Source organism: Paraburkholderia sp. SG-MS1, assembly GCF_012275575.1.
Classification (GTDB): domain Bacteria; phylum Pseudomonadota; class Gammaproteobacteria; order Burkholderiales; family Burkholderiaceae; genus Paraburkholderia.
Window position 1 is genome coordinate 1 of sequence record NZ_NPIH01000105.1, and the last position, 54,754, is coordinate 54,754.

61 protein-coding genes (1 of these 61 cut by a window edge) are annotated in these 54,754 nt (G+C 62.1%); 50 read left to right on the forward strand and 11 right to left on the reverse strand.

What is annotated here, in order from left to right; translation table 11 throughout:
• Positions 1-197: 197 nt before the first annotated feature.
• The 31 genes from rpsJ (at position 198) to dsbD (ending at position 17,264) form a co-directional block, all read left to right on the forward strand.
• A complete protein-coding gene (gene rpsJ / locus CIC12_RS07150; RefSeq protein ID WP_006998489.1) occupies positions 198-509 on the forward strand; it encodes a 30S ribosomal protein S10 in 312 nt (103 codons plus the stop codon).
• Between the two features lie 201 nt (positions 510-710).
• Positions 711-1,370 carry a 50S ribosomal protein L3 gene (gene rplC, locus CIC12_RS07155; protein ID WP_168663474.1) on the forward strand — a complete coding sequence of 220 codons (660 nt, stop codon included), beginning with the start codon at positions 711-713 and terminating at the stop codon, positions 1,368-1,370.
• Entirely contained in the window at positions 1,370-1,990 is a 621-nt protein-coding gene (gene rplD / locus CIC12_RS07160) for a 50S ribosomal protein L4 (protein ID WP_007180136.1), read from the forward strand. The genes rplC and rplD overlap by 1 nt, the downstream gene beginning before the upstream one ends.
• Positions 1,987-2,301 (forward strand): 50S ribosomal protein L23, encoded by a 315-nt coding sequence (gene rplW / locus CIC12_RS07165; RefSeq protein ID WP_007180135.1) that lies wholly within the window; start codon positions 1,987-1,989, stop codon positions 2,299-2,301. Before rplD ends, rplW begins: the two co-directional genes overlap by 4 nt.
• Before the next feature lie 2 nt (positions 2,302-2,303).
• Positions 2,304-3,131, forward strand: coding sequence for a 50S ribosomal protein L2 (rplB, locus tag CIC12_RS07170; RefSeq protein ID WP_168663475.1), 828 nt, complete (start codon positions 2,304-2,306; stop codon positions 3,129-3,131).
• Between the two features lie 10 nt (positions 3,132-3,141).
• Positions 3,142-3,417: a 30S ribosomal protein S19 gene (rpsS, locus tag CIC12_RS07175; RefSeq protein WP_004199273.1), complete on the forward strand. Its 276-nt coding sequence runs from the start codon at positions 3,142-3,144 to the stop codon at positions 3,415-3,417.
• A gap of 7 nt (positions 3,418-3,424) precedes the next feature.
• Positions 3,425-3,757 (forward strand): 50S ribosomal protein L22, encoded by a 333-nt coding sequence (gene rplV, locus CIC12_RS07180; protein WP_007180133.1) that lies wholly within the window; start codon positions 3,425-3,427, stop codon positions 3,755-3,757.
• Between the two features lie 11 nt (positions 3,758-3,768).
• On the forward strand, positions 3,769-4,575 hold the full coding sequence (gene rpsC / locus CIC12_RS07185) for a 30S ribosomal protein S3 (RefSeq protein WP_020070582.1): 807 nt from the start codon (positions 3,769-3,771) through the stop codon (positions 4,573-4,575).
• A 2-nt stretch (positions 4,576-4,577) separates the two neighbouring features.
• The gene (gene rplP / locus CIC12_RS07190; protein WP_042329259.1) at positions 4,578-4,994 is read left to right on the forward strand and encodes a 50S ribosomal protein L16; all 417 of its coding nucleotides are present in this window, start codon (positions 4,578-4,580) and stop codon (positions 4,992-4,994) included.
• A gap of 10 nt (positions 4,995-5,004) precedes the next feature.
• Positions 5,005-5,199 (forward strand): 50S ribosomal protein L29, encoded by a 195-nt coding sequence (rpmC, locus tag CIC12_RS07195; protein WP_007180130.1) that lies wholly within the window; start codon positions 5,005-5,007, stop codon positions 5,197-5,199.
• Positions 5,196-5,468 (forward strand): 30S ribosomal protein S17, encoded by a 273-nt coding sequence (gene rpsQ, locus CIC12_RS07200; protein ID WP_007180129.1) that lies wholly within the window; start codon positions 5,196-5,198, stop codon positions 5,466-5,468. Before rpmC ends, rpsQ begins: the two co-directional genes overlap by 4 nt.
• 290 nt (positions 5,469-5,758) lie before the next feature.
• Positions 5,759-6,127: a 50S ribosomal protein L14 gene (gene rplN, locus CIC12_RS07205; RefSeq protein WP_006052212.1), complete on the forward strand. Its 369-nt coding sequence runs from the start codon at positions 5,759-5,761 to the stop codon at positions 6,125-6,127.
• Positions 6,128-6,136: 9 nt separating this feature from the next.
• On the forward strand, positions 6,137-6,445 hold the full coding sequence (rplX, locus tag CIC12_RS07210; protein WP_006052213.1) for a 50S ribosomal protein L24: 309 nt from the start codon (positions 6,137-6,139) through the stop codon (positions 6,443-6,445).
• 17 nt (positions 6,446-6,462) lie between these two features.
• Positions 6,463-7,002 carry a 50S ribosomal protein L5 gene (gene rplE, locus CIC12_RS07215; protein ID WP_006052214.1) on the forward strand — a complete coding sequence of 180 codons (540 nt, stop codon included), beginning with the start codon at positions 6,463-6,465 and terminating at the stop codon, positions 7,000-7,002.
• Between the two features lie 7 nt (positions 7,003-7,009).
• The gene (rpsN, locus tag CIC12_RS07220) at positions 7,010-7,315 is read left to right on the forward strand and encodes a 30S ribosomal protein S14 (protein ID WP_013340737.1); all 306 of its coding nucleotides are present in this window, start codon (positions 7,010-7,012) and stop codon (positions 7,313-7,315) included.
• Between the two features lie 14 nt (positions 7,316-7,329).
• Positions 7,330-7,725 (forward strand): 30S ribosomal protein S8, encoded by a 396-nt coding sequence (gene rpsH / locus CIC12_RS07225; RefSeq protein ID WP_006052216.1) that lies wholly within the window; start codon positions 7,330-7,332, stop codon positions 7,723-7,725.
• 18 nt (positions 7,726-7,743) lie between these two features.
• The gene (gene rplF / locus CIC12_RS07230) at positions 7,744-8,274 is read left to right on the forward strand and encodes a 50S ribosomal protein L6 (protein ID WP_168663476.1); all 531 of its coding nucleotides are present in this window, start codon (positions 7,744-7,746) and stop codon (positions 8,272-8,274) included.
• Between the two features lie 12 nt (positions 8,275-8,286).
• Positions 8,287-8,652, forward strand: a complete 366-nt coding sequence (rplR, locus tag CIC12_RS07235) for a 50S ribosomal protein L18 (RefSeq protein WP_006052218.1) — start codon at positions 8,287-8,289, stop codon at positions 8,650-8,652.
• 14 nt (positions 8,653-8,666) lie between these two features.
• Positions 8,667-9,185, forward strand: coding sequence for a 30S ribosomal protein S5 (rpsE, locus tag CIC12_RS07240; protein WP_006052219.1), 519 nt, complete (start codon positions 8,667-8,669; stop codon positions 9,183-9,185).
• Between the two features lie 10 nt (positions 9,186-9,195).
• Complete coding sequence (gene rpmD / locus CIC12_RS07245) at positions 9,196-9,378, forward strand: 50S ribosomal protein L30 (RefSeq protein WP_007180126.1); 183 nt, start codon at positions 9,196-9,198, stop codon at positions 9,376-9,378.
• A gap of 29 nt (positions 9,379-9,407) precedes the next feature.
• Positions 9,408-9,842: a 50S ribosomal protein L15 gene (gene rplO, locus CIC12_RS07250; protein WP_075303261.1), complete on the forward strand. Its 435-nt coding sequence runs from the start codon at positions 9,408-9,410 to the stop codon at positions 9,840-9,842.
• 46 nt (positions 9,843-9,888) lie between these two features.
• A complete protein-coding gene (gene secY, locus CIC12_RS07255) occupies positions 9,889-11,235 on the forward strand; it encodes a preprotein translocase subunit SecY (RefSeq protein WP_168663477.1) in 1,347 nt (448 codons plus the stop codon).
• An 8-nt stretch (positions 11,236-11,243) separates the two neighbouring features.
• Positions 11,244-11,462 carry a translation initiation factor IF-1 gene (gene infA / locus CIC12_RS07260; RefSeq protein ID WP_004521905.1) on the forward strand — a complete coding sequence of 73 codons (219 nt, stop codon included), beginning with the start codon at positions 11,244-11,246 and terminating at the stop codon, positions 11,460-11,462.
• Positions 11,463-11,482: 20 nt separating this feature from the next.
• Entirely contained in the window at positions 11,483-11,599 is a 117-nt protein-coding gene (rpmJ, locus tag CIC12_RS07265; RefSeq protein ID WP_004199844.1) for a 50S ribosomal protein L36, read from the forward strand.
• Positions 11,600-11,640: 41 nt separating this feature from the next.
• Complete coding sequence (rpsM, locus tag CIC12_RS07270; RefSeq protein ID WP_006052223.1) at positions 11,641-12,006, forward strand: 30S ribosomal protein S13; 366 nt, start codon at positions 11,641-11,643, stop codon at positions 12,004-12,006.
• A gap of 28 nt (positions 12,007-12,034) precedes the next feature.
• Complete coding sequence (gene rpsK / locus CIC12_RS07275; RefSeq protein ID WP_006052224.1) at positions 12,035-12,439, forward strand: 30S ribosomal protein S11; 405 nt, start codon at positions 12,035-12,037, stop codon at positions 12,437-12,439.
• Between the two features lie 147 nt (positions 12,440-12,586).
• Positions 12,587-13,210 carry a 30S ribosomal protein S4 gene (rpsD, locus tag CIC12_RS07280; protein ID WP_121315894.1) on the forward strand — a complete coding sequence of 208 codons (624 nt, stop codon included), beginning with the start codon at positions 12,587-12,589 and terminating at the stop codon, positions 13,208-13,210.
• Positions 13,211-13,333: 123 nt separating this feature from the next.
• A complete protein-coding gene (locus CIC12_RS07285; protein ID WP_042329254.1) occupies positions 13,334-14,311 on the forward strand; it encodes a DNA-directed RNA polymerase subunit alpha in 978 nt (325 codons plus the stop codon).
• Between the two features lie 173 nt (positions 14,312-14,484).
• On the forward strand, positions 14,485-14,877 hold the full coding sequence (rplQ, locus tag CIC12_RS07290) for a 50S ribosomal protein L17 (protein WP_074766150.1): 393 nt from the start codon (positions 14,485-14,487) through the stop codon (positions 14,875-14,877).
• Between the two features lie 187 nt (positions 14,878-15,064).
• The gene (gene cutA / locus CIC12_RS07295; protein ID WP_168663478.1) at positions 15,065-15,397 is read left to right on the forward strand and encodes a divalent-cation tolerance protein CutA; all 333 of its coding nucleotides are present in this window, start codon (positions 15,065-15,067) and stop codon (positions 15,395-15,397) included.
• Positions 15,390-17,264: a protein-disulfide reductase DsbD gene (dsbD, locus tag CIC12_RS07300; RefSeq protein WP_168663479.1), complete on the forward strand. Its 1,875-nt coding sequence runs from the start codon at positions 15,390-15,392 to the stop codon at positions 17,262-17,264. The genes cutA and dsbD overlap by 8 nt, the downstream gene beginning before the upstream one ends.
• 169 nt (positions 17,265-17,433) lie before the next feature.
• Here dsbD and hemB read toward each other — a convergent pair whose 3' ends face one another.
• Positions 17,434-18,432 (reverse strand): porphobilinogen synthase, encoded by a 999-nt coding sequence (gene hemB / locus CIC12_RS07305; RefSeq protein ID WP_168663480.1) that lies wholly within the window; start codon positions 18,430-18,432, stop codon positions 17,434-17,436.
• Positions 18,433-18,679: 247 nt separating this feature from the next.
• On the reverse strand, positions 18,680-19,333 hold the full coding sequence (gene yihA / locus CIC12_RS07310; RefSeq protein ID WP_168663481.1) for a ribosome biogenesis GTP-binding protein YihA/YsxC: 654 nt from the start codon (positions 19,331-19,333) through the stop codon (positions 18,680-18,682).
• 216 nt (positions 19,334-19,549) lie between these two features.
• Between yihA and CIC12_RS07315 the strand changes: the two genes are divergently transcribed.
• The 5 genes from CIC12_RS07315 to msrQ all read left to right on the forward strand — a co-directional run bounded on the left by CIC12_RS07315 (position 19,550) and on the right by msrQ (position 25,675).
• Positions 19,550-20,203: a c-type cytochrome gene (locus tag CIC12_RS07315; RefSeq protein WP_168663482.1), complete on the forward strand. Its 654-nt coding sequence runs from the start codon at positions 19,550-19,552 to the stop codon at positions 20,201-20,203.
• A gap of 114 nt (positions 20,204-20,317) precedes the next feature.
• Complete coding sequence (locus tag CIC12_RS07320) at positions 20,318-22,531, forward strand: cytochrome c biogenesis protein ResB (RefSeq protein ID WP_168663483.1); 2,214 nt, start codon at positions 20,318-20,320, stop codon at positions 22,529-22,531.
• Positions 22,532-22,535: 4 nt separating this feature from the next.
• Complete coding sequence (gene ccsB / locus CIC12_RS07325) at positions 22,536-23,747, forward strand: c-type cytochrome biogenesis protein CcsB (RefSeq protein WP_168663484.1); 1,212 nt, start codon at positions 22,536-22,538, stop codon at positions 23,745-23,747.
• Between the two features lie 200 nt (positions 23,748-23,947).
• The gene (gene msrP / locus CIC12_RS07330; protein WP_168663485.1) at positions 23,948-24,943 is read left to right on the forward strand and encodes a protein-methionine-sulfoxide reductase catalytic subunit MsrP; all 996 of its coding nucleotides are present in this window, start codon (positions 23,948-23,950) and stop codon (positions 24,941-24,943) included.
• Between the two features lie 9 nt (positions 24,944-24,952).
• Complete coding sequence (gene msrQ / locus CIC12_RS07335; protein ID WP_168663486.1) at positions 24,953-25,675, forward strand: protein-methionine-sulfoxide reductase heme-binding subunit MsrQ; 723 nt, start codon at positions 24,953-24,955, stop codon at positions 25,673-25,675.
• Between the two features lie 107 nt (positions 25,676-25,782).
• On the opposite strand, the gene lysA is transcribed toward msrQ, so the two are convergent.
• Positions 25,783-27,045 (reverse strand): diaminopimelate decarboxylase, encoded by a 1,263-nt coding sequence (gene lysA / locus CIC12_RS07340; protein ID WP_168663487.1) that lies wholly within the window; start codon positions 27,043-27,045, stop codon positions 25,783-25,785.
• 8 nt (positions 27,046-27,053) lie between these two features.
• Positions 27,054-27,410, reverse strand: a complete 357-nt coding sequence (locus CIC12_RS32980; protein ID WP_238812423.1) for a lipoprotein — start codon at positions 27,408-27,410, stop codon at positions 27,054-27,056.
• A 35-nt stretch (positions 27,411-27,445) separates the two neighbouring features.
• Between CIC12_RS32980 and cyaY the strand changes: the two genes are divergently transcribed.
• The gene (cyaY, locus tag CIC12_RS07345; protein ID WP_168663488.1) at positions 27,446-27,763 is read left to right on the forward strand and encodes an iron donor protein CyaY; all 318 of its coding nucleotides are present in this window, start codon (positions 27,446-27,448) and stop codon (positions 27,761-27,763) included.
• 167 nt (positions 27,764-27,930) lie between these two features.
• Here cyaY and CIC12_RS07350 read toward each other — a convergent pair whose 3' ends face one another.
• Entirely contained in the window at positions 27,931-30,327 is a 2,397-nt protein-coding gene (locus CIC12_RS07350) for a penicillin-binding protein 1A (RefSeq protein WP_168663489.1), read from the reverse strand.
• A gap of 253 nt (positions 30,328-30,580) precedes the next feature.
• Here CIC12_RS07350 and pilM point away from each other — a divergent pair, with 253 nt between their 5' ends.
• The 7 genes from pilM (at position 30,581) to CIC12_RS07385 (ending at position 37,966) form a co-directional block, all read left to right on the forward strand.
• Positions 30,581-31,573: a pilus assembly protein PilM gene (gene pilM / locus CIC12_RS07355; RefSeq protein WP_168663490.1), complete on the forward strand. Its 993-nt coding sequence runs from the start codon at positions 30,581-30,583 to the stop codon at positions 31,571-31,573.
• Positions 31,570-32,295 carry a fimbrial assembly protein gene (locus CIC12_RS07360; RefSeq protein ID WP_168663491.1) on the forward strand — a complete coding sequence of 242 codons (726 nt, stop codon included), beginning with the start codon at positions 31,570-31,572 and terminating at the stop codon, positions 32,293-32,295. Before pilM ends, CIC12_RS07360 begins: the two co-directional genes overlap by 4 nt.
• Positions 32,292-33,209 (forward strand): hypothetical protein, encoded by a 918-nt coding sequence (locus CIC12_RS07365; protein ID WP_168663492.1) that lies wholly within the window; start codon positions 32,292-32,294, stop codon positions 33,207-33,209. Before CIC12_RS07360 ends, CIC12_RS07365 begins: the two co-directional genes overlap by 4 nt.
• Entirely contained in the window at positions 33,206-34,942 is a 1,737-nt protein-coding gene (locus CIC12_RS07370; RefSeq protein ID WP_168663493.1) for a type IV pilus secretin PilQ, read from the forward strand. Before CIC12_RS07365 ends, CIC12_RS07370 begins: the two co-directional genes overlap by 4 nt.
• Positions 34,943-35,048: 106 nt before the next feature.
• Entirely contained in the window at positions 35,049-35,600 is a 552-nt protein-coding gene (locus CIC12_RS07375) for a shikimate kinase (RefSeq protein ID WP_168663494.1), read from the forward strand.
• Positions 35,600-36,685 (forward strand): 3-dehydroquinate synthase, encoded by a 1,086-nt coding sequence (gene aroB / locus CIC12_RS07380; RefSeq protein WP_168663495.1) that lies wholly within the window; start codon positions 35,600-35,602, stop codon positions 36,683-36,685. The genes CIC12_RS07375 and aroB overlap by 1 nt, the downstream gene beginning before the upstream one ends.
• A 75-nt stretch (positions 36,686-36,760) precedes the next feature.
• Entirely contained in the window at positions 36,761-37,966 is a 1,206-nt protein-coding gene (locus CIC12_RS07385; RefSeq protein WP_168663496.1) for a deoxyguanosinetriphosphate triphosphohydrolase, read from the forward strand.
• 167 nt (positions 37,967-38,133) lie between these two features.
• On the opposite strand, the gene CIC12_RS07390 is transcribed toward CIC12_RS07385, so the two are convergent.
• Together CIC12_RS07390 and CIC12_RS07395 are read right to left on the reverse strand one after the other, a co-directional pair.
• A complete protein-coding gene (locus tag CIC12_RS07390) occupies positions 38,134-38,514 on the reverse strand; it encodes a DUF883 family protein (protein WP_168663497.1) in 381 nt (126 codons plus the stop codon).
• 346 nt (positions 38,515-38,860) lie between these two features.
• Positions 38,861-39,586, reverse strand: coding sequence for an OmpW/AlkL family protein (locus CIC12_RS07395; protein WP_168663498.1), 726 nt, complete (start codon positions 39,584-39,586; stop codon positions 38,861-38,863).
• Between the two features lie 188 nt (positions 39,587-39,774).
• Here CIC12_RS07395 and CIC12_RS07400 point away from each other — a divergent pair, with 188 nt between their 5' ends.
• The 3 genes from CIC12_RS07400 to CIC12_RS07410 all read left to right on the forward strand — a co-directional run bounded on the left by CIC12_RS07400 (position 39,775) and on the right by CIC12_RS07410 (position 47,064).
• Positions 39,775-40,482: a transposase gene (locus tag CIC12_RS07400; protein WP_168663499.1), complete on the forward strand. Its 708-nt coding sequence runs from the start codon at positions 39,775-39,777 to the stop codon at positions 40,480-40,482.
• 294 nt (positions 40,483-40,776) lie between these two features.
• The gene (locus CIC12_RS07405) at positions 40,777-45,480 is read left to right on the forward strand and encodes a glutamate synthase-related protein (RefSeq protein ID WP_168663500.1); all 4,704 of its coding nucleotides are present in this window, start codon (positions 40,777-40,779) and stop codon (positions 45,478-45,480) included.
• A 114-nt stretch (positions 45,481-45,594) separates the two neighbouring features.
• Positions 45,595-47,064: a glutamate synthase subunit beta gene (locus tag CIC12_RS07410; RefSeq protein WP_168663501.1), complete on the forward strand. Its 1,470-nt coding sequence runs from the start codon at positions 45,595-45,597 to the stop codon at positions 47,062-47,064.
• A 214-nt stretch (positions 47,065-47,278) separates the two neighbouring features.
• On the opposite strand, the gene CIC12_RS07415 is transcribed toward CIC12_RS07410, so the two are convergent.
• Together CIC12_RS07415 and CIC12_RS07420 are read right to left on the reverse strand one after the other, a co-directional pair.
• Entirely contained in the window at positions 47,279-48,544 is a 1,266-nt protein-coding gene (locus CIC12_RS07415; RefSeq protein ID WP_168663502.1) for a D-amino acid dehydrogenase, read from the reverse strand.
• A 37-nt stretch (positions 48,545-48,581) separates the two neighbouring features.
• Positions 48,582-49,841, reverse strand: a complete 1,260-nt coding sequence (locus CIC12_RS07420) for an MFS transporter (protein ID WP_168663503.1) — start codon at positions 49,839-49,841, stop codon at positions 48,582-48,584.
• 352 nt (positions 49,842-50,193) lie between these two features.
• Between CIC12_RS07420 and CIC12_RS07425 the strand changes: the two genes are divergently transcribed.
• The gene (locus tag CIC12_RS07425; protein WP_168663504.1) at positions 50,194-51,144 is read left to right on the forward strand and encodes a tyrosine-protein phosphatase; all 951 of its coding nucleotides are present in this window, start codon (positions 50,194-50,196) and stop codon (positions 51,142-51,144) included.
• A 177-nt stretch (positions 51,145-51,321) separates the two neighbouring features.
• On the opposite strand, the gene CIC12_RS07430 is transcribed toward CIC12_RS07425, so the two are convergent.
• Positions 51,322-52,605, reverse strand: coding sequence for an ATP-binding protein (locus CIC12_RS07430; protein WP_168663505.1), 1,284 nt, complete (start codon positions 52,603-52,605; stop codon positions 51,322-51,324).
• On the reverse strand, positions 52,602-53,342 hold the full coding sequence (locus CIC12_RS07435; protein WP_168663506.1) for a response regulator: 741 nt from the start codon (positions 53,340-53,342) through the stop codon (positions 52,602-52,604). Before CIC12_RS07435 ends, CIC12_RS07430 begins: the two co-directional genes overlap by 4 nt.
• Positions 53,343-53,957: 615 nt before the next feature.
• Between CIC12_RS07435 and CIC12_RS07440 the strand changes: the two genes are divergently transcribed.
• Both CIC12_RS07440 and CIC12_RS07445 read left to right on the forward strand, forming a co-directional pair.
• Entirely contained in the window at positions 53,958-54,155 is a 198-nt protein-coding gene (locus CIC12_RS07440) for a DUF6726 family protein (protein ID WP_168663507.1), read from the forward strand.
• A gap of 3 nt (positions 54,156-54,158) precedes the next feature.
• Positions 54,159-54,754, forward strand: partial view of a hypothetical protein gene (locus CIC12_RS07445; RefSeq protein WP_168663508.1) — the 5' portion only. The gene runs 154 nt beyond the window's last position; only the first 596 of its 750 coding nucleotides appear in the window; it begins with the start codon at positions 54,159-54,161; its stop codon lies off the right edge, out of view.

A 54,754-nucleotide genomic window follows, 5' to 3' on the forward strand; every position in this document is an offset into this window, starting at 1 on the left:
TCGCAATTCGCGAAGGCGGCCGTACGGTCGGCGCTGGTGTGGTTGCCAAGATCCTCGAGTAAAATCGCGGATTGACCTTGCAGTACATGGAGTAATTGGTGCCCGGAGCCGGGCGCCGGCCCCAAGCGGGCGCCCGGCTCTACGTTCTTTACTATCTGGCGGCGCAATACCGCCTCGCTCTTTTCCAAGGAATTGTCATGCAGAACCAGAAAATCCGCATTCGCCTGAAAGCTTTCGACTATCGCCTGATCGACCAATCGGCAGCTGAAATCGTCGACACGGCTAAGCGGACTGGCGCAATCGTTCGTGGTCCGGTGCCCCTGCCGACCCGCATTCAACGCTTCGACATCCTGCGTTCGCCGCACGTCAACAAGACGTCGCGTGATCAGCTTGAAATCCGTACGCACCAACGCCTGATGGATATCGTCGATCCGACGGACAAGACCGTTGACGCATTGATGAAGCTCGATCTGCCGGCGGGCGTGGACGTTGAAATCAAGCTGCAATAAGGCTTGCGGAGCTTGTCCGGCGTGCCGGACAGAGCTAAGTCATTGATTGCTTGCGGAAAACGAAAAGCCTCGCTATAATGCAAGGCTTTTCGCGCATTTGCGCAAAAAAGTCGGTGTGCTGCAGCGTGAATTCACGCCCGAAACGGCGCCGGCATTTTGTAAATTAGCCCCGACCAATCGCAGTCGGGAATGGAGAAAACGATGAGCCTTGGACTCGTAGGTCGCAAGGTTGGCATGACCCGTATCTTCACGGCAGAAGGGGATTCGATTCCCGTTACCGTGCTGGACGTGTCCGACAACCGCGTGACGCAGATCAAGACTGTTGAAACCGACGGCTACACGGCCGTGCAGGTTGCATTCGGTACGCGCCGTGCATCGCGCGTGACGAAGCCGTTGGCCGGTCATCTCGCCAAAGCCGGTGTTCAAGCCGGTGAAATCCTCAAAGAATTCCAGATCGATGCCGCCAAGGCTGCCGAGTTGTCGAACGGTACCGTGGTCGGTCCCGACCTGTTCGAAGTAGGCCAGAAGGTCGACGTGCAAGGCGTGTCGATCGGTAAGGGCTACGCCGGTACCATCAAACGTTACAACTTCGCATCCGGCCGTGCATCGCACGGTAACTCGCGCTCGCACAACGTGCCGGGTTCGATCGGTATGGCGCAAGATCCGGGTCGTGTTTTCCCGGGTAAGCGCATGACCGGTCACATGGGTGACGACACGGTAACGGTGCAAAACCTCGAAATCGCTCGTATCGACGCTGACCGCAAGCTGTTGCTGATCAAGGGCGCCGTTCCGGGTGCGAAGGGTGGCAAGGTATTCGTTACGCCGGCCGTGAAGACGCGTGCCGTGAAAGGAGCGAAATAATGGAACTTAAGCTCCTGAATGCCAATGGTCAGGAAGGTGCAGGCGTTAGCGCGTCGGACGTCGTGTTCGGCCGCGATTACAACGAAGCCCTGATTCACCAGGTAGTGGTGGCGTATCAAGCGAATGCCCGTAGCGGCAACCGCGCGCAGAAGGATCGTGAGCAAGTTAAGCACACGACCAAGAAGCCGTGGCGCCAGAAGGGTACGGGCCGTGCCCGCGCCGGTATGTCGTCGAGCCCGTTGTGGCGCGGCGGTGGCCGGATCTTCCCTAACTCGCCGGAAGAAAACTTTTCGCACAAGGTCAACAAGAAGATGCATCGCGCAGGTCTCTGCTCGATCTTCTCGCAGCTGGCCCGCGAAGGCCGCATCTCGGTGGTCGACGAGCTGACGCTCGAAGCGCCGAAGACAAAGCTGCTGGCCGAAAAATTTAAGGCGATGGGTCTCGACTCCGTGCTGGTGATTACCGACACGGTTGATGAAAACCTGTACCTCGCGTCGCGCAACCTCGCCCATGTGGCAGTTGTCGAGCCGCGTTACGCCGACCCGCTGTCGCTGATCTACTTCAAGAAGATCCTGATCACGAAGGCTGCGGTCGCCCAGATCGAGGAGTTGCTGTCATGAGCGAGATTCGCAAGAACGATCATCGTTTGATGCAGGTCCTGCTCGCACCGGTGATCTCCGAAAAGGCGACGCTGGTGGCCGACAAGAACGAGCAAGTTGTGTTCGAAGTCGCGCCCGATGCCACGAAGCAGGAAGTGAAAGCTGCAGTCGAGCTACTGTTTAAGGTGGAAGTCAATTCCGTCAACGTGCTGGTCTCGAAGGGCAAAGCCAAGCGCTTTGGTCGCTTCATGGGCAAGCGCAAGGACGTGAAGAAGGCATACGTCTGCCTGAAGCCCGGCCAGGAAATCAACTTTGAAGCGGAGGCCAAGTAATCATGGCAATCGTTAAAGTTAAGCCGACTTCGCCGGGTCGCCGTGCGATGGTCAAGGTGGTCAACAAGGATCTGCATAAGGGCAAGCCGTACGCACCGCTGCTCGACTCGCAGTCCTCGACGGCCGGCCGTAACAACAACGGTCACATCACCACGCGTCATAAGGGTGGTGGTCACAAGCATCACTATCGTGTCGTCGATTTCCGTCGCAACAAGGACGGTATCGCAGCGAAGGTGGAGCGTCTCGAGTACGACCCGAACCGTAGCGCGAATATCGCGCTGGTTCTGTACGCGGACGGCGAACGCCGCTACATCATTGCTCCGAAGGGTGTCGCAGTTGGTCAGCAACTGATGTCGGGTTCGGAAGCGCCGATCCGCGCAGGCAACACGCTGCCGATCCGCAACATTCCGGTCGGTACGACGATCCACTGCATCGAAATGCTGCCGGGCAAGGGCGCGCAAATGGCGCGTTCGGCTGGTACGTCGGCGATGTTGCTGGCTCGTGAAGGCATCTACGCACAGGTCCGCCTGCGCTCGGGTGAAATCCGCCGCGTCCACGTTGAGTGCCGCGCGACGATTGGTGAAGTTGGCAACGAAGAGCATAGCCTCCGTCAAATCGGTAAGGCTGGCGCAAACCGCTGGCGCGGTATCCGCCCGACGGTGCGTGGCGTTGCAATGAACCCGGTCGATCACCCGCACGGCGGTGGTGAAGGCAAGACGGCTGCAGGTCGCGATCCGGTGAGCCCGTGGGGCACGCCTGCTAAGGGTTATCGCACCCGCAGCAACAAGCGCACGACGAGCATGATCGTCCAGCGCCGTCACAAGCGTTAAGGAGTAGGCAATGGCACGTTCTGTAAAAAAAGGTCCGTTCTGCGACGCCCATTTGCTGAAGAAAGTTGAGGCGGCAGCAGCTTCGCGGGATAAGAAGCCGATCAAAACCTGGTCGCGTCGCTCGACGATCCTCCCGGATTTCATCGGTCTGACGATCGCCGTTCACAACGGCCGTCAACACGTTCCGGTGTACATCTCGGAAAACATGGTCGGCCACAAGCTTGGCGAGTTTGCTTTGACCCGTACGTTCAAGGGTCACGCAGCCGACAAGAAGGCTAAGAAATAAGGGGCTCATGATGGAAGTGAAAGCAATTCATCGCGGTGCCCGCATCTCGGCGCAGAAAACGCGCCTTGTGGCTGACCAGATCCGCGGTTTGCCGGTCGACAAGGCGCTGAACGTTCTGACGTTCTCGCCGAAGAAGGCTGCGGGAATCGTGAAAAAGGTCGTGCTGTCGGCGATCGCGAATGCGGAGCATAACGAAGGCGCCGATATCGATGAGCTCAAGATCACGAGCATTTACATCGACAAGGCTGCGTCGCTCAAGCGTTTCACCGCGCGCGCTAAAGGCCGGGGTAACCGCATCGAGAAGCAATCCTGTCACATCACTGTGACGGTCGGGAATTAAGGGGTCATACGATGGGACAGAAAATTCATCCGACTGGCTTCCGTTTGGCCGTCAGCCGCAATTGGGCGTCGCGTTGGTACGCGAACAACAACAATTTCGCGGCGATGTTGCAGGAAGACATCGGTGTTCGTGAATACTTGAAGAAGAAGCTGAAAAACGCTTCGGTTGGTCGCGTCGTTATCGAGCGTCCGGCGAAGAACGCGCGTATCACGATTTATAGCTCGCGTCCGGGTGTTGTCATTGGTAAGAAGGGCGAGGATATCGAACTGCTGAAGTCGGAACTGCAGCGCCGCATGGGCGTTCCGGTCCACGTCAACATCGAAGAGATCCGCAAGCCGGAAACCGATGCGCAACTGATCGCGGATTCGATCACGCAGCAACTCGAGCGCCGGATCATGTTCCGTCGCGCGATGAAGCGTGCGATGCAAAACGCAATGCGTCTGGGTGCTCAAGGCATCAAGATCATGAGCGCAGGCCGCCTGAATGGTATCGAAATCGCTCGTACGGAATGGTATCGCGAAGGTCGCGTGCCGCTTCATACGCTGCGTGCTGATATCGACTACGCGACTTCGGAAGCGAAGACGACGTACGGCATCATCGGCGTGAAGGTGTGGGTCTACAAGGGCGACACGCTCGGCCGCAACGACGCTCCGGTGGTTGAAGAAGTCGCCGAAGAAAAGCGTCCGCGCCGCAACGCACGTCCGGGTGGCGATCGCCGTCCGCGTCGCGATGGTGAAGGTGGTGGCCCGGCAGGTGCACGCCGTGGCGCTCCTCGTCGTGCTGGCGGTGCCGGTGGCGACGGGAAGACTGGAGAATAACGATGCTGCAACCGAAACGCAGAAAGTATCGCAAAGAGCAGAAGGGTCGTAACACCGGTATCGCTACCCGCGGCAACGCGGTGTCGTTCGGTGAGTTCGGCCTGAAGGCTGTCGGTCGAGGTCGCTTGACCGCGCGCCAGATTGAAGCGGCACGTCGTGCAATGACGCGTCACATCAAGCGTGGTGGCCGCATCTGGATCCGCATCTTCCCGGACAAGCCGATCTCGCACAAGCCGGCTGAAGTACGTATGGGTAACGGTAAAGGTAACCCCGAGTACTACGTCGCAGAGATTCAACCGGGCAAGATGCTGTACGAAATGGACGGCGTAACCGAAGAGCTGGCACGCGAAGCGTTCCGTCTGGCTGCAGCTAAGCTGCCGCTGAAGACGACGTTTATCGTGCGTCAGCTCGGCGCCTAAGGAGCAAATGATGAAGGCTTCCGAACTTCACCAGAAAGATCAGGCCGCGCTCAACAAGGAGCTGTCGGACCTGTTGAAGGCGCAATTCGGCCTGCGCATGCAACTCGCGACCCAGCAGCTCACGAATACGAGCCAGCTGAAGAAGGTCCGTCGCGACATCGCACGTGTGCGGACCGTCCTGACTGAGAAGGCGAACCAGAAATGAACGATAGCGTAAAAACCTCGCTCAAGCGGACGCTGGTCGGCAAGGTCGTCAGCAACAAGATGGACAAGACGGTCACCGTGCTGGTTGAGCACCGCGTGAAGCATCCGATCTACGGCAAGTACGTTGTGCGTTCGAAGAAATACCACGCGCACGACGATGCGAACACGTACAACGAGGGCGACCTCGTTGAAATCCAGGAAACGCGTCCGATTTCGAAGACGAAAGCTTGGGTTGTGGCTCGCCTGGTCGAGGCTGCTCGCGTCATCTGACGCCGCAAAGTTGTAGAAGTAATTGAAATCGCAGTAAGTTTCGCTTGCAAGACCGGGATTATTTGTTATAATCTCGGTCTTCCCTCTTTTATGGGAGCCCCGTCGCGGGCGAAGTTGGTGGGGGAAGCGGTTCGGGCGCCAGCCTGTTCCGAAGGATTCACCGGATTGCGATGGCGGGTTTCGTTTGCCGTCGCTGCTGTTCATACCCAAGCAGCCGATTGGCTGACGGGACCAAGACTGACCGGGTACGCCATGGTGGTGTGACCGGATTAAGTTGGGAAAGATAAACCATGATCCAGACCGAAACTCGGCTTGAAGTGGCCGACAACACGGGTGCGCGTGAAGTCATGTGCATCAAGGTGCTCGGCGGCTCGAAGCGTCGTTATGCCAGCATTGGCGACATCATTAAGGTGACCGTCAAAGAAGCAACGCCGCGCGGGCGCGTGAAGAAAGGCGAAATTTATAACGCCGTGGTGGTTCGCACCGCCAAGGGCGTGCGCCGTCAGGACGGCTCGCTGATCAAGTTCGATGGCAACGCCGCTGTGTTGTTAAATGCGAAGCTCGAACCTATTGGCACCCGTATTTTCGGGCCTGTCACGCGCGAGTTGCGCAGCGAACGATTCATGAAGATCGTTTCGCTGGCACCTGAAGTGCTGTAAGGAGTCGCGATGAACAAGATTCGCAAAGGTGACGAAGTTATCGTCATCACCGGCAAAGATAAAGGCAAGCGCGGCGTCGTGCTGTCCGTTGGCGAAGGCAAAGTTATTGTCGAGGGTATCAACCTCGTCAAGAAACACGTCAAGCCGAACCCAATGAAGGGTACGACGGGCGGTGTGGAAGCCAAGACGATGCCGCTGCAAATTTCGAACGTCGCATTGGTCGACGCGAATGGCAAGGCGTCGCGTGTAGGCATCAAGGTCGAAGGAGACAAGAAGGTGCGTTTCCTTAAGACGACCGGTGCCGAGCTGAGCGCCTGACGCTGCGGAGTATAAAAATGGCTCGTTTGCAAGAGTTTTACAAAGAAAAGGTTGTACCCGGCCTTATCGAAAAGTTCGGTTACAAGTCCGTGATGGAAGTGCCGCGCATCACCAAGATCACCCTGAATATGGGCCTTGGCGAAGCGGTTGCTGACAAGAAGATCATCGAAAACGCCGTTGGCGACCTGACGAAGATCGCCGGCCAGAAGCCGGTGATCACGAAGGCGCGTAAGGCGATCGCTGGCTTCAAGATCCGTCAGGGCTATCCGATCGGTGCAATGGTCACGTTGCGTGGTCAGGCAATGTACGAATTTCTGGACCGTTTCGTGACGGTTGCGCTCCCGCGTGTGCGTGACTTTCGTGGCGTGTCGGGTCGTGCGTTCGATGGTCGCGGCAACTACAACATCGGTGTGAAAGAGCAGATCATTTTCCCCGAAATCGACTACGACAAAATCGACGCATTGCGTGGGCTGAACATCAGCATCACGACGACTGCGAAGACCGACGACGAAGCAAAGGCCCTGCTCGCCAGCTTCAAGTTCCCGTTCAGAAACTGAGGTTACCGTGGCTAAACTGGCACTGATCGAACGTGAAAAGAAGCGTGCTCGCCTCGCTGCTAAGTACGCTCCCAAGCGTGCAGAGTTGAAGGCGATCATTAGCGATATGAGCAAGTCGGACGAAGAGCATTACGCAGCACGTCTGGAACTGCAACAACTGCCGCGCAACTCTAACCCGACCCGTAAGCGCAATCGTTGCGCAATTACCGGTCGTCCGCGCGGTACGTTCCGTAAATTCGGGCTGGCGCGTAACAAGATTCGTGAAATCGCGTTCCGCGGCGAGATCCCTGGCCTGACCAAGGCGAGCTGGTAATAGGAGAAACGTAAATGAGCATGAGTGATCCTATCGCCGATATGCTGACTCGCATCCGCAATGCGCAGATGGTTGAGAAAGTCTCGGTGACTATGCCCTCGTCGAAAGTCAAGGTTGCGATTGCGCAGGTCCTGAAGGACGAAGGCTATATCGATGATTTCGCAGTGAAGTCCGAAGGTGCGAAGTCTGAATTGAACATCGTGTTGAAGTACTACGCTGGCCGTCCGGTGATCGAGCGCATTGAACGCGTTTCGAAGCCTGGTCTGCGTGTGTACCGCGGCCGTAACGACATCCCCGTGGTCATGAATGGCCTTGGCGTGGCAATCGTGTCGACGCCGAAGGGCGTGATGACGGACCGCAAGGCGCGTGCAACGGGCGTTGGCGGCGAAGTCATCTGCTACGTCGCTTAAGGCCGAAAGGAGAGAAACATGTCTCGAGTAGGTAAAAGCCCGATCGCGCTGCAAGGCGCAGAAGTGGCCCTTAGCGACGAACGCATTACCGTCAAGGGCCCGCTGGGTACGATTTCGCAGGCTGCCAATAGCCTAGTGAAAGTGGTGAACGACAACGGCACGCTGAAGATCGAGCCGGTGGGCGAGAGCCGCGAAGCGAATGCGATGTCGGGCACGATGCGCGCACTGGTTGCGAACATGGTGCACGGCGTGACGAAGGGTTTCGAGCGCAAGCTGACGCTGGTTGGCGTCGGTTACCGCGCACAGGCGCAAGGCGACAAGCTGAACCTGTCGCTGGGTTTCTCGCACCCTGTGGTGCACCAGATGCCGGAAGGCGTCAAGGCAGAAACCCCGTCGCAAACCGAAATCGTGATCAAGGGGATCGACAAACAGCAAGTTGGCCAGGTCGCTGCAGAAGTGCGCGGCTATCGCCCGCCGGAGCCTTATAAGGGCAAGGGTGTGCGTTACGCCAATGAGGTTGTGATCCTCAAAGAAACGAAGAAGAAGTAAGGGTGCGCAATCATGGATAAGACTCAATCTCGCCTGCGCCGCGCTCGTCAGACGCGTATCAAGATCGCTGAGCTGCAGGTCGCGCGTCTCGCCGTGCATCGCACGAACACGCACATCTATGCGCAAGTGTTCTCGCCATGCGGCACCAAGGTGCTCGCCAGCGCGTCGACGCTCGAAGCCGAAGTGCGTGCGCAATTGGCTGATCAGACGGGCAAGGGCGGCAACGTCGCTGCGGCGACCCTGATCGGTAAGCGCATCGCAGAAAAGGCTAAGGCTGCCGGCATCGAATCCGTCGCCTTCGACCGTTCGGGTTTCCGTTACCACGGCCGCGTGAAAGCGCTGGCTGATGCGGCGCGCGAAGCCGGACTCAAGTTCTAAGGGAAGAATTCGTCATGGCAAAGATGCAAGCGAAAGTTCAGGCTGACGAACGCGACGACGGCCTTCGTGAAAAAATGATTTCGGTCAACCGCGTGACCAAGGTAGTGAAGGGTGGCCGGATTCTCGGTTTCGCCGCACTGACCGTGGTCGGCGATGGTGATGGCCGCGTCGGTATGGGCAAGGGCAAGGCGAAGGAAGTGCCGGTCGCTGTTCAGAAGGCGATGGAACAGGCTCGCCGTAACATGTTTAAGGTGCCGCTGAAGAACGGTACCCTGCAACACGAAGTGCACGGTAAGCACGGCGCATCGATGGTCCTCCTCGCTCCGGCGAAGGACGGTACCGGTGTGATCGCTGGTGGCCCGATGCGCGCAGTGTTCGACGTGATGGGCGTGCAGAACGTTGTGGCCAAGAGCCACGGTTCGACGAACCCGTACAACCTCGTTCGTGCAACCCTCGACGGCCTGCGTAAGCAGTCGACGCCGGGGGACATCGCGGCGAAGCGCGGCAAGTCCGTCGAAGATATTCTGGGCTAAGGTGGACACCATGTCTGATAAAACTGTCAAGGTCCAGCTCGTCAAGAGCCTGATCGGCACCCGTGAAACGCATCGTGCAACGGTGCGTGGCTTGGGCCTGCGCCGACTCAACTCGGTTAGCGAGTTGCAGGATACGCCGGCTGTGCGCGGCATGATCAACAAGGTTTCGTACCTCGTTAAGGTCATCAGCTAAGCGGCTCACCAGGACTCAAGGAGTTGATAATGGAATTGAATAACCTGAAGCCGGCTGAAGGCGCTAAGCACGCAAAGCGTCGCGTTGGGCGCGGTATCGGCTCCGGCCTCGGCAAGACCGCTGGCCGTGGCCACAAGGGTCAGAAGTCGCGCTCGGGCGGCTTTCACAAGGTTGGCTTCGAAGGCGGTCAAATGCCGCTGCAACGTCGCCTGCCCAAGCGTGGCTTCACCTCGCTGACGAAGGAATTCGTCGGTGAAGTGCGTCTCTCGGATCTGGAAAAGCTGCCGGTCGACGAAATCGATCTGCTGGCTCTGAAGCAAGCTGGCCTCGTCGGCGAGCTGATCAGGAGCGCCAAGATCATTGCGACGGGCGAGCTCAAGCGCAAGGTCGTTGTGAAGGGTCTGGGTGCGACGAAGGGTGCGCGCGCTGCGATTGAAGCAGCCGGCGGCTCTTTTGCCGAGTAACGCGCAAGTTATTTGCCGTCACTAGCATTTGCATCGGAGAAGGTACTTGGCTAACAGCCCGAGTCTCGCAAAACCCGGTCGCGGCGCGGCGAAGTTTGGCGATCTGCGTCGGCGTGCAGTGTTCCTGCTGCTGGCGTTGATCGTCTATCGTATCGGCGCGCATATTCCGGTGCCGGGTATTGACCCGGACCAGCTGGCAAAGTTGTTCCAAAGCCAGTCGGGCGGCATCCTTGGCATGTTCAACATGTTTTCGGGTGGCGCACTTTCGCGGTTCACGATTTTCGCGCTGGGGATCATGCCGTACATTTCGGCGTCGATCATCATGCAGTTGCTGGCGATTGTCTCGCCGCAACTCGAAGCGCTGAAAAAGGAAGGTCAGGCGGGTCAACGGAAGATCACGCAGTACACGCGTATCTTTACGGTCCTGCTGGCGACGTTTCAGGCATTTGGCATTGCCGTCGCACTGGAAAATCAGCCGGGCCTGGTAATCGATCCGGGGATGGTGTTTCGGTTGACGACGGTCGTGACGCTGGTGACGGGCACGATGTTCCTGATGTGGCTGGGTGAGCAGATCACGGAGCGCGGGCTTGGCAACGGTATCTCGATCATCATTTTTGGCGGTATTGCGGCGGGTTTCCCGAACGCAATCGGTGGGCTTTTCGAACTGGTGCGAACAGGCTCGATGAGCATCATCTCGGCAATTATCGTGGTCGCGCTGATTGCTGCCGTGACGTATCTGGTGGTGTTCATCGAACGCGGCCAGCGCAAGATTCTTGTGAACTACGCCAAGCGGCAAGTCGGCAACAAGATTTACGGCGGGCAGTCTTCGCATCTGCCGCTGAAGCTGAACATGTCGGGTGTGATTCCGCCGATCTTCGCATCGTCGATCATTCTCTTCCCGGCAACTGTCCTGAACTGGTTTAGTTCGGGATCGCGTACCAGCTGGTTCGCAGACACGCTGCACAACGTGGCCGAAGCTCTCAAGCCCGGTCAACCCGTGTACGTGTTGCTGTACGCGTTGGCGATCGTCTTCTTCTGCTTCTTCTACACCGCACTGGTGTTCAACAGCAGGGAAACGGCCGACAACCTGAAAAAGAGTGGCGCTTTCGTCCCAGGCATCCGCCCGGGCGATCAAACGGCGCGATATATCGACCGTATCCTCACGCGTTTGACGCTGGCTGGTGCGATCTACATCGTGTTTGTTTGTCTGCTGCCCGAATTTCTGGTGCTGCGCTGGAACGTGCCGTTTTATTTTGGTGGAACGTCGCTGCTGATCATTGTCGTCGTCACAATGGACTTCATGGCGCAGGTGCAGTCGTACGTTATGTCGCAACAGTATGAATCGCTGCTGAAGAAAGCTAATTTCAAAGGCGGCGGCGTCCCGATGCGTTGAAAGGACTTATGGCCAAAGACGATGTTATCCAGATGCAGGGTGAAGTCATCGAAAACCTGCCTAACGCTACCTTCAGGGTGAAGCTGGAAAACGGCCATGTCGTATTGGGACACATATCTGGGAAGATGCGGATGCACTACATCCGAATTTTGCCGGGCGACAAGGTGACGGTTGAATTGACGCCTTACGATCTGTCGCGTGCGCGGATCGTGTTCCGGGCGAAGTGATTTGAAAAAAGGGTAATATCATGAAAGTGATGGCATCGGTTAAGCGCATTTGCCGCAATTGCAAGATCATCAAGCGCAAAGGCGTTGTGCGCGTGATTTGCAGTTCTGATCCGCGCCACAAACAGCGTCAAGGCTGAACGCCGCGCTTTTGCTTGCGCTTTTTGTTTGAGGAAAAACAATGGCTCGTATCGCAGGGGTTAACATCCCGAATCACCAGCATACTGAAATCGGCCTGACGGCTATTTACGGTATCGGCCGCACGCGCTCGCGCGACATTTGCGTCGCTGCTGGTGTGGCATTTTCGAAGAAGGTCAAAGACCTGAACGACGCAGACCTCGAAAAGCTGCGTGAAGAAGTCGGCAAGTTCATCGTTGAAGGCGATCTGCGCCGTGAAACGACGATGAACATTAAGCGCCTGATGGATCTCGGCTGCTACCGTGGCGTTCGGCATCGTAAGGGCTTGCCCCTGCGCGGCCAACGTACGCGTACGAATGCCCGTACGCGCAAGGGTCCGCGTCGTGCAGCGCAATCGCTGAAGAAGTAAGCGGAACTGACAGTTACAGGAAAACGTAATGGCTAAGGCTTCGAACAACTCCGCGGCGCAACGCGTTCGCAAGAAGGTCAAGAAGAACGTCGCCGAGGGCGTGGTTCACGTTCACGCGTCGTTCAACAACACCATCATTACGATCACCGATCGTCAAGGCAATGCACTTGCCTGGGCAACGTCGGGTGGTCAGGGCTTCAAGGGTTCGCGTAAATCGACCCCGTTTGCAGCTCAGGTGGCAGCCGAATCGGCAGGCCGCGTGGCGATGGAATACGGCGTCAAGAACCTCGAAGTGCGGATCAAGGGCCCCGGTCCTGGCCGCGAGTCGGCGGTGCGCGCGTTGCATGGTCTTGGTATCAAGATCACCGCGATCTCCGACGTGACTCCGGTGCCGCACAACGGCTGCCGTCCGCCGAAGCGTCGTCGTATCTAAGACGCGGGTGTTGCTAGCGCCTGTTGCCGCCCTACGCGGCGGCAGGCCGCTTGCGCTATTGAATTGACTAAGCCCACCGTTCGACCCAAAGGGTTCGGACTAGCGCGAATGCATGCGTTCGCGTGATTAATCATAGAAGGAATCAACGTGGCACGTTATATCGGCCCTAAGGCCAAGCTGTCCCGCCGTGAAGGCACTGACCTCTTCCTGAAGAGCGCCCGTCGTTCGCTCGCTGACAAATGTAAGCTTGACAGCAAGCCCGGCCAACATGGCCGCACTTCGGGTGCACGTACGTCCGACTACGGCACGCAGCTGCGCGAAAAGCAAAAAGTTAAGCGTATCTACGGTGTTCTCGAGCGTCAATTCCGCCGCTACTTCGCTGAAGCTGACCGCCTGAAGGGCAACACGGGTGAAAACCTGCTCCAGTTGCTCGAATCACGTCTGGACAATGTCGTGTATCGCATGGGCTTCGGCTCAACGCGCGCTGAAGCACGTCAGCTCGTGAGCCACAAGGCGATTATGGTGAACGGCGTCGTGTCGAACATCCCGTCGATGCAAGTGAAAGCAGGCGACGTTGTCGCAGTGCGCGAACAGAAGAAGAAGCAAGCGCGTATTCTCGAAGCGCTGTCGCTGGCTGAGCAAGGCGGTCTGCCGAGCTGGGTCGCTGTCGATTCGAAGAAATTCGAAGGCACGTTCAAGTCGAAGCCGGAACGCAGCGACATCGCTGGCGATATCAACGAAAGCCTGATCGTCGAATTGTATTCGCGGTAATCGGATTAACGGCCGGGGCACCCGATTGCGTTGCGCAAGGGGGCGTCTCGGCTGTTTATTTTCAGGTTGTTACCGGTCAGCCTTATCGGTGTAACGAGCCGAGGGTATTGAAAAGGAAAACCTATGCAAACCAGTTTGTTGAAGCCCAAGATCATCGCAGTTGAATCGCTTGGCGAGAGCCACGCGAAAGTGGTCATGGAACCGTTTGAACGCGGTTACGGCCACACCTTGGGTAACGCGCTCCGGCGCGTGCTGCTGTCGTCGATGGTGGGCTACGCGCCGACCGAAGTGACGATCGCAGGCGTCGTACATGAGTATTCGACGCTCGACGGTGTGCAAGAGGATGTGGTCAACCTGTTGTTGAACCTGAAGGGCGTCGTGTTCAAGCTACATAACCGTGATGAAGTCACGGTTACGCTGCGTAAGGACGGCGAAGGCGTCGTCACCGCTGGCGACATCGAACTCGCGCACGATTGCGAAGTGATCAACCCGGATCACGTGATTGCGCATCTGTCGAAGGGCGGCAAGCTCGACGTGCAGATCAAGGTCGAAAAGGGCCGCGGCTACGTGCCGGGCAATGTGCGTCGTTATGGCGAAGAGTCGGCTAAGATCATCGGCCGTATCGTGCTGGACGCCTCGTTCTCGCCGGTTCGTCGTGTGAGCTACGCCGTGGAAAGTGCTCGCGTCGAACAGCGTACCGATCTCGACAAGCTCGTGATGAACATCGAAACCAACGGTGTGATCTCGCCGGAAGAAGCGATCCGTCAATCGGCGCGCATTCTGGTCGATCAGCTGTCGGTGTTCGCTGCACTGGAAGGCACGGAAGCAACGGCTGAAGCGCCGTCGCGTGCACCGCAGATCGATCCGATCCTGCTGCGTCCGGTCGATGATCTTGAACTGACGGTTCGTTCCGCGAACTGCCTGAAGGCCGAGAACATCTACTACATCGGCGACCTGATCCAGCGTACGGAAAACGAGCTGCTCAAGACTCCGAATCTGGGCCGCAAGTCGCTGAACGAAATCAAGGAAGTACTGGCGTCGCGTGGTTTGACGCTTGGCATGAAGCTCGAAAATTGGCCGCCCGCAGGGCTGGACAAGTAAGTCGAGTAGCGATCCCGGGACAGAAACCCGCCCGCTGCACTGGCAAAGACGCGGATTTTCCTTTAAAATCCGCGTCTTGTCTTTTTTTACTACCGGCCCGTGCACTCGCTACTTTCGGGTAGATTGAGCGCGATAGAAGAGCTGGACCAAAACTTTGAATCGAAGGAATTAACATGCGTCACCGTCATGGTCTGCGGAAACTGAACCGCACGAGCAGCCACCGTCTGGCAATGCTCCGTAATATGTCCAACTCGCTGATCGCGCACGAAGTCATCAAGACCACGCTGCCGAAGGCGAAAGAACTCCGTAAAGTCGTCGAGCCGCTGATCACGCTTGGCAAGAAGCCCTCGCTGGCAAATCGTCGTCTGGCGTTCAACCGCCTGCGCGATCGTGACTCGGTCACTAAGCTGTTCGAGGTTCTGGGCCCGCGTTACGCTACCCGCCCGGGCGGCTACCTGCGCGTCCTGAAGTTCGGCTTCCGCGTCGGCGACAACGCACCGATGGCACTGGTCGAACTGCTTGATCGTCCGGAAGTTGAAGAAGTTGAAGTGCAAGAAGCTGAGTAAGCTTTTTTCGCTGCAAAGAAAAGCCAGGCGCGTAGCCTGGCTTTTTTGTTTTTGGACGCTCATTTGCCATTGAGGCGCCCGTTCACTCAGGGCCAAATGCTGCGCGTCTGCCGCGAGGCCATCAGCGGCGCCATAAGGCTAGGTGATACGATATCGACACCTGAATCGTGCGGCGCCGGAGCCTTTAGTGAGTGTGAATGTGATCCTGATTCTGACCACGGTGCCGGATGCGGCCGTCGCTCAGAAGCTCGCCGCAGATGCGCTGGCCGCGCGTTTATGCGCGTGCGTCACGCAACTAGGCAGCGTGCAGTCGAGCTATCACTGGCAGGGCAAAATCGAAACTGCGCAGGAGATCCAGTTGCTGTTCAAGACGAGCGCCTTACGTGCGCTTGAACTCGAGCAGTACATACTGGCTCACCATCCCTACGACACGCCGGAAATCCTTTCGTGGCAAGCGACGGCATCGGCCGCGTATGGCCAGTGGATCACTGCTGAAACCCAACGTCCTTTCCATGTTTAACGGTCTCGACCGGCGCGCGCGTCATGCGCTGCGCACCGTATTTTTCCTGCTCGGTTGCGTAATCCTCGCGCAGTTCGCCACGCCCGCCCGCGCCGCTGACGACTTTCTGGATCCTGCCGTCGCGTTCAAATTCAGTGCGAGCGAGAAGCCCGGTGAAGTGATCGTGACGTACAAGATCGCCGATGGCTATTACATGTACCGCGAGCGTTTCGCGTTTGTGACCCGGAACGGCGTGGCCGCGATTGGCGAGCCGCAGTTGCCGGCTGGCCACGTGAAGTTCGATCAGACGTTCAACAAGGACGTGGAGACTTACCGCAACGAGCTTACGATCCGCATCCCCGTCACTCAAGCGAAGGCGCCGTTCGACCTGGCGGTCACGTCGCAGGGCTGCGCTGATGCCGGCATTTGCTATCCGCCGATGGAGCGCGTGTACCGGGTGAGCGGCGAAGCCTTGCATGCCGCCGGCAGCGCGGCGGCCGCCACGGCGGCGACGCAGCAATCCACGGCGGGCGACGAGCCTTGGTACGAGCGCGCCACCAGCGCCGACTACGCGCAGTCGTTGCTGCAGCGTGGTGGCCTGCTGGCGATTGTCGGGCTCTATTTCGTCGCGGGCGCCGTACTCAGCCTGCTGCCGTGCTCATATCCGATGATCCCGATCCTGTCGGCGATCATCATCGGTGAAGGCGCGCGGGTCACGCGTGCCCGCGGTTTCGCGCTATCGCTGGCCTACGTGATCGGCATGGCGCTCGTGTACACCGCACTGGGCGTGGCGGCGGCGCTGATCGGACAGAGCCTCGGGGCATGGCTTCAAAACCCGTGGATACTCGGCGCATTCGGCGTTCTGCTGACCATTTTCGCGCTGACGCTGATCGCCGGTTTCGACATCGCGCTGCCGCAGCGCTGGCAAGAGGGGCTGTCGCGTGCATCGCGCGGGCGTTCGGGCGGCAAATTCGCCGCCGTCGCCATAATGGGCGCGTTGTCTGCGCTGGTGGTCGGTGCGTGCATGACCGCACCGCTTTTTGCCGTCCTGGCCTTCATCGCGCATACCGGCGATGCCATGCTTGGCGGCGCCGCGCTGTTTTCGATGGGACTCGGTCTCGGTGTGCCGCTTCTGATCGTCGGGCTTGGAGCCGGCACTCTGCTGCCGCGCGCGGGCGCATGGATGGATGGCGTCAAGGTCTTCTTCGGCGTCGTGCTGCTTGCGGCGGCGCTGTGGATAGTTTGGCCCGTGCTTGGCGCGGCTGCGACGATGCTCTTGAGCGCGCTCTGGTTGCTGATCGCGGCGGCTTCGCTTGGGTTATTTTCCGGGCCGGTTGTCGGCGGGTCCGTCTGGCAGCGGTTGGGCCGCGGAATCGGCGCGGCGCTTGCAGTCTGGGCGGCGGTGCTATTGGTCGGTCTGGCTGCGGGATCGTCAGATCCCCTGCGGCCGCTCGCCGTGTTGGCCGCGCGCGGCGCAGAGGTCGGCACGGTGAATGCCTCCAGCAAGGTGGGCGCGGCGCCGCAAGGGGCTCTGATGTTTGCTATGGTCCGTTCATCGAGTGAACTCGACCAGGCCGTCAAAACGGCTGCACAGCCCGCCATGCTCGATTTTTATGCGGACTGGTGCGTGAGTTGCAAGGAAATGGAGAAATTCACCTTCAGCGACCCGCGCGTTCAGGCGAAATTGAAGCAGATGAACCTGCTGCGTGCCGACGTCACTGCAAACAACGTCGACGATCAGGCGTTGCTCAAGCGCTTCAGCTTGTTCGGGCCGCCGGGGATCATCTTTTTCGATCAGGGCGGCAAGGAAGTGTTGCGCGTCGTGGGATATGAGTCGGCGGATAAATTCTTGCGCACGCTGGATCGCGTGGGCGCGTCAGGAGCGTAACGCGCCCTGACATCAGGGAAATGGCAGCACGGACACTGATCCCAGAACAGCCGAACTGACGCAATCGACATCCCGGCATAAAAAAACGGAGCCACGCCTGATAAAGCCCGTCTCCGTTTTGCATAGCGCCTGAACAATCCAGGCCGCCGCAAACAGGCGGCCTGTCAGCTTACTTCTGTGAACGCAGAATCCGCGCGGCATCCAGCGCGAAGTACGTCAGCACGCCATCCGCGCCGGCTCGCTTGAACGCCAGCAGCGATTCCATCATGGCCTTGTCGTGGTCGAGCCAGCCGTTCTGCGCGGCGGCCTTCAGCATCGCGTACTCGCCGCTGACCTGGTACACGTAAGTTGGGAACTGGAACTCATCCTTGACGCGACGCACGATATCCAGATATGGCATGCCCGGCTTGACCATCACCATGTCCGCGCCTTCGTTGATGTCCGCTTGCACTTCGCGCAGCGCTTCATTCGAGTTGGCCGGGTCCATCTGGTACGTCATCTTGTTGCTCTTGCCGAGGTTCGTCGCGGAACCGACGGCGTCGCGGAACGGGCCGTAGAACGCCGACGCAAACTTGGCCGCGTAAGCCATGATGCGCGTATGGATGTGGTCCTCGCTTTCGAGCATCTCGCGGATCGCACCGATGCGACCGTCCATCATGTCCGACGGCGCGACGATATCGACACCCGCTTCAGCCTGCGCACGTGCCTGCTCGACGAGAATGTCGACGGTCTCGTCGTTGATCACGTAACCGGCTTCGTCGAGCACGCCGTCCTGGCCGTGGCTCGTGTACGGATCGAGCGCGACGTCGGTGAGCACACCGAGCTCCGGGAAATTCTTCTTCAGTTCACGAACCGCGCGCGGGATCAGGCCGGCCGGATTGGTCGCCTCGCGGCCGTCGGGGGTCTTCAGCGACGGCTCGATCGCGGGGAACAGCGACAGCACCGGCACGCCCAGTTCGACGCATTGCTCGGCGACACCCATCAACAGATCGACCGACACGCGCTCGACGCCCGGCATCGACGGTACGGCTTGCCGCACGTTGGTGCCTTCGACGATGAACACGGGGTAGATCAGATCGTTGGTGGTGAGGATATTTTCGCGCATCATGCGACGCGAGAAGTCGTCACGGCGCATACGGCGCGGACGGTAATGCGGGTAGAAGCTCATATCGGATCGAAGGTCGTGGATGTGTGGAGTGGACAAGTAACGCCTGCCTCCGCTCCCGGAAACTTTTCGAGACAATGGTATATCATACCGATCGAGCAAGGCGCCTTGCGCTGACCTCCCCGCTTCTCCTCCCTGAGCGGGTGCCTGTCGTTTTTTCGATTAGGCTGTTTGACCCGCCGTTTTAAGCGGCGGGTTTTTTTATGCGCAGCCGGTTGGCACTTTGTTCCATCCGAGCCGGTGGCCGAACTTACTGCGCGCCGTCCGTTTCGCCCTTCGCACCGGGGATCAGCCAGCTTTCGATCAACGCGTGCGCTTCGTCGATCCCGACGCGCTTGAGCGCCGAGAACAGTTGCGCGGTCAACTCGCCCTGATAGCCGGCGGTGCGGTATTCGGCCAGCCCTTTCTGCGTGGCGCGCAAGGCGTTCACGCTTTCCTGTCGCGTCAATTTGTCGCATTTGGTGAGCAGCGTGTGGATCGGCTTGCCGGTCGGCGCGAACCACTCGACCATGCGGCGGTCCAGTTCGGTCAGAGGGCGGCGCGAGTCCATCATCAGGATCATGCCGCGCAATTGCGATCGCGATTGCAGATACGTGGACAGCAGCGCTTCCCAGTGAGCCTTGGCTGCGCCCGGCACTTCCGCGTAACCGTAGCCCGGCAGATCCACCAGATGCGCGGTCGGCTCGTCCGCCTTGCCCACCGAAAAGTAATTGATGTGCTGCGTGCGGCCCGGCGTTTTACTGGCGAAGGCGAGACGCTTCTGATTGCACAGGATATTGATGGCCATCGACTTGCCCGCGTTCGAGCGTCCCGCAAAGGCGATCTCGGGTTGTGAGGTCGCCGGCAGATCGCGCAGATGATTGACGGTCGTGAAAAAGCGGGATTGGTGGAGCAGGAAGGACATGATCAGGCCAGGATTCGAGACGCCGGGGAACCCGGAGTGGGGACGGGTCAAGCCCGACTGGCGTCTTAGCGATTAGCGAGTTATTGTACAATACGATGGTTTACTGAAAACCTGAGGGGGCCAGCCCGCGTGCCTTGGCGGCTTCTGGCGGTCACTCGGTCGCCGTCGTATTTTGCAAAACCTCTAAAATCCCACAAGACGAGACAGGGTGTGCGAATGAATCGACTGAGCAAGACTCTGATGGTGCTTCATGTAGCGGCAGGTCTTTCAGGTTTGGCAATTCAGGCACGAGCAGCAGATCCGGCGAAGCCGGACGTCAATCGGGGGCAGGCAATCGCAGTGCAGGTATGCGCGTCGTGTCACGGCGCGGACGGCAACAGTGCCGGCGGTGCCTATCCGAAGCTGGCGGGCCAGCATCCCGAGTATCTCGTCAAGCAGCTGCAGGATTTCAAGATTCAGCCGGGCGCGAAGCAGCCCGCGCGCAACAATGCGATCATGGCGGGTATGGCCGCGGCGCTCTCCGAACCGGACATGGTCAACGTCGCCGCTTATTTCGCGTCGCAGACCCCGAAGCCCGGCTATGCGCATAACAAGGACACTGTCGCGCTCGGTCAGAGAATTTATCGAGGCGGGATTGCCGACAAGGGCGTGCCGGCATGCGCAAGCTGCCATGGCCCGACCGGTCAGGGGATCCCATCGCAATTCCCGCGTATGTCGGGACAATGGGCGGAATACTCAGTGGCGCAGTTGGCCGCGTTCACGCAAGGGCCTGGCGCACGCAACAACAACGAGGCGATGCATACCATTGCATCGCGTCTGTCGGACAGCGAGATCAAGGCTGTGGCCGATTACATTGCGGGCTTGCGTTAAAAGTCCGCTCGCAAGCGCAACCGGCCCGGCGAGGCCGGTACAAACAAGAAAAGGGTGAGGGCGTCGCGCGTACGACAGCCCTTCACCCTTTTTTGCTGTTTAGTCGGAGTTTGAATGAGCGTCACCACGTCGGGTTTGCAGTCGAAGTCGGGCAATCGCGTCTTGCGCAGCGTCATCGAAGTCTTGAGTTCGATGCGTTTCGCCATTGCGCTGCTCGTGGTTCTGTCGATCGCCAGCATCATCGGCACCGTCCTCACACAGGACGATCCGTATCCCAACTACGTCAATCAGTTCGGCCCGTTCTGGGCGGACATCTTCCGCTCGCTGAGCCTGTACACGGTGTATAGCTCGTGGTGGTTCATGCTGATCCTCGGCTTCCTGATGGTGTCGGTCTCGCTGTGCGTGATCCGCAATGCGCCGAAGATGCTCGCCGACGCGAAGAGCTGGAAAGATAAAGTCCGCGAAGGCAGCCTGCGCGCGTTCCACCACAAGGGCGAGTTCGCGGTGCACGCCACGCGCGCGCAGACCTCGGTGCTGCTTGCCAAACTGTCGGCGCGACTCGGCTACAAGTTCGTCACGCGTGAGTCCGACGGCGCAACGCTGATCGCGGCCAAGCGCGGCGCGTTGACCAGGTTCGGCTACATCTCCGCTCACATCGCGATCGTCGTGATCTGTCTCGGCGGCCTGCTAGACAGCAATCTGCCGATCAAGCTGCAAATGTGGCTGTTCGACAAATCGCCGATCCGCGCGAACACGGTGATCAATGAGATCCCGCCGGAACATCGTCTTTCCGAATCGAACCCGACGTTCCGTGGCTACGCGTGGGTGCCGGAAGGGCAGCACGTGTCGACCGCGATCCTGAACCAGCCGGACGGCTCGCTGATCCAGGACCTGCCGTTCTCGATCGAGTTGAACAAGTTCATCGTCGATTTTTACTCGACCGGCATGCCGAAGCTGTTCGCGAGCGACATCGTCGTGGTCGATCACAAGACGGGCGCGCGCGTGCCGGCGCGCATCGAGGTGAACAAGCCGTTCACCTATGACGGCGTGTCGATCTATCAGTCGAGCTTCCAGGACGGCGGCTCGCAGATGCAGATGACCGCCTATCCGATGTCCGGCACGAGTGCGAAGACCGCGCCGTTCGGCGGTACGATCGGTGGCAATGCACCGCTCAGCACGGCCACGTCGCTCGCCGACGGCCAGACGGTCGAATTCACCGATTTCCGTGCGATCAACGTCGAAAACATCTCGAACGGCAGTGGCCAGAACGATGCCCGCGGTGTGGCCGCGCACCGTTCGCTGAAAGAGGCGTTCGACGAGCGCCTCGGTTCCGGCGCGAAGACCTCGAAGCCGCTCGATCTGCATAACGTCGGTCCGTCGGTGCAATACAAGGTGCGCGACAAGGATGGCCAGGCGCGCGAGTACAACAACTACATGCTGCCGGTGGACGTCGCGGGCGAGAAGATGTTCCTCGCCGGCATGCGCCTGAATCCGGACGATCCGTTCCGCTACCTGCGCATTCCCGCCGACACCGGCGGCACCGTCAAGGAATGGATGAACCTGCGCGCCACGCTCGCGGATCCGGCGATGCGCGCCAAGGCCGCGCATCGTTTCGCGCTGCGCTCGGTGCCGGGTTCGAATGCCGAACTGCAGCAGCATCTCGAAGAAAGCGCGTCACGGGTGCTGACCCTTTTTGCCGGCGCGGACAGCGCCGTCAAGCTGCCGAACGGGCAGCCGGTCGGCGGCTTCCAGGCGATTGCGGGTTTTATCGACCATTCGGTGCCCAAGGGCGAGCAGGAAAAGGCCGCTGGACTGCTGCTGCGCATGCTGGAAGGCGCGACGTGGGACTTGTGGCAACTGTCCCGCGAGCAACTCGGTGAGCCGGAGGCGCAGGCCAGTGCGGAGGCGAGCCGCTTCGTCCAGAGCTCGATCAACGCGATATCCGACAGCTTTCTGTATGGATCGCCGGTCTATCTGCAGCTTGACTCCTTCAAGCAGGTGCAAGCTTCGGTATTTCAGTTGACGCGCGCGCCGGGCAAAAAAGTCGTGTATCTTGGCAGCCTGCTCCTCGTGTTGGGCATCTTTTCGATGTTCTACGTCCGCGAACGGCGCCTCTGGTTCTGGCTCAAAGATACCGATCACGGCACGAATGTCGTGATGGCGATGTCGAGCGCGCGCAAAACGCTCGACTTCGAAAAAGAGTTCGTGCAGACGCGCGACGCCGTCGGCGCGGCGCTGGGCGCGAAGCTCAGCGAAACATCCGACGCCGCCGGCAAGCCACGCGACGCCGACCCGCCGTCCGCCAGCTCACAAGATTCGACCCGGTAAGATCATGGACTTGACTCAGGTTTCCTCCTCCTCTTCTTCAGCGTCGCGACCCGACAAGGTGTTCGCGGGCGAAACGCTCAACGTTGCGCAGTATGACGAGCGTCCGTTTCTGAAGCGACTCGGTATCGTCGACTGGCTGTTCGCCATCGCGATGGTCGCGGGTGCCGGGTTCGCGCTGACGCGCTATTACCCGTTCATGAACTACTACGACAAACTGGTGCTGGTGTGCGCGGTGCCCGTCTTCGTCGTGCTCGGCTGGCGCTGGAAGCCCGTGCGTCCGTTGATGGTGGGGATCGCGGCGCTGTCGCTATTAGCGATCCAGATCTACCAGGGCGATCTGAGCCGTGCGGACAATGCGTTCTTCCTCAAGTACTTCCTGTCGAGCCAGTCCGCGATTCTGTGGATGAGCGCGCTCTTCGTGTTCGCCACCGTGTTCTACTGGATCGGTCTGCTGTCGCGCTCGGCGACCGGGGCGGCGATCGGCTCGAAGATGACCTGGGCTGCAGTGGTGATGGGCTTCGTCGGCCTGATGGTGCGCTGGTACGAGTCGTATCTGATCGGGGCGGACGTCGGCCATATTCCCATCTCGAACCTGTACGAAGTGTTCGTGCTGTTCAGCCTGATCACCGCGCTGTTCTATCTGTACTACGAGCAGCACTACAACACCCGCGCGCTCGGCGCGTTCGTGCTGCTGGTGATCAGCGCCGCCGTCGGCTTCCTGATGTGGTACTCGGTCGCGCGCGACGCGCAGCAGATCCAGCCGCTGGTCCCCGCGCTGCAAAGCTGGTGGATGAAGATTCACGTGCCGGCCAACTTCATCGGCTACGGCAGTTTTGCGCTGTCGGCGATGGTCGCCGTCGCATATCTGGCGAAAGAGCGCGGCGTGCTGGCCGACCGCCTGCCGGCGCTCGACGTGCTCGACGACGTGATGTACAAGTCGATCGCCGTCGGCTTCGCGTTCTTCACGATCGCGACGATTCTCGGCGCGCTGTGGGCCGCAGAAGCGTGGGGCGGCTACTGGAGCTGGGATCCGAAGGAAACGTGGGCGCTGATCGTCTGGCTGAACTATGCCGCCTGGCTGCACATGCGTCTGATGAAGGGGCTGCGCGGCGCGGTCGCGGCCTGGTGGGCGCTGACCGGCCTGCTGGTGACGACGTTCGCATTTCTCGGCGTCAACATGTTCCTGTCGGGGCTGCATAGCTACGGCAAGCTGTAAGATCCACCGCTTCGGATGGACCGGAAACCGCCGCGTGCTTTCGCACCGGCGGTTTTTTTACGACTGGCGGAATAATTGCTGCATCCCATGTGTTCGTCCTCACGGTACCTATGGGTGAGAGCGGACACAGGTCCGGACGAACGATCATCAATATGGCCCCGTAAGATGCACAGACTGCAGGGGCGCCAAGGAGCAGCACGATGTGGATCAAACGAAGCGACAGAAGGCAACTCGTCGGTGACGACATCGCGCGCAGCGAGATTACACCGCAGCGTGTCTTCGAGAACCGGCGGCGCGTGTTGCAGGCGGCCGGCGCGGTTGCGCTCGGTGGTCTGATCGGCGGGAGCCGCGAGGCACGGGCCGCCTACACGTCGCCGGACCCGAGGGCGCAGAAACTGGCGGCGAAAACCAACACCCGATTCGTCGCGCTCGAGCGCATTACGCCGTACAACGACATCACCACATACAACAACTTCTACGAGTTCGGCACCGACAAGGCCGACCCCGCGCACAACGCCGGGACGCTGCGGCCGCATCCGTGGAAGGTGAGCGTCGAGGGTGAAATCAGGAACCCGAAGGTGTACGACATCGACGAACTGCTCAAGCTCGCGCCGCTCGAAGAGCGCGTGTACCGGCTACGTTGCGTCGAAGGGTGGTCGATGGTAATCCCCTGGATCGGCGTGCCGCTGGCGGAGCTGATCAAACGCGTGCAGCCGACCGGCAATGCCAGATACGTGCAGTTCATCACGCTGGCCGATCCGTCACAAATGCCGGGGCTCTCGACGCCCGTGCTCGACTGGCCGTATTCCGAAGGCCTGCGCATGGACGAAGCGATGAACCCGCTCACGCTGCTGACAATGGGTCTCTACGGCCAGGTGCTGCCGAATCAGAACGGCGCGCCGGTGCGCATCGTGGTGCCGTGGAAGTATGGGTTCAAGAGCGCGAAGTCGCTCGTGAAGATCCGCTTTCTCGACAAACAGCCGCCGACCAGCTGGAACACGTACGCCTTGAGCGAATACGGTTTCTATTCGAATGTGAATCCGAATGTCGATCATCCGCGCTGGAGTCAGGCGACCGAACGGCGCATCGGTGAAGACGGCTTCTTCACGCCGAAGCGCAAGACGCTGATGTTCAACGGCTACGGGGATCAGGTCGCGTCGCTTTATCAAGGCATGGACCTGAAGAAGAATTTCTGAGGCGCGACGATGGCTTCCGATACACAACCCGTTGTCCCGGCTGAACGTAACGCATCGCGTGCCCCGCCAGCCACGTCCGCCGCAGCGGCAAAGACGGCAGCGTCGGCGAAGCAGCGACCGGCCGGCAGCGCGCGCTGGATCGTGGCGGCCAAAATCGCGGTATTTATCGCGGCTTGGTATCCGCTTGCGCGCATCGTGCTGTTCGGTATGACCGACCGGCTCGGCGCGAATCCCATCGAATTCATCACGCGCTCGACGGGTCTCTGGACGCTCGTCTTCCTCTGCATCACGCTGGCCGTGACGCCATTGCGCCGCGTCACGGGCGTCGCGGCGTTCGTGCGTTTTCGGCGCATGCTCGGTCTCTACACGTTCTTTTACGCGACGCTGCATTTCACCACTTACCTTTGGTTCGACAAGTGGTTCGACGTGGCAGCCATTTTCAAGGACATCGGCAAGCGGCCGTTCATCACCGTGGGCTTTGCCGCCTTCGTGTTGCTGATCGCGTTGGCCGTGACGTCGCCACGCGCGATGGTGCGCAAACTCGGGCGCCGCTGGCAGACCCTGCATCGCGCGATTTATGCGATCGGCGCGCTCGCGATTCTGCATTTCTGGTGGATGAAGGCGGGCAAGCACGATCTGCTGCTGCCGAAGGTCTACGGCGCGGTCATGATCGTGCTGCTGGGATGGCGGTTGATGGTCTGGCTGCATGAGCGGAGGCCAACGGCGCGCTGACGATCGCGCAGCGTGCGCGGCTACGGCGCGTAAACAGAAAAAGGCGATGCCGCACCGGCATCGCCTTTTTTCATCTTGTGGCGCAGGCGCTACCCGGGCGCTACCGTTTACGCCGGCAGGATGGCTTCGCCCGAAAACAGCTGCTTGACCTCTTCACGCGCGCGAGCCACATGGACCTGTGTACCATCGACCATCACCTCGGCCGCACGTGGACGTGTGTTGTAGTTCGAGCTCATCACGAAGCCGTAGGCGCCGGCCGAGCGGATCGCCAGCAGATCGCCCGGGTCGATCGCCAGCAGCCGTTCGCGGCCGAGCCAGTCGCCGCTTTCGCAAACCGGGCCGACCACGTCGTAGACATGAGCCGGCACGTCGCGCTTCACGACGGGGTCGATGGCGTGATACGCCTCGTACATCGCGGGGCGCGCGAGATCGGTCATCGCCGCGTCGACGATGGCGAAGTTCTTTTCAGCACCCGGCTTCAGAAACTCGAGACGCGTAAGCAGCACGCCCGCATTGCCGACCAGCGAACGGCCCGGCTCGAAATACACTTCACGATGGCCGTGACCGCGCGCTTCGATGCGATCGAGCACGGTGCGCACGAACTCGCCGATTTCCGGCGGCGTTTCGTCGTCGTAGGTGATGCCGAGACCGCCGCCTACGTCGATGTGGCGAATCTTCACGCCGTCCTGCTCGATCTGCTCGACCAGTTCCAGCACCTTGTCGACCGCGTCGAGATAAGGCGCGACTTCGGTGATCTGCGAACCGATATGGCAGTCGATACCGACCACGTCCAGATTCGCCATTGCTGCGGCGGTGCGATACGTGGCGCGCGCGTCTTCGAAGGCGACGCCGAACTTGTTCGACTTCAGCCCGGTGGAGATGTACGGATGCGTTTTCGCATCGACGTCCGGATTCACGCGCAACGACACCGGCGCCTTCTTGCCCATGTCCGCCGCGACCGCGTTCAGGCGATCGAGCTCGGGAATCGATTCGACGTTGAAGCATTTGACGCCCGCCGCGAGCGCGTCGCGCATCTCTTGCGCGTTCTTGCCCACGCCGGAAAACACAGTGTTCTCCGCTTTGCCGCCGGCCGCGAGCACGCGCGCCAGTTCGCCGCCCGACACGATGTCGAAGCCCGCGCCAAGACGTGCGAACACGTTCAGCACCGCGAGATTACTGTTGGCCTTGACGGCCACGTGCACGCTCGCGCGACGACCGGCGCAAGCGCCCGCATACGCGTGCCAGGCTTCGGTGAGCGCGGCGCGCGAATAGACGTACAGCGGCGTGCCGAACTGTTCGGCGAGAGAGACGGCGGACACGCCTTCGGCGTGCAATACGCCGTCGACGTAGTCAAATGCGGATCGAGTCATGCGAAAGTCTATTGAACGGGGGTGACGGCGGAGGCAGGCAGCGGAGCGGCGGTACCGGATGCAGCGGAAGCTGGCGGCGTGGCGAGTTCGGTTTCCGGTGCCAGCGAGAGCGGTGTGCCCGAGGTATCCGGCACGGTGCTCAGCTCAGTGGCGCTTGCCGAAGCGGGTTGCGCGCTCTCCGGTGGCGGAGTTTGCGTGCGGGAGGCCGGCGGAGCAGGAAGCGGAGGTACGGTCGGTAAATAGAGCGAACCGCGTTGCCCGCAACCGGCGAGCGAACCACCGAGTGCACAACCTGCGAGAATGGCTAAACCCGCTACAATCGCGCGGCCGGGCGCCGCCGCGCGCATCCGAGATACGACTCGCATGACTGTCCCTGAATAAATAATCGATGGAGTTTAGCATGTCCGATAGTGATTACCTGACCCGTGCGGAAGCCGCGCTAGCCGCCATCGAACGCGCGCTGGACGACACCGATGCCGACATCGAACTCGAGCGCAGCGGCAACGTGCTGACGCTCGAATTCGAGAATCGCTCGAAGATTATCGTCAACCTGCAACCGCCGATGAGCGAGATCTGGATCGCCGCGAAAGCGGGTGGTTTTCACTTCCGTTTCGTTGATGGCGAATGGCGCGATACGCGCAGCGGCGCCGAGTTTTTCGCCGCGCTGTCGGAGTACGCGACGCAGCAGGCGGGTCAACCGGTTTGCTTCCCGGCGTAAGCATCGCGCCGAGTTCGGCGTTGACGCTGACGCTGACGATGACGCGCTCGAATGCCCGGCAGCGGCGAGCAAGCGCTGCGTAGCGCACATCAGACGCCTAAAACAAAACCGCCGCGCATCTTTCGAGCGCGGCGGTTTTGTTTTTTCCAGCGACACCAGGCAACGCGTCAGTGTCCGCGGAAAAGGTTCATGATGTCCTGCTTTTCCTGTTCGCCGACCTGCTGGGGCGCGGCCGCCGCCGCGCTCGCCTCGGCGTCCAGCGTCGCCTGACTGACGCCGACTGTCGCGACGAAACCGTGCCCCGGCGTGAAGTCGTCGAAGTAAAGCTCCGAGCCGACTTCGGTCACATCGTCGGGGCGCGCCATCTTGTACTCCGGCACGCCTTTGAGCGCGCGTCCCATGTACTCGATCCATACCGGCAACGCGAGGCCGCCGCCGGTTTCCTTGTCGCCGAGACTGCGCGGATTGTCATAGCCGATCCACGCGATCGCCGTGAGTGTGTGCTGATAACCGGCGAACCACGCGTCGCGCGAATCGTTGGTCGTGCCCGTCTTGCCGGCCAGATCGGTACGCTTGAGCACGTTGGTTTTCGCGCCCGTGCCGCGTTGCGCGACGCTCTGCAGCAGGCTGTTCATCACGTACGCGTTGCGCGGCTCGATCGCGTGCGGCGCGCTTTGCGCGGCCACCAGCGGCTGCGCGTGCGCCACTACGATGCCGCGCTGATCGGTGACTTCGGCGATCAGATACGGATTGACGCGGTAGCCGCCGTTTGCGAACACCGAGAACGCGCCCGCCATCTGCAACGGTGTGACGAGACCCGCGCCAAGCGCCATGGGCAGATAGGCCGGGTGACGCTCCGCGTCGAAGCCGAAGCGCGTGATGTACTGCTGCGCGTACTTCGGCCCGATCTGGTTCAGGATGCGGATCGACACCAGGTTCTTCGATTTCTGCAGCGCGGTGCGCATGGTCATCGGACCATCGAAGCCGCCGCCGTAGTTCTTCGGCTCCCACGCCTGGCCGCCGGTTTCGGCGGCGCTGAAAAAGAGCGGCGCGTCGTTGATGATGGTGGCCGGCCCAAGCCCTTTTTCGAGCGACGCCGAGTAGATGAATGGCTTGAAGCTCGAACCTGGCTGACGCCAGGCCTGGGTCACGTGATTGAATTTGTTCTTGTTGAAATCGAAGCCGCCGACCAGCGCGCGAATCGCACCGTCCTGCGGGATCACCGAAACGAACGCGCCTTCCACTTGCGGCAATTGCGTGATCGACCAGTCGCCGTCGTCGTTCTTCGCGAGGCGGATGATCGCGCCGGGCCGCACGCGTTGATTCGGCTGCGCGCGCGGCCCGAGCGCGAACTGCGCGAAACGCAGGCCGTCGCCCTGGATGGTCGCGACATTACCGTCGATGAACGTGGCCTGCACCTGCTTCGGGCTTGCCGCCGTAACGACTGCTGCGATGAGTTCGCCGTTGTCCGGATGTTCGAGCAGCGCGTCGTCAATCGCCTGTTCGCGGTCACCGGCATCGGCCGGCAAGTTGATGAACGCCTCCGGACCCCGGTAGCCGTGGCGGCGTTCGTAGTCCATCAGTCCTTTGCGCAGCGCGCGGTAGGCGACGTCCTGATCGGCCGAGTCGATCGTGGTCACGACGTTCAGGCCGCGCGTGTACGCTTCTTCGCGATACTGCGCGTACATCATCTGCCGCACCATTTCCGCGACGTACTCCGCATGCACGCTGAATTCCTTGCCGGCGCCCTTGACGACGAGCGCCTGTTTGCTGGCGTCGTCGTATTGTTCCTGCGTGATGTAGTGCAGTTCATACATGCGCTGAAGGATGTATTCCTGACGCACCTTCGCACGCTTCGGATTGACCACCGGGTTATAGGCGGACGGCGCCTTCGGCAGACCGGCGAGCATCGCCGACTCGGCCAGCGTCAGATCCTTCAGATCCTTGCCGAAGTACACGCGTGCCGCGCTGGCGAAACCATACGCGCGCTGGCCGAGATAGATCTGATTCATGTACACCTCGAGAATCTGATCTTTCGTCAGCTTCGACTCGATCTTGTACGCGAGCAGCATCTCGTAGATCTTGCGCGTATAGGTCTTCTCGCTCGACAGGAAGAAGTTGCGCGCCACCTGCATCGTGATCGTACTGGCGCCCTGGGTGGCGTGGCCGTTGGTCAGCGCGACGAAGCCGGCGCGCGCAATGCCGGTGAGGTCGACGCCACCGTGATCATAGAAGCGCGCGTCTTCGATCGCGAGAATCGCCTTCTTCAGACTATCGGGCACGTCCTGGATATGCACGATGTCGCGCCGCTCTTCACCGAATTCGCCGATCAGCACGTGGTCGGCCGTATAGATGCGCAGCGGCACTTTCGGGCGATAGTCGGTCAGCGCATCGAGCGAGGGCAGATTCGGCGTGGCGACGACGAGCGCATAACCGAGTACCAGCAGCACGCACAGAATGCCCGCGACTATCAGGCCGAAAAAGCCGAGGAAGAGCTTGAGCCATAGCGGGCGTTTGCGCTTCTGAGGCGCGGGCGGCGGGGACGTAGGAGACGTGGATTGCATATATGTACCAAAAAACAGTCCCGCGATTATAGCCGCCTCGCTTTTAGCTTTCGGCTCGCTTACGAGGCGTGCTGTCAGGCCTGCGCGCACCGCGCGGGAATGACTTCACTGTAGACGCTTTGATCACGCGCAGGGCGTGTGCTGCGCAACGTTAGCCGTTCGGCCGAGTGTCGCGCGGCGGCGCGACTACGCACAATTCTCCCTCGTCACTTGCGTTCGAATGGTTCGTCGCGAGAGTCAGAGGGAGGGCGTGATGGGGTTCAGAAATTCGTGGCATCAGGCAGTGCGATCAGGGCGGCAGCGTTTCGGCGCCGGGATCGATGTCGGTTCGCAAAACGTGCGTCTCGTCGTGGTAAGTCAGCGTTCGCGCGCCCACGGCGCGCTGCATCTCGAATATGTCAGCACCGTCGCGCTTGCCGCCGGTGCGATGGCCGGCACGGAGATCGCCGACCGCCAGGCGGTGGCGCGTGCGTTGCGCGACGCGTTCGCCGGTTTGCCGCGTGCGTGTGCGACGCACGCGTTGCAATGCGCGATGGCAGTGCCCGCGTCGGCGACGTCGACCACCACGGTGCCGCTTGCGCGGCTCGCCGCGCAAAGCCATTGCGCGGACGACGGCGGCCATGCATTAACCGCACTGGAGCCTGCGGTGATGGGCGAGGCGGAACGCATCGCGGGAATCGAGCGACATGCATTGGCGGTCGACTGGTCGGTCGACGAAACGCCGTCGCCGATTCGCTCGGTGAAGATCGCCGCCACCGCGCGCCAGCATCTCGAAGCGCGCATGGAGTGCGCGGCGACAGCCGGCATCTCGCTCACCGCCGTCGATGGCGAGCCGCATGCAGCGCTGCGCGCAATGCGCTACGCGGCGAGCCGCGAACTCGATCCGCTCGAGCCGTATGTGGCGCTGTGGATTGGCACAGACGGCGTATACGGCTGGCGCATCGTGGACGACTCCATCGCTGGCGAAATGCGTTATCCGGCGCCCGAGCATGCCGATCTCGCCGATGCGTTGCGCGATCTCGTGCATGGTCCCGTCCTCGACTGCGCATTGGTGAGCGGCGAAGTCGATCTGCTAGACGGTGTGGGTTTCACGCTGGCCGATATCGCGGACGTGTTGGGCTGCACAGTGTTGCCGTTCGAATGCGCGGTGCTGGGTGGGCTCGTGCGACCGCTCAGCGACGAGCTGCTGCATGAGCCGGCCGGGGCGGTCGCGTTCGGGCTTGCGTTGCGCGGGGTGATCGAATGATGGGCCGCCTTTCATTTTCAGGGGCGGCTGGTTCGCACGCGGCGGTTTCGTCGCGTGCCGCGCGTCTCGCGCGTCCGTGGCTCGGCGGCTTCAATCTGCTGCCGTACCGGCAACGCAACGTGCGGCTCGCGCGGCGTCGTCGTGCGTGCGAATGGGGTGCTGCCGTGCTCGCGGGTTGCGCCGCTGTCCTCGCATTGGGCGGGTGGCAGGCATTCGGGAAGACGCGTCTCGATGCACAGCGCGCGTCGATCGAACGCGCCCTGACAGGACTCACTGTGCCGCTCGCGGAACACGCCACCTTGCTGCGCGAACAAGACGAGTTGCGCAAGCGCGCCGCACGCGCGACGAGTTTGTCGGAGCCGCTCGCGCATCTGCTCGATCTGCTCGAAGCACTGAGTTTCGAACCCGGCGATGGTGTGGTGTTGCGGCAGTTGCGCCAGCGCGAGCACGAAACCGAGTTGCTGGCGACGTCGCGCGGACATTTGGCGTCGGCCGAGTGGCTCAAGCGCCTGAGTGCGATCCGCGGCGTAAAGGGCGCGGAGATGAGCGACCTGCATCGCCCGACGACGCGCGGCAACTCGCCCGCGGACGAAAGCGTGAGCGGCCCGGTCGAATTCGGCGCACGTCTGCGCTGGGACGAGCCGGCGCCGAAAGCTGCCCACGTTGCGGCAGCTGCGGCGGCGCGTCCTGTGAAGTCCGAACAGTCGGGAGGTGTGAAATGAGTACGATCTTTGCCGGGGCTGGCGGCGTGGCCACCTCCCAATTCTCTGTTGGCCACTGGACCAGGCGGTTGCGGTTACCGCTCGCGGCGTGGAGCCTGCGCCGGCGCTGGCTGGTCGCGTTGTTGATCGCCGTGCTGGTGTTCGGGCTGGGCGCGCACGGCTGGATCGTCGCCGATCTTGGCGGGGTCGAGGCGAGCCGCGCGGCGTTGGCCGCGAGCGCTCAGCGTCTTGCGCACGCGCGCCGTTCGCTTGCGCAATTGCCCTCGTTGCGCCGCGAAGCCACGGCGAGCCCCGCAGTGTCGCCGGCTGCCTCGTGGAGTTCCGCGGACGATGTGCGCATCGTTTCCGAATTGGCTGCCGCGAATAACGTCGCCTTGTATGCGCTCGAGCCGGGTGCGGCCAGTGGCGAAGGCGTCGAACGCATGCGCCCTTTGCAGCTCACTGCTCGCACGGACTTTGTCCACCTGATGGCGTTTCTGCACGGACTGTCGGACTTGCCAGTGCTGATCGTTCCGGTCGATGTGTCCGTCAAGCAGGACGCCGCGTCGTTGTCGGTGCGTGCGACGCTGCGGGTGTTCAGCGCGCTGCGGCCCGCTTCTTCGAATGATGCCGCGCACGCGTTCGACGACGCGAGCCTTGACGCGGACGACGAGGACATCGTGTTCTTCGACCCGTTCGCGCAACCGCAGATGCGGGCAGCCGGCGAGTTGCCCGATGTCTCGCAACTGCGTCTGGTCGGCGTGTTGCGCGATCGCACGCACGGCCTCGCCTTGCTCGATACGCCGGACGGCGCGACGACCGTCGCATCGGGGCAGCAGTTGGGGGCCGAGCGCGTGACGCGGCTCGACGTGCTCGGCATTACGCTCGCGAGAGGCGATACGACACGCACGCTCGCACTCGCGGAGGCTTCATGACGAAAAGACTGACGAAGCCGCCGCTTGCGACGTGTGTGCGCATCGGTGTTCACGCATCTTCCGGTGTTCGCACGCGTCTGTGGGTTCGAACGTGCATCGGCCTTTGCATCAGTGCGGCGCTCGGCGCAGGCATCGCGTGTGCTTCGACGCCACCACTGCCGCTGCTGCCGCCGCTGCCGGGTGTCATGCCGCTCGACGACGCAGTGGCGTCTGCCGATCCCGCGTACGGCGCAGCCCAGCTGCCGCGCGCCGCTTCCCGGGAAGTGCCGAATCCGTTTCGCGACAATCTAGCGGAGGACACTGCGGCCGCGCGAACGGCCGCGTCGTCGGCCAACGACAACGCCAGGGACGATTTCGCGGCAGCCGCCGAGGGCTCCGTGCCGCTGGGCGCAAAACAGTCGCCCCCTGCGGCTCGCGACGATAGCGCCGAGGCCAGCGCGCTCGAAGGTCCGCCGGTGCCGTTGCCGCCGCGCGTGCGTCTGAGTAACGGACCCAGAAGCGCAGCCGACGCGGGCCTCGCCGCCGACGACAAACCGATCTCGATGAATTTTCAGCGCGCCGAACTCGGCGCCGTGCTCAAAGCGTTTGCCGAATTCACGGGGCTGAACATCGTCGCGAGCGAACGAGTGCGTGGCGCCGTGTCGTTGCGGCTCGACAAGGTGCCGTGGCGTACCGCGTTCGATACCTTGCTCGACGTCAACAACCTCGCGATGGAGCGGCACGGCAACGTGATCTGGGTTGCACCGGTCGCGGATCTGGCCGCACGCGAGCGGCAGCGTTTTGAAGCGCACGCGCGGGCCGCCGACATCGAACCGCTCGCGAGCCGCACTTTCGAGCTGCACTACGCGCACGCCGAGGACGTGCGGCGCCTGCTGACCGGCTCGGGGACGCAGCGCGTGCTGTCCAAACGCGGCGCCGTGACCGCCGATCCGCGCACCAATCTGCTGTTTGTGACCGATCTCGCGGGGCGCCTCGAACAGATCGCGGCGCTGCTCGTCGCCGTCGACAGGCCGACTCGCCAGGTGCTGATCGAAGCGCAAATCGTCGAGGGAGATCATGGCTTTTCGCGCAACCTCGGCGTGCGGCTCTCGCTAGCGGCCACGAATACCGATGGGGCAGCGAAAGGTCTGAACGGCGGCACCGACGGCACCGTCTACGATCTGTCCGCCCGGCCGATCTCCGGTTTCGACGCCGCCACGGCTGGGCTCACATTGTTCGCAGCCGGCGCGACGCGGCTGCTGAATATCCAGTTGAGCGCGCTCGAAGCGGAGGGACGCGGCAAAATCATCTCAAGCCCGCGGGTCGTCACCGCCGACCGCATGAAGGCGGTGGTCGAGCAGGGCACCGAGCTGCCGTATCAGGCCAAGGTGGCACAGGGCGTGTCGGGCGTGCAGTTTCGCCGTGCTACGCTCAAACTGGAGGTCGAGCCGCAAATCATGCCGGACGGCCGCGTGGTGCTGGACCTCGATGTCGCCAAGGACAGCGTCGGCGAACAGACCGACGCCGGCCCCGCGATCAACACCAAACACGTTCAGACGCGTGTCGAAGTCGAGGATGGTGGTACGGTGTCGATCGGCGGAATTTACGCGTCCGACGACCGGGACGATGTGACCAGAGTGCCTGTCCTGGGCAAAATACCGATTTTGGGCGCGCTTTTCCGCAGTCGGGCGCATCGCGACCAGCGTAGCGAGCTGGCTGTTTTCATCACGCCGAGCGTCGTTCCGATAAATTAGGGGCAGGCCGCCGCCGCTCGCCAGCGGCGGCGCGTAGGCTCGACAAGGCAGCCGCTTTGCCAGTAAGCTGCGGCACGAACCATACCGGATTAGCCAGAGGACACCGTTGCAAGCGCGGGATGCACACGCCAATGTATTTTTTGTAGGTCTCATGGGGGCAGGAAAAACCACCGTGGGCCGGGCCATTGCGCGCCGTCTCGATCGCCCGTTCTTCGATTCCGACCATGAAATCGAGGCGCGCACGGGTGCGCGCATCCCCGTGATCTTCGAGATGGAAGGCGAAGCGGGCTTCCGCGAGCGCGAGGCGAGCGTGATTTCCGAACTCGCCGGGCGCGACAATATCGTGCTGGCGACGGGCGGCGGCGCGGTGCTGCGGCCGGAAAATCGCGCGGCGCTCCAGAACAACGGCGTTGTGATCTATCTGCGGGCCAATCCTCACGACCTGTGGCTGCGCACGCGGCGCGACAAGAACCGCCCGCTTTTGCAGACCGAGGATCCCAAAGCGCGCCTCGAAGCGCTCTACGAAGTACGTGACCCGCTCTACCGCGAGTGCGCGCATTTTGTGATCGAAACTGGCCGGCCGTCGGTCAACGGACTCGTCAACATGGTTCTGATGCAGCTCGAGATGGCCGGCGTCGCCAAACATCCTGCGTCATAATGGACCGTATGATTACCGTCAACGTCGAACTGGGCGAGCGCGCCTACCCTATCCACATCGGTGCCGATCTGATCGGCCAGACTGCGCTGTTCGCGCCGCATATCGCCGGCAGCTCGGTCACCATCGTCACGAACACCACGGTCGACCCGCTCTACGGCGACACGCTGCGCGCTGCGCTCGCGCCGCTCGGCAAACTGGTGTCGACGGTGGTCTTGCCGGACGGCGAGGCGCACAAGAACCTCGGCACCCTGAATTTGATCTTCGACGCGCTGCTCGGCTCGCGCGCCGATCGCAAGACCACGCTCATTGCTCTGGGCGGCGGCGTGATCGGCGATATGACGGGTTTTGCCGCGGCCTGCTATATGCGCGGCGTGCCGTTCATTCAGGTGCCGACTACGTTGCTGTCGCAGGTGGATTCGTCGGTGGGCGGCAAGACCGGCATCAATCACCCGCTCGGCAAGAACATGATCGGCGCGTTCTACCAGCCCCAGGCGGTGATCGCCGACATCGGCGCGCTGCGCACACTGCCCGCGCGTGAACTGGCGGCGGGCGTCGCCGAAGTGATCAAGACCGGCGCGATCGCCGACGCCGATTTCTTCACCTGGATCGAAGCCAACATCGAGGCATTGAATCGCTGCGAGCCCGGGGCGTTGACCGAGGCGGTCAAGCGTTCGTGCGAGATCAAGGCGTCGGTGGTGGCCAAGGACGAGCGCGAAGGCGGACTGCGCGCGATCCTCAACTTCGGCCACACGTTCGGCCACGCGATCGAGGCCGGCCTCGGCTACGGCGAGTGGCTGCACGGCGAGGCCGTTGGCTGCGGGATGGCGATGGCGGCGGATCTGTCCGTGCGCATGGGCTATCTCGACGATGCCGCGCGCCGGCGCCTCGTCGACGTGATCATTGCCGCGCACTTGCCAACCAAAGCGCCTGCGCTCGGCGAAAGGCGCTATGTCGAACTGATGCAGGTCGACAAGAAGGCGGAAGCCGGCGCGATCAAATTCATTCTGCTGAAGCGTTTCGGTGAGACGCTGATCACCCAGGCGCCCGACGCCGAGGTGCACGCCACGCTGGCCGCCGCTGTCTAGACACGGCGAGGCAAGTTCCCAGCGACGCATCACGCGCCCGCGTCACGAGGCGCCGCCCATGTTTCGGAGAACCCGGTGACTGACAGGCGCAGCGACGATGTACAGCATGACCCGAAGGCAGGCGTGGCGGCGATCGCCGTGCCTACACAGGATGCACTCGAAGCGCACCTCGCGCCGTATGCGGCGCATTCCGCGCAATCGCGCGGCCGCCGTTATCCCGAAGCCGCGCCGAGCGCGCGCACCGAGTTCCAGCGCGACCGCGACCGCATCGTCCACTCGACGGCATTTCGCCGGCTCGAATACAAGACTCAGGTGTTCGTGAATCACGAGGGCGACCTGTTCCGCACACGCCTTACGCACAGCCTGGAGGTCGCGCAGATCGCGCGTTCTGTGGCGCGCAATCTGCGCGTCAACGAAGACCTCGTCGAAGCCATTTCCCTTGCTCACGATCTCGGCCATACGCCCTTTGGCCATGCCGGCCAGGACGCGTTGAACGAATGCATGCGCGAGCACGGCGGCTTCGAGCACAACCTGCAAAGCCTCGCGGTCGTCGACGATCTGGAGGAGCACTACGGCGCGTTCAACGGCCTGAACCTGTGCTTCGAAACGCGCGAGGGCATCCTCAAGCATTGCTCGCGAGAAAACGCGCGGCGGCTCGGTGCGTTGGGCGAGCGTTTTCTCGAAGGCCGCCAGCCATCCATCGAAGCGCAGATCGCGAATGTCGCCGATGAGATCGCGTACAACAATCACGACGTCGACGACGGTCTGCGCTCAGGCCTCATCACGGTCGAGCAGCTTGCCGAAGTCGAGCTATGGCAGACGCATTTCGAGGCGTCGCGTCGCGATTTTCCGCAGATCGAAGGGCGCAGGCTGATCCATGAGACTGTGCGGCGAATCATCAACACGCTGGTCGTGGATCTCATCGATACGGCGCGGGAGAACATCGCCCGGCATGCGCCGGCCTCGCTCGAAGCCGTGCGCGCCGCGCCCGCGCTCGTCGCGCACAGCGACGCGATTGCCGCTCAGGCTGCGGCGCTCAAGCGCTTCCTGTTCAAGAACCTGTATCGCCACTACCGCGTGATGCGCATGGCCAACAAGGCGCGCCGCGTGGTGATAGGCCTGTTCGACGCGTTCACGGAAGATCCGCGACTATTGCCGCCGGGCTATCAATCGACGGACGTGACGCAGCAGCCGCGGCTGATTGCCCACTACATCGCGGGCATGACGGATCGCTATGCGGTGAAAGAGTATCAGCGGCTGTTCGTGATCGACGACAACTAGCGCACGGCATACAAATGGACGTCGGCCCCCTTGTTCGGGAGCCGACGCATGCGCACACTCGCCATCGCAACTGACTGCCGTCAGTCAAAGCCGCCGGAATCATGGCGGCGCGACTCTTCACTCAGCGTAGCCAAGGAGTGCAACTCGGGCGCGCACGGAAGTGCACCTCAGCGCAACCGCGACGCGAACAACGCGCCCGCGATCAGCGCCACCCCGCCGACGATTGCGATCGTCTGCCACGGATTCTCATGCACGTAATCGTCCGCGTCGGACATCGCGACTTCGGCGCGTTCACGCACGACTTCGCGGGTATCGTTCAGGCGGCTGCGCGCGGCGTCCAGCTGTTTGCGCAGCTTGCCGCGCAATGCCACCGCGTCGGCGTGGGTGCCGTCCGCCAGCGTGGATTCGAGTTCGGTCAACAGCGTGCGCAACTCGCCCGCGATGTCTTCGGCCGCATGACGGCTGTGGCGGGCGATGCGCCGCGCGCGCCGGCTCGTGCTGGTCCAGGATTCGCCGAGGGCGTCTCTCGTATTCGGAAGTGCTGTCATGGTCGCTCCGTCGATGAGGGTGAAAAGAGTTCACGCGTTGTCACCAGGACGCGCTAACGCGTCAGAACGCGAGAAACACCGTGAGAACGCAACTTCGGTGCCAAACCCGTAAAGCCCCTCCGGGCGTGGCGCGGGTCAAGAATTCTCCGCAGATATTGCACGAGCCGAGCCGATTTCAGGTCAAATTTACAAATGCTCACGCGTGCGGGGCCGCACCTGGTTCGCCGTACCGCAAATCCCCTTGCTGCGAGCGCAAATAGAAACGCCGTCATCGAATGGATGGCGGCGTTGTCCAAGCCACGAAAATTCGACTACCCTAGCTCTACGCCCCCCATTTCTCGAAGCGTTAGAAACGGTAACCAATGTTGACGTAGGTAACGATCGGGTTCAGCTTGATCTTGGTCTGCGACTGCACGTTCAGTGTGCCGACCGGCGTATTCGCGGCGGTGTTCAGCTTGGCCGTGGTGCTGAGCGGCAAGTAGGAGATCGAGACGCCCGCGAACCAGTGCTGGTTGAACGCGTAGGTGAAACCGGCATTAAACACGGGCTCCCACGAACTATCCGTGGTGACGCTGGTCGGACCATGCAGAACGTTGGCTTCGAAGGCGCTGTTGGTGATCTTTTCGTCCGTGAACCAGATGCGGCTCACCCCGATGCCCAGATACGGACGGAATGCAGCGGTCGGAGCGTTGAAGTAGTACTTGAACAGCAGAGTCGGGCTCCACTGTTTCGCCTGGCCCAGCTTGCCGAATTGTTCGAGGCTGCCGGTGCCGTTCAGATCGAAGGAAGGCGGGTAGCCGATGACGAATTCGGTTGCGATGTGGTCGGTGATGAAGTAACCCGCAGTGAAGCCGATGGTGTCGGCTGAACTGAGTGATGCCCCGGTGTTCGGTTCTGTGATGTTGGTCGGGCTGCCGCCAATGCTTGTCACTCTCAATGGGTCGCTGCTCGATTGAGGCGCAAGATGGAACCAGCCCGTCGTGACGTAAAAACTGCCGGCCGATTGTGCGTGCGCTGCAGTAGTCATGCAGACTAGCGCCGCCATCCCCGTTACGGCCTGTTTTAATTTCATATGTGCTCCTCCAAAAAAGGCCCGCTCATTATGACGAGAACGTTTGAAACAAACCATACGCGGCAGTTAGAGCTTTCTCCCTAAGCGCCGCGCGGTTTCTGGTTGAGCCGCGCCGCGCCGAACCTTGAGCGCATGCGGTTTTTTCGGACCTTCGGGTATGTACCAACGCGACTATTGGATACTCCAGCATGGCACGGCTTGCACGTCTTTATGTCCCTGACCAGCCGCAGCACGTCATCCTTCGCGGGCTCGATCAGCAGCCCGCATTCGTCGACGACCAGGACTACGAGCTCTTCATCGACTGCCTGAAAGCGGCTTCTCGCGACCATCATCTTTCGATCCACGCGTACGCATTGATGCCGGGCGCCGTGCAGCTGCTCGTCACGCCCACGGAAGAGTCGAGCTTGCCCAAGGCGATGCAGGCGGTGGGTCGTCGCTATGTCGCGCATTTCAATCGACGCTACGCGCGCCGCGGCACGCTGTGGGAAGGCCGCTATCGGGCCACCGTGATCGAAGGCGAGCGTTACTTTCTGCTGGCGAGCCGTGTCGTCGAAATGTGTCCGGTGCGCGCGCAACTCGTCAACGCGCCAGAGGACTATCGCTGGTCGAGCTACCGTCATCACATCGGCCTTACGCTCGACAGCCTGATCACCGACCATCCGCTGTACTGGTCTTTGGGCAACACGCCGTTCGAGCGTCAGCGCGCGTACCGCGAATTGTGCGAGCAGCCGCTCGACGAACGCGAAGCCAGCCAGCTGCAGCAGGCTACGCTGAAAGGCTGGGTTCTGGGCAGCGATACCTACCGGGAATGGGCAGCGCGGGCCGCAAACCGGCGTGTCTCGCCGCTGCCGCGCGGGCGGCCGCGCAAGGTCCGCGAAACGCCGCACACGCAATAAAGCGTTTCGCGTCAACGATCTGCAGGAAAACGGCATCGCGCATGCCGTTTTCTTTTGCCCCATTTTGATATGGCACCAATATAAATTGATCGCGATGCACCAATTTGATAATTGGGGTTCAATCAGTACGTTTTATTTGCTATTCCATTGATTCGTCGCGTATATTCCGAATTCCGGCGCTTTTTGATACGCGTAACGCTCAGCATAAAAGGCGCCGTCGTGGTTGCGATGCCAACTGCGGCAATAGAAAAATGGTTTTAACGGCCTGTCCGGCCCCTCACAGACGGTGTCCCCATGAACGACCACCTGCAACCGACTCACCCGGTTCCCGCCGCGCAAGGTCTTTACGACCCGCAAAACGAGCACGACGCCTGTGGCGTCGGCTTCGTTGCTCACATTAAGGGCCACAAGAGCCACGAGATCATCGAGCAAGGCCTGAAGATTCTCGAGAACCTCGACCACCGGGGCGCCGTCGGCGCCGATCCGCTGATGGGCGACGGCGCGGGCATCCTGATCCAGCTTCCGGACGGTTTCTATCGTGAGGAAATGGCCAAACAAGGCGTGACGCTGCCGCCGTACGGCGAGTACGGCGTCGGCATGGTGTTCCTGCCGAAAGAACACGCATCGCGCCTCGCTTGCGAACAGGAGCTCGAGCGTACGGTGAAGGCCGAAGGCCAGGTCGTGCTGGGCTGGCGCGACGTGCCGGTCGACCACACCATGCCGATTTCGCCCACCGTGAAGGCGAGCGAGCCGCTGATCCGCCAGATCTTCATCGGCCGCGGCAAGGACATCATCGTGACGGACGCGCTCGAGCGGAAGCTGTACGTGATCCGCAAGACCGCGAGCCACCGCATCCAGGCGCTCAAGCTCAAGCACGGCAAGGAATACTTCGTCCCGTCGATGTCGGCGCGCACGGTCGTCTACAAGGGGCTGCTGCTGGCCGGCCAGGTTGGCGTGTACTACCGCGACCTGCAGGACGAGCGCACGGTCTCGGCGCTGGCGTTGGTGCACCAACGCTTTTCGACCAACACGTTCCCGGCGTGGGAGCTGGCTCACCCGTACCGCATGATCGCCCACAACGGCGAAATCAACACGGTGAAGGGCAACGTCAACTGGCTGAACGCCCGTACCGGCGCAATCGCGTCGCACGTGCTCGGCGACGATCTGCCGAAGCTGTGGCCGCTGATCTATCCGGGCCAATCGGACACCGCCTCGTTCGACAACTGTCTCGAACTGCTGGTGATGGCCGGCTACCCGCTCGTCCACGCGATGATGATGATGATCCCGGAAGCCTGGGAACAGCACACGCTGATGGACGACAACCGCCGTGCGTTCTACGAATACCATGCCGCGATGATGGAGCCGTGGGACGGCCCCGCTGCAATCGCCTTCACCGACGGCCGTCAGATCGGCGCGACGCTCGACCGTAACGGCCTGCGTCCGGCTCGCTACATCGTCACGGATGACGACCTCGTCATCATGGCGTCGGAAGCGGGCACGTTGCCGATTCCCGAGTCGAAGATCGTCAAGAAGTGGCGTCTGCAGCCGGGCAAGATGTTCCTGATCGACATGGAACACGGCCGCATCATCGACGACAAGGAACTGAAGGACAACCTGGCGAACGCCAAGCCGTACAAGAGCTGGATCGACGCGGTCCGGATCAAGCTCGATGAAATCGAGGCGAAGGCCGAAGACGTCGCGACGGAACGCCGCGAAGCCGCTGCTTTGCTGGATCGTCAGCAGGCTTTCGGCTACACGCAGGAAGACCTCAAGTTCCTGATGGCACCGATGGCGCAAGCCGGTGAAGAAGCGGTCGGCTCGATGGGCAACGACTCGCCGCTCGCGGTCATGTCCAACAAGAACAAGACGCTGTATCACTACTTCAAGCAGCTGTTCGCGCAGGTCACGAACCCGCCGATCGACCCCATCCGTGAAAACATGGTGATGTCGCTGGTGTCGTTCGTCGGTCCGAAGCCGAACCTGCTGGATACGAACAACATCAACCCGCCGATGCGCCTAGAAGTGTCGCAGCCCGTGCTCGACTTCAAGGACATCGCGAAGATCCGCGCGATCGATCAGTACACGGGCGGCAAGTTCAGTTCGTACGAACTGAACATCTGCTACCCGGTGGCTTGGGGCAAGGAAGGTATCGAAGCGCGTCTCGCGTCGCTGTGCGCGGAAGCCGTCGATGCGGTCAAGTCCGGCTACAACATGCTGATCGTGTCGGACCGCAAGACCGACCGCGACAACGTCGCGATTCCGGCGCTGCTCGCCACTGCGGCGATCCACACCCACCTCGTGCAGCAAGGTCTGCGCACGAGCACGGGCCTCGTCGTCGAAACCGGTTCGGCGCGTGAGACGCACCACTTCGCGCTGCTCGCGGGCTACGGCGCGGAAGCCGTGCACCCGTACCTCGCGATGGAAACGCTCGGTCAGCTTGCCAGCGGGCTGAAGGGCGACCTGTCGGCGGAGAAGGCGGTCTACAACTTCACCAAGGCAGTCGGCAAGGGCCTCATGAAGGTCATGTCGAAGATGGGCATTTCGACCTACATGTCGTACACCGGCGCGCAGATTTTCGAAGCGGTGGGCCTGGCTGAAGACCTGGTTCAGAAGTACTTCAAGGGCACGTCGTCGAAGGTCGGCGGCATCGGCCTGTTCGACGTCGCGGAAGAAGCGATCCGTCTGCACCGCGACGCGTTCGGCGACAACCCGATTCTCGCGAACATGCTCGACGCGGGCGGCGAGTATGCGTACCGCGTGCGCGGCGAAGAACACATGTGGACGCCGGATGCGATCGCCAAGCTGCAACACTCGGCGCGCAGCAACTCGTATCAGACATACAAGGAATACGCGCATCTGATCAACGATCAGACCAAGCGCCACATGACGTTCCGCGGCCTGTTCGAATTCAAGTTCGACCCAACCAAGGCGATCCCGCTCGACGAAGTGGAATCGGCGAAGGAGATCGTCAAGCGTTTCGCCACCGGCGCGATGTCGATGGGCTCGATCAGCACCGAAGCGCACGCCACGCTGGCGGTTGCGATGAACCGCATCGGCGGCAAGTCGAACACCGGCGAAGGCGGCGAGGACGCGAACCGTTATCGCAACGAACTGCGCGGCATTCCGATCAAGAACGGCGACACGATGAAGTCCGTGATCGGCGACGAAGTGATTGTCGACATTCCGTTGAAGGAAGGCGATTCGCTGCGCTCGCGCATCAAGCAGGTCGCGTCGGGCCGTTTCGGCGTGACGGCGGAGTACCTCGCGTCGGCCGATCAGATCCAGATCAAGATGGCGCAGGGCGCGAAGCCGGGCGAAGGCGGTCAACTGCCGGGCCACAAGGTGTCGGACTACATCGGCAAGCTGCGTTACTCGGTGCCGGGCGTCGGTCTGATTTCGCCGCCGCCGCACCACGACATCTACTCGATCGAAGATCTGGCGCAGCTGATTCACGACCTGAAGAACGCCAACACGGCGGCAAGCGTGTCGGTGAAGCTGGTGTCGGAATCGGGCGTCGGCACGGTTGCCGCGGGTGTCGCGAAGGCGAAGGCCGATCACGTCGTGATCGCCGGCCATGATGGCGGCACGGGTGCATCGCCGCTGTCGTCGGTGAAGCATGCCGGCACGCCGTGGGAGCTGGGTCTCGCCGAAACGCAGCAAACCCTGGTGCTGAACCAGTTGCGCGGCCGTATCCGCGTGCAGGCCGACGGTCAGATGAAGACCGGCCGCGACGTCGTGATCGGCGCGCTGCTCGGCGCGGACGAGTTCGGCTTCGCGACGGCGCCGCTCGTCGTCGAAGGCTGCATCATGATGCGCAAGTGCCACCTGAACACCTGCCCGGTCGGCGTCGCGACGCAAGATCCGGTGCTGCGTGCGAAGTTCCAGGGCCAGCCGGAACACGTCGTGAACTTCTTCTTCTTCGTTGCGGAAGAAGCGCGCGAGATCATGGCGCAACTGGGCATTCGCAAGTTCGACGACCTGATCGGCCGTGCCGAACTGCTCGACACGAAGAAGGGCATCGAGCACTGGAAGGCGAAGGGTCTCGACTTCTCGCGCGTGTTCTATCAGCCGCAAGTGCCCGCCGACGTGGCGCGCAAGCACGTCGACGTGCAGGACCATGGACTGGACAAGGCACTCGACCACACGCTGATCGAAAAGGCGAAGGCGGCGATCGAGAAGGGCGAGCACGTCTCGTTCATCCAGCCGGTGCGCAACGTGAACCGTACGGTCGGCGCGATGCTGTCCGGCACGATCGCGAAGAAGTACGGCCACGACGGTCTCGCCGACGACACGGTGCATATCCAGTTGAAGGGCACCGCAGGTCAGAGCTTCGGCGCGTTCCTCGCGAAGGGCGTCACGCTGGATCTGGTCGGTGACGGCAACGACTACGTGGGCAAGGGCCTGTCGGGCGGCCGCATCATCATCCGTCCGACCAACGATTTCCGCGGCAAGTCGGAAGAGAACATCATCTGCGGCAACACGGTGATGTACGGCGCGATTGAAGGTGAAGCGTTCTTCCGTGGCGTTGCAGGCGAGCGTTTCTGCGTGCGTAACTCGGGCGCGACGGCAGTTGTCGAAGGCACGGGTGACCACGGTTGCGAATACATGACGGGCGGCACGGTCGTCGTGCTCGGCGAAACGGGCCGTAACTTCGCGGCCGGCATGTCGGGCGGCGTTGCGTATGTGTTCGATCCGGACAGCACGTTCGCGAGCAAGTGCAACAAGTCGATGGTCGCGCTCGATCCGGTCTTGCAACAGGCTGAACAGGAACGTACGGTCGACAAGGGCCTGTGGCACGCCGAGAGCACCGACGAGGCACTGCTGAAGGGGCTCATCGAGCGTCACTTCCAGTTCACCGGTTCGCCGCGTGCAAAAGCGCTGCTCGAAAACTGGGACGCATCGCGCCGTCAATTCGTGAAGGTGTTCCCGACCGAATACAAGCGCGCGCTGGGCGAACTCGCAGCGAAGAAGGCGAACAAGGAAGTGCTCGCCGCCTGATCGCCGCGCTGTTCGTCAGCAGGACGTCACCATTAGCCGTACCCGCCGCCGCTCGGCAACCCGACGCGCGGCGGGTCCAGATCACCCCTAGATACAGATAGAGAAGAGAACCACATGGGCAAGGCAACCGGTTTTCTCGAGTTCGAACGCCGCCACGAGGCGTACGAAGCTCCGCTCACGCGTGTGAAGCACTACAAGGAATTCGTCGCGGCTCTCAGCGACGACGAAGCGAAGATTCAAGGCGCACGTTGCATGGACTGCGGCATTCCGTTTTGCAACAACGGCTGCCCGGTGAACAACATCATCCCCGACTTCAACGACCTGGTGTTCCATCAGGACTGGAAGAACGCGATCGAAGTGCTGCACTCCACGAACAATTTCCCGGAGTTCACGGGCCGCATCTGTCCGGCACCGTGCGAAGCGGCGTGTACGCTCGGTATCAACGACGACCCCGTCGGCATCAAGTCGATCGAGCACGCGATCATCGACAAGGCTTGGGCCGAAGGCTGGGTGGCGCCGCAGCCGCCGAAGCACAAGACCGGCAAGAAGGTCGCGGTGGTCGGCTCTGGCCCCGCGGGTCTCGCTGTCGCGCAGCAACTCGCGCGCGCGGGGCACGATGTCACCGTGTTCGAGAAGAACGACCGCATCGGTGGCTTGCTGCGCTATGGTATCCCCGACTTCAAGCTGGAGAAGTGGCTGATCGATCGCCGCATGCGTCAGATGGAAGCCGAAGGCGTGACGTTCCGCGCCAACGTATTCGTCGGCCGCGCGGACTCGCTGCCGGCCTACATCGGCAACACGTCGAAGGAAACCATCACGCCGGCCGAGCTGAAGGAACAGTTCGACGCAGTGGTGATCGCAGGCGGTTCGGAAACGCCGCGCGATCTGCCTGTGCCGGGCCGCGAGCTCGAAGGCGTTCACTACGCGATGGACTTCCTGCCGCAGCAGAACAAGGTCAACGCGGGCGACAAGGTCGCGAACCAGTTGCTCGCGAAGGGCAAGCACGTGGTCGTGATCGGCGGCGGCGACACGGGTTCGGACTGCGTGGGCACGTCGAATCGTCACGGCGCAAAGAGCGTCACGCAATTCGAATTGCTGCCGCAACCGCCCGAAGAAGAGAACAAGCCGCTCGTGTGGCCGTACTGGCCGATCAAGCTGCGCACGTCGTCGTCGCATGACGAAGGCTGCGAGCGCGATTGGGCGGTTGCGACCAAGCGCCTCGAAGGCAAGAACGGCAAGGTCGAGAAGCTGATCGCCGCGCGCGTCGAATGGAAGGACGGCAAGATGCAGGAAGTGCCGAACTCGGAATTCGAAATGAAAGCCGATCTGGTGCTGCTCGCGATGGGCTTCACGCAACCGGTATCGCCGGTGCTCGAAGCGTTCGGCGTCGACAAGGATGCGCGCGGCAACGTGCGCGCGTCGACCGAAGGCGACAAGGCGTATTACACGTCGGTGGACAAGGTGTTCACCGCCGGCGATATGCGTCGCGGCCAATCGCTGGTGGTGTGGGCGATTCGCGAAGGCCGTCAGTGCGCGCGTTCGGTCGATGCGTTCCTGATGGGTCATTCGGAACTGCCGCGCTAAAACGTCTCCGGCCGGTTTCCGTTGTGGTCCGCGCCCGGCTTGGCGTGACACGGAAACCGGCCACTGCTTGCAGGAAGGGGTGGAGACGACAATGTGCTGAACAACGGCACATAAGCGGTACATCAAAGCGGTGAAAAACAAAGCCGGGCCACCTGAGAGGGTGGACCCGGCTTTTTAGTGTCCCGCGGTTCGCGCGCCTGGCGCGAATGCGCCCTTACTTCCGATACCGCGCTAACGTCAGCCCTTCGAGATCGATCTCCGGTTTGCGCTGCGCGATCAGATCCGCGACCACGCGTCCCGAGCCCATCGACATCGCCCAGCCGGTCGAACCGTGCCCGAGGTTCAGCCACAGATTGTCGACGCCGGATGGTCCGAGCAGCGGCGCGCCATCGGGCGTCATCGGCCGGCGGCCGACCCAGAAATGCGCTGACGTGGGATTGGCCGCGTGCGGGAACCAGTCGGCGAGTACTTTCATCAACGTCTGCAGCGCCTGTTCGCGCAGGGTGGAGTGGCCATTGCCTAGCTCCGCCGTCCCCGCCACGCGCAGGTTGTTGCCGAAGCGCGTGATCGCCGTTTTCAGCGACTCGTCCATCAACGCGGCGCGGGGGGCCTTTTCTTCGTCGGTGACAGGCAGCGTCGCCGAATAGCCTTTCACGGGATAGAGCGGCACTTTCACGCCGAGCGGTGCGAGCAGCGCCGCGCTATCGACGCCCAACGCCACCACCACCGCGTCGGCCTGCCACGCTTCGCTACCGCGCTCACTGTCGACGCGCACGCCGCGCACCGCTCCGCCTTGCACATCGAGCGACGTCACACGCGTGTCGAAGCGAAAGCGCACGCCGTTGCGCTCGCAGATCGCGCGCAGCTCGCGGGTGAAGCGCGCGCAGTCGCCGGCTTCGTCGTCGGGCAGATAGAGACCGGCGAGCGGCATCTGACGGGCCCAGCGCAATCCCGGCTCGATCTCCACACATTGCGCCGCGTTGATTTCCCGATGCGCAATGCCCGCGTCGCGCAGCACCGCGAGCGCTGGTTGAGCGAGTTCGAGGTCGTACTCGCTGCGAAACAGTTGCAGATAACCCTGGCTGCGGCCGTAATCGAACGGATGGCGGCCACGAAACTCATGCAGACAGTCGCGGCTGTAGTAGGCGATGCGCTGCATCCGCTGTTTGTTGACGCGAAAGCGTTCGAGGTCGCATTCGCGCAGCCAGCGCGCGATCCAGCGCCATTGCGCGGGATTGAACGTGGGCCGGAAGATCAACGGGGAGGCGGGCTTGAACAGGTATTTGAGGATTTTGGCCGGCATGCCCGGCGCGGCCCACGGCGTCACATAGCCCGGGGCGATCACGCCGGCGTTGCCGAAACTGGTGGAGAGCGCGACGTCGGGTTCGCGCTCGATCACCGTGACGTCGCCGCCCTGCTGGCACAGGTAAAAAGCGCTGGCGACGCCGATGACGCCGCCGCCGAGAACAATCGTTTTCATGTGTGTGTACTGCAAATTCGGGCGAATGCCGGCGATTTCAGATGGCCGCGCGTGTCGAGCCGAGCACCTTGCCCTTGGTTTCCGGCAGACACAGCGCGGCGACGATCACGAGCAGATAGCCCGAGCCGGCCACGATGCCCATCGCCTTCACGAGCGTCATGGTTTGCGACAGTGTACCGACCAGAATCGGGAAGAACGAGCCGAGCCCGCGTCCCAGGTTGTAGCAGAAGCCCTGGCCCGAGCCGCGTATCTCGTTCGGATAGAGCTCCGACAGATACGCGCCGACGCCCGCGAAAATGCCTTGCACGACGATCCCGAGCGGGAAGCCGAGTGCGAGCATCATGACGTCGGTGACCGGCAGCATCGTGTAGACCATGCCGAGCACGAACGAGCCGATTGCGAACAGCACGAACGACGCGCGCCGGCCGATCCTGTCGCACAGAATCGCGCCGACGATATAGCCGGTGAACGACCCGACGATCAGCACGATCAGATAGCCGCTGGTGTTGAACACCGACAGATGGCGCACGGTCTTCAGATAGGTCGGCAGCCACGTGGTGATCGCGTAATAGCCGCCGAGCATGCCGGTGCACAACGCGCTGCCGAGCAGCGTGGTCTTCACGTGAGCGGCCGAGAAAATCTGCATGAAGTGCGAGGTGTCGAAGCCGCTGTCGCGCGCGCGGCGTGTCTCGAGATAGATCTCGGGATCGCTCACATTGCGGCGGATGTAGATGATCCACGCCGCGGGCAGCAGGCCGATCCAGAAGCACGCGCGCCATGCGTGCTGTTCGGGCAGCAGCGCGAAGGCGGCCCAATAGACGATCGCCGCCGCGGCCCAGCCGAACGACCAGCTGCTTTGCACGGTGCCGACCGCCTTGGCGCGATGCTGCGGCGAGCGGATGGTTTCGGCCATCATGATCGTCACGACCGACCACTCACCGCCGAAGCCGATGCCTTGCAGCGTGCGGGTCGTGAGCAGTTGCCAGAACGAGTTCGTGAAGCCCGACAGAAAGGTGAACACCGCGAAGGTGGCGATGGTCCACTGCAACACGCGGATACGGCCATAGCGATCGGCGAGAATGCCGGCGAGCCAGCCGCCGATGGCCGACGAGATCAGCGAGCTGGTGGCGATCATGCCGGCTTCGCTTTTGGTCATGCCCCAGGTCGCGATCAGCGTCGGAATGAGGAACGAGTAGATCATGAAGTCGAAAGCATCGACCGCGTAGCCGCCGAAGCCGGCGTAAAGCGTGCGGCGCTCGCGCGCGGTCAGCTCGGTGAACCATTGGAGAGAAGGCATGTTGTGTTGTGGTCTCCAGGTCTTTCTGCCCGCGGAGGCTTGATAGTAGGGTGGTTGTATTCTACGGGGATGCGGCGTCCTGCGGCCAGTTGTGGTCAAAAATGGCAGCGGCGGTAATCGCTGATAAGCGCCGATAACCGGCGATAAGAGACGCAAGCAGGTGGAAACGAGTCCGGAAACATGCCGCGCGCCTCTGGCTGGCCGATCGCACCGCCGCCAGTGGGCAAACGCACATCTGCTCTTCCCTTACGAACTACTACTGTGTAACGCAAAAGATATTGACCACCGTTAAACTTCGCTTGCAGCCTCGATGCTGCGAATCGCTCCCTCACGCCCGCGCCAGCCACGCCTCATGCCCGCAACCGCGAAATCCTGCTCGCCGTCCCGCCGCTCAGCGAGTTCGATCGTGAGGGAAGCCCGTGGCGCGCGCGGTGCAGTCTCCATGTCGCGCAGGGGCTTCCTCAAGGGCTCCGCGCACGTGGTGCTCGCCTCCGGTCTGGGCGGCGCGTTGCTGTCGGCGTGCGGCGGTGGCGATCTCGACACCGAACTGCCCCAGACTCCGCGTCTTGCGTCGGTCAGCAACTTTCGCGATCTGGCGGGCGTGGGCGCCGGTTACGCGACCGTCGATGGCAAACGGATGCGCCGTGGCGCGTTCTATCGCGCGAATGTGCTGACGCTGAGCAGCGCCGATGAAACCGCGATCGACAAGCTCGGCATCGCGTCGGTCTACGATCTGCGCACGCCTGGCGAAATCGCGCGGCAAAACGACGTGCTGCCGGGCGGCGTAACGCCGCAAACGCTCAACGTGCTCGGCATCAGCGACTTCGTCGTGCCTGTGATGGATACGGCGGCGGCCGCCACCGCGTTCATGGAAGCGCAAGCGCGCGGCTATGTGACGGGCGCCGCGCAGCGAGCCGCGTACGGCACGCTCCTGACGCGTCTTGCCGACGGCGCCGGCGCGCAACTGTTTCATTCCAAGGCGGGTAAGGATCGCGCTGGCTGGGTCGCGGCGCTCTTGCTCAGCATCGCCAACGTGCCGCTCGACGTCATCACGCAGGACTATCTGCTCAGCAACACTTACCTGGCGGCGTCGCTCGACGAGCAGACCGGGACGTTGCGCGCGCAGGACGGCGAGGCCGCCGTCGCGATCCAGATGCCGTTGCTGGAGGTTCAGGAGAGTTACCTGCAAGCCGGTTTCGATCAGGTGCAGATCAGCTACGGCACGATGGCGAACTATCTGACGCGCGGCCTCGGCATGTCGCAAGCGACGATCGATATGTTGCGCGCCCGGCTCGTGAGCTAAGGCGCGTCAAAGATTCGCGCAACCCCAGGCGAAAAAAAGTCCGCCCCAAGTAACCAGGCGGACAGAGAAGGGCGGCATCGAGGTTGCCGTCGCCGACTATAAGGCCGCAGTCATCGCGAGGATCCATCCCGTAAGGACGCGTAAGCGGTCAGGTTCGCCGTGCCGCTTCGCCCGCTGTCACGCGATCGGCGCGGCGACCGGCAATTCGATCCGCACTTCCAGTCCGCCTTGCAGGTGATTGCGCACATGACAACGTCCGCCGCGATCGTGCGCGAGCCGCGCGACAATCGCGAGGCCGAGTCCGCAGTGGCCTTCGCCGCCACGCGCGGCGTCGAGCCGGACGAACGGCTTCATCGCCGCGGCGATGCGCTCGTCCGGAATGCCCGGACCGTGGTCGCGCACGCTGATCACCCAATGCCGGTCGTCGCGCGCGGTGGTGATCTCCACCGGCGGCGTGCCGTGTTCGAGCGCGTTGTCGACGAGGTTCGTCACGAGCCGGTCGAGCAGCGTGCGCGGCAGCGTGAACGAGGCGCCCGCGCGCAGATCGAGCGTGAAAAGCGGTGCTTCCGTGTTGTCGCCGGAAGTATCCCCGGACGAGAACTGCTCCCGTAAGAATTCTTCGACTTCGACCGGCGGCCCCGCATCGGCGGATTGGCCGGCGAATTCGAGAAACTGCTGGACGATGTTGGTCAGCGAGTCGACATCGCGAATCAGACCGGCGCGTTCGTTCTCCGCCACCAGCACGCTTGCGCGCAACTTGAGCCGCGTGAGCGGCGCTTTCAGATCGTGTGCGACGCCGGCCAGCATCACCGCCTGATCGTCGCCGGCTTCATTCAGGCGCCGCATCATGTCGTTGAACGAACCAATCAGATCGCGCAACTCGCGTGGGCCCTGCACGGTCACCGGTTCAGGCCGCCCGCCCGAGCCGAACGCGCGTGCGGCGGTGGCGACGCGCGACAGCGGCCGCTGCATCTGCCAGACCGCGAATAGCGAAAGAATCAGGGCGGCGAGCAGCATCGACGCACCTTCGACGACAAAACGCGGGCGCGGCGGCACATCGACCGGCACGACCACCCAGTTCGACTTGCCGGGGAACAGTACCCAGAGTTGCGGTGGATGCAGGTCGTCGACGGCGATCTGCGTGCCGGGCGGCAGATTCTCCCGCAGATGCCGGCTCAGTTCGACCAGCGGATGAGCCGTGGGCGTGCGCAGATGCACGCTCGCCGGCATGTTCCAGGTGGGGACCAGATGCACGCGCAAGGCCGGCGGAAGCGCCGTGCCTTTCATCGGCTCGCCGTTGATGGCTTGCAGCACCAGCAGGATGCCGCGTGCGAAGCCGTCGATTTCGTGGCGCGGCGGCTGCATCACCACCAGCACGAACCAGCCGGCCTGAATCGCGAACAATACCGCCGCAGACAGCAACGCCATTCTGCCGAACAGCGTGTTCAGCGGATTTTTCATGCGCTTGGAGCGGCCTCGTCGGCGAAGGGCGAAGCGTTGGCGTCGGGCACGAAGACGTAACCCTTGCCGCGCACCGTCTGCACGTAGCAGGGGTTGGACGGATCGTCCTCGATCACCCGGCGCAGGCGCCAGATCGGCACGTCGAGACTACGGTCGCGGAACGCGAGATTGTCGCGATGCACGAGGTCGTGAATCAGCACGCGCGACAGCACCTTGTACGGATTGTTGACGAATATCTTCAGGAGCGCGAACTCACTGTCGCGCAACGGCAGCTTCGAATCCTCGCGCGACAGCGAACGGGTCGCAAAGTCGAGTTCGAATGGGCCGAAGCGATAGCGCTTGCGGGCTTCCGGCGCGCTGGTGGTGCTCGGTCCGCGACGGCGCAGCACGGTCTGGATGCGTGCGAGCAATTCGCGCGGATCGAACGGCTTGGTCAGGTAGTCGTCCGCGCCGAGCGAGAGCCCGACGATGCGGTCGGCCACCGTACCGCGCGCGGTCACGAAGATCACCGGGATGTCGTCACCGGCCGCGCGCAGCGCGGTGAGCGCGCGCAGGCCGTCGGTGTTCGGCATCATGATGTCGAGCACGACGACCGACGGCCGTTCACGTTCGAGCCGGCGCTGGAGATGGGTGCCGTCGTGCAGCACGGACGCGTCGAAGCCGTTCGATTGCAGAAACTTGCATAGCAGATCGCGTACGACCGGATCGTCGTCGACGATAAGGACCTGTGGATTCATGGCGAAATTCTAGACTGGGGCGCGCAACGCGCGATCGACTCTTTTCTTACCAATGCTTACGATGCGCCGCGCGGTTCGGGACGACTCGCGTGCCAAGGCCGCTGCTGAAGGCTCACAGCATATTTCAGCGAGGCTGGATCGGGGCAGTCGCGCGCAAACCGCGCCACATCGGCGCCGCCCCGCCGATAAAAAATAACCGCGCGATTGCACCGTTGCAAGCATTGCAATCGATGGCAACGACTCGGAACGGCTCGTAAGAACCGCCGGAAAGCGCGCTTTGCTTCGTGCATCGCCGATGCGAGCGCGGCGCGATGATCCGCCGTGCAGTACGTTGCGCCGCATGCCGGAGACAGCCTTGATGCGTTGGACCACGGCCGGTGGCGTGAAATCGAAACCCGGTGCCATGCGAGGCTCATCATGACCATTCACAGCAACCTCAGTTCGACTCACCTTCCTTCGCTTACGTCCACGACCGCGAGGGACAAACCCGCAAGCGCCAGCAACCCGGCCGCAAGTGCGCAGCCGCAGGAGAGCGCCACCCGCGCGCAGCCGTCGCCGCCGGCCGGGCTCGTCGGACACAACGTCAATACGACAGCCTGATCCCACGAGGCCTGTGTGTCGACTACGAGAATTTTTGACCGCCTCGTCCGTGCCGCCGCGTGGTTGACACTCGGCGCGGCGCTGCTGCCGCTTGGCGGCTGCGCCGTCGCCGCGCTGCCGTGCCGGCTGACTTCGGCCACGCTGAAGATCATCCCGGTCGTTGGCCATGCCGCGGCCACGCCATTCGATATGTGCTCCTCCGCAATCGACTGAACCATGACACTCACACGGATTGTTTGCGCGCTGGCGCTATTGGGCGGCATCGTTTCGTCGGCCGCTGGTGCACAACCCGCCGCACAGGCCGCCGCGCGTGAAGCGAAGGCGGTAGGCGCCGCGCCGAACAACGGGTCCGCCGAGGCGTCCGTCAACACCCCGTTCAACGCGCGCCGGCGCTCGCAGGACGCGCCGTTTGCTTTTCGCGGCGTGGCGCTCGGCATCACGCTCGACGAATTTCGCGCGGGTTCGACCGTGCGGGCGACGCCAATCGGCAGCGTGCCCGTCTGCGAGACCGATGTGCAGGCGGGCACGCTCGGCATGCGGCTGAAATCGCGCGAAAGCCTGATGGTCGCGTGCCGGTGGGCGCATCGGGTGGATGATCGCTGGGCGATGTCGCAAGCGGTGGTGGACGGCGCGCCGGCGCTCGAGCACGTGCTGCGCTTCGCGCGGACCGACGCGCAGAGCGCGCTGCGTTTGTACGAGATTTCGTTCGTGATCGACGAGCTGACCGCCGAGGACTTGCGCGACGCACTCGAGGATCGCTACGGCCCGCCGCGTCTCGCGACGCAGAACGTGGCGGCGTCGGGTGCGATGCC

Coding starts and splice junctions, on each gene's coding strand:
- rpsJ (WP_006998489.1), top strand. CDS start 198: ATGCAGAACCAGAAAATCCGCATTCGCCTGAAAGCTTTCGACTATCGC.
- rplC (WP_168663474.1), top strand. CDS start 711: ATGAGCCTTGGACTCGTAGGTCGCAAGGTTGGCATGACCCGTATCTTC.
- rplD (WP_007180136.1), top strand. CDS start 1,370: ATGGAACTTAAGCTCCTGAATGCCAATGGTCAGGAAGGTGCAGGCGTT.
- rplW (WP_007180135.1), top strand. CDS start 1,987: ATGAGCGAGATTCGCAAGAACGATCATCGTTTGATGCAGGTCCTGCTC.
- rplB (WP_168663475.1), top strand. CDS start 2,304: ATGGCAATCGTTAAAGTTAAGCCGACTTCGCCGGGTCGCCGTGCGATG.
- rpsS (WP_004199273.1), top strand. CDS start 3,142: ATGGCACGTTCTGTAAAAAAAGGTCCGTTCTGCGACGCCCATTTGCTG.
- rplV (WP_007180133.1), top strand. CDS start 3,425: ATGATGGAAGTGAAAGCAATTCATCGCGGTGCCCGCATCTCGGCGCAG.
- rpsC (WP_020070582.1), top strand. CDS start 3,769: ATGGGACAGAAAATTCATCCGACTGGCTTCCGTTTGGCCGTCAGCCGC.
- rplP (WP_042329259.1), top strand. CDS start 4,578: ATGCTGCAACCGAAACGCAGAAAGTATCGCAAAGAGCAGAAGGGTCGT.
- rpmC (WP_007180130.1), top strand. CDS start 5,005: ATGAAGGCTTCCGAACTTCACCAGAAAGATCAGGCCGCGCTCAACAAG.
- rpsQ (WP_007180129.1), top strand. CDS start 5,196: ATGAACGATAGCGTAAAAACCTCGCTCAAGCGGACGCTGGTCGGCAAG.
- rplN (WP_006052212.1), top strand. CDS start 5,759: ATGATCCAGACCGAAACTCGGCTTGAAGTGGCCGACAACACGGGTGCG.
- rplX (WP_006052213.1), top strand. CDS start 6,137: ATGAACAAGATTCGCAAAGGTGACGAAGTTATCGTCATCACCGGCAAA.
- rplE (WP_006052214.1), top strand. CDS start 6,463: ATGGCTCGTTTGCAAGAGTTTTACAAAGAAAAGGTTGTACCCGGCCTT.
- rpsH (WP_006052216.1), top strand. CDS start 7,330: ATGAGCATGAGTGATCCTATCGCCGATATGCTGACTCGCATCCGCAAT.
- rplF (WP_168663476.1), top strand. CDS start 7,744: ATGTCTCGAGTAGGTAAAAGCCCGATCGCGCTGCAAGGCGCAGAAGTG.
- rplR (WP_006052218.1), top strand. CDS start 8,287: ATGGATAAGACTCAATCTCGCCTGCGCCGCGCTCGTCAGACGCGTATC.
- rpsE (WP_006052219.1), top strand. CDS start 8,667: ATGGCAAAGATGCAAGCGAAAGTTCAGGCTGACGAACGCGACGACGGC.
- rpmD (WP_007180126.1), top strand. CDS start 9,196: ATGTCTGATAAAACTGTCAAGGTCCAGCTCGTCAAGAGCCTGATCGGC.
- rplO (WP_075303261.1), top strand. CDS start 9,408: ATGGAATTGAATAACCTGAAGCCGGCTGAAGGCGCTAAGCACGCAAAG.
- infA (WP_004521905.1), top strand. CDS start 11,244: ATGGCCAAAGACGATGTTATCCAGATGCAGGGTGAAGTCATCGAAAAC.
- rpmJ (WP_004199844.1), top strand. CDS start 11,483: ATGAAAGTGATGGCATCGGTTAAGCGCATTTGCCGCAATTGCAAGATC.
- rpsM (WP_006052223.1), top strand. CDS start 11,641: ATGGCTCGTATCGCAGGGGTTAACATCCCGAATCACCAGCATACTGAA.
- rpsK (WP_006052224.1), top strand. CDS start 12,035: ATGGCTAAGGCTTCGAACAACTCCGCGGCGCAACGCGTTCGCAAGAAG.
- CIC12_RS07285 (WP_042329254.1), top strand. CDS start 13,334: ATGCAAACCAGTTTGTTGAAGCCCAAGATCATCGCAGTTGAATCGCTT.
- rplQ (WP_074766150.1), top strand. CDS start 14,485: ATGCGTCACCGTCATGGTCTGCGGAAACTGAACCGCACGAGCAGCCAC.
- dsbD (WP_168663479.1), top strand. CDS start 15,390: ATGTTTAACGGTCTCGACCGGCGCGCGCGTCATGCGCTGCGCACCGTA.
- hemB (WP_168663480.1), bottom strand. CDS start 18,432: ATGAGCTTCTACCCGCATTACCGTCCGCGCCGTATGCGCCGTGACGAC.
- yihA (WP_168663481.1), bottom strand. CDS start 19,333: ATGTCCTTCCTGCTCCACCAATCCCGCTTTTTCACGACCGTCAATCAT.
- CIC12_RS07315 (WP_168663482.1), top strand. CDS start 19,550: ATGAATCGACTGAGCAAGACTCTGATGGTGCTTCATGTAGCGGCAGGT.
- CIC12_RS07320 (WP_168663483.1), top strand. CDS start 20,318: ATGAGCGTCACCACGTCGGGTTTGCAGTCGAAGTCGGGCAATCGCGTC.
- ccsB (WP_168663484.1), top strand. CDS start 22,536: ATGGACTTGACTCAGGTTTCCTCCTCCTCTTCTTCAGCGTCGCGACCC.
- msrP (WP_168663485.1), top strand. CDS start 23,948: ATGTGGATCAAACGAAGCGACAGAAGGCAACTCGTCGGTGACGACATC.
- msrQ (WP_168663486.1), top strand. CDS start 24,953: ATGGCTTCCGATACACAACCCGTTGTCCCGGCTGAACGTAACGCATCG.
- lysA (WP_168663487.1), bottom strand. CDS start 27,045: ATGACTCGATCCGCATTTGACTACGTCGACGGCGTATTGCACGCCGAA.
- CIC12_RS32980 (WP_238812423.1), bottom strand. CDS start 27,410: ATGCGAGTCGTATCTCGGATGCGCGCGGCGGCGCCCGGCCGCGCGATT.
- cyaY (WP_168663488.1), top strand. CDS start 27,446: ATGTCCGATAGTGATTACCTGACCCGTGCGGAAGCCGCGCTAGCCGCC.
- CIC12_RS07350 (WP_168663489.1), bottom strand. CDS start 30,327: ATGCAATCCACGTCTCCTACGTCCCCGCCGCCCGCGCCTCAGAAGCGC.
- pilM (WP_168663490.1), top strand. CDS start 30,581: ATGGGGTTCAGAAATTCGTGGCATCAGGCAGTGCGATCAGGGCGGCAG.
- CIC12_RS07360 (WP_168663491.1), top strand. CDS start 31,570: ATGATGGGCCGCCTTTCATTTTCAGGGGCGGCTGGTTCGCACGCGGCG.
- CIC12_RS07365 (WP_168663492.1), top strand. CDS start 32,292: ATGAGTACGATCTTTGCCGGGGCTGGCGGCGTGGCCACCTCCCAATTC.
- CIC12_RS07370 (WP_168663493.1), top strand. CDS start 33,206: ATGACGAAAAGACTGACGAAGCCGCCGCTTGCGACGTGTGTGCGCATC.
- aroB (WP_168663495.1), top strand. CDS start 35,600: ATGGACCGTATGATTACCGTCAACGTCGAACTGGGCGAGCGCGCCTAC.
- CIC12_RS07390 (WP_168663497.1), bottom strand. CDS start 38,514: ATGACAGCACTTCCGAATACGAGAGACGCCCTCGGCGAATCCTGGACC.
- CIC12_RS07395 (WP_168663498.1), bottom strand. CDS start 39,586: ATGAAATTAAAACAGGCCGTAACGGGGATGGCGGCGCTAGTCTGCATG.
- CIC12_RS07400 (WP_168663499.1), top strand. CDS start 39,775: ATGGCACGGCTTGCACGTCTTTATGTCCCTGACCAGCCGCAGCACGTC.
- CIC12_RS07405 (WP_168663500.1), top strand. CDS start 40,777: ATGAACGACCACCTGCAACCGACTCACCCGGTTCCCGCCGCGCAAGGT.
- CIC12_RS07410 (WP_168663501.1), top strand. CDS start 45,595: ATGGGCAAGGCAACCGGTTTTCTCGAGTTCGAACGCCGCCACGAGGCG.
- CIC12_RS07415 (WP_168663502.1), bottom strand. CDS start 48,544: ATGAAAACGATTGTTCTCGGCGGCGGCGTCATCGGCGTCGCCAGCGCT.
- CIC12_RS07420 (WP_168663503.1), bottom strand. CDS start 49,841: ATGCCTTCTCTCCAATGGTTCACCGAGCTGACCGCGCGCGAGCGCCGC.
- CIC12_RS07425 (WP_168663504.1), top strand. CDS start 50,194: ATGCCCGCAACCGCGAAATCCTGCTCGCCGTCCCGCCGCTCAGCGAGT.
- CIC12_RS07430 (WP_168663505.1), bottom strand. CDS start 52,605: ATGAAAAATCCGCTGAACACGCTGTTCGGCAGAATGGCGTTGCTGTCT.
- CIC12_RS07435 (WP_168663506.1), bottom strand. CDS start 53,342: ATGAATCCACAGGTCCTTATCGTCGACGACGATCCGGTCGTACGCGAT.